Annotated in this window: 47 protein-coding genes and 1 riboswitch (1 of these 48 running past the window's edge); of the genes, 28 read left to right on the forward strand and 19 right to left on the reverse strand. The window is 67.7% G+C overall.

Annotated elements, in window-relative coordinates:
- Window positions 1-1,364, reverse strand: partial view of a helicase-associated domain-containing protein gene (locus tag FR943_RS05535; RefSeq protein WP_217155335.1) — the 5' portion only. 892 nt of this gene lie to the left of the window's left edge; the window shows 1,364 of its 2,256 coding nt (coding positions 1-1,364); it begins with the start codon at window positions 1,362-1,364; its stop codon lies beyond the left edge, outside the window.
- Between the two features lie 94 nt (window positions 1,365-1,458).
- Between FR943_RS05535 and FR943_RS05540 the strand changes: the two genes are divergently transcribed.
- From FR943_RS05540 to FR943_RS05555, 4 genes are read left to right on the forward strand one after another with little or no spacing between them, the layout of a single operon-like run.
- Window positions 1,459-1,656, forward strand: coding sequence for a hypothetical protein (locus FR943_RS05540; RefSeq protein ID WP_067769921.1), 198 nt, complete (start codon window positions 1,459-1,461; stop codon window positions 1,654-1,656).
- Between the two features lie 2 nt (window positions 1,657-1,658).
- The gene (gene moaC / locus FR943_RS05545) at window positions 1,659-2,144 is read left to right on the forward strand and encodes a cyclic pyranopterin monophosphate synthase MoaC (protein WP_217155336.1); all 486 of its coding nucleotides are present in this window, start codon (window positions 1,659-1,661) and stop codon (window positions 2,142-2,144) included.
- Entirely contained in the window at window positions 2,141-2,626 is a 486-nt protein-coding gene (locus FR943_RS05550) for a MogA/MoaB family molybdenum cofactor biosynthesis protein (protein WP_308170474.1), read from the forward strand. Before moaC ends, FR943_RS05550 begins: the two co-directional genes overlap by 4 nt.
- A complete protein-coding gene (locus FR943_RS05555) occupies window positions 2,623-3,051 on the forward strand; it encodes a molybdenum cofactor biosynthesis protein MoaE (protein ID WP_217155338.1) in 429 nt (142 codons plus the stop codon). The genes FR943_RS05550 and FR943_RS05555 overlap by 4 nt, the downstream gene beginning before the upstream one ends.
- A 432-nt stretch (window positions 3,052-3,483) precedes the next feature.
- Here the strand turns inward: FR943_RS05555 and FR943_RS05560 are convergent, their stop codons facing one another.
- From FR943_RS05560 to FR943_RS05575, 4 genes are all read right to left on the reverse strand, one after another.
- The gene (locus FR943_RS05560; RefSeq protein WP_217155339.1) at window positions 3,484-4,422 is read right to left on the reverse strand and encodes a transglycosylase family protein; all 939 of its coding nucleotides are present in this window, start codon (window positions 4,420-4,422) and stop codon (window positions 3,484-3,486) included.
- Between the two features lie 8 nt (window positions 4,423-4,430).
- Window positions 4,431-4,612: riboswitch (cyclic di-AMP (ydaO/yuaA leader) on the reverse strand.
- A gap of 250 nt (window positions 4,613-4,862) precedes the next feature.
- The gene (locus FR943_RS05565; protein ID WP_217155340.1) at window positions 4,863-5,126 is read right to left on the reverse strand and encodes a MoaD/ThiS family protein; all 264 of its coding nucleotides are present in this window, start codon (window positions 5,124-5,126) and stop codon (window positions 4,863-4,865) included.
- Entirely contained in the window at window positions 5,127-6,215 is a 1,089-nt protein-coding gene (gene moaA, locus FR943_RS05570) for a GTP 3',8-cyclase MoaA (protein WP_217155341.1), read from the reverse strand.
- Window positions 6,212-6,604, reverse strand: coding sequence for a YccF domain-containing protein (locus FR943_RS05575; protein WP_217155342.1), 393 nt, complete (start codon window positions 6,602-6,604; stop codon window positions 6,212-6,214). The genes moaA and FR943_RS05575 overlap by 4 nt, the downstream gene beginning before the upstream one ends.
- A 164-nt stretch (window positions 6,605-6,768) precedes the next feature.
- Here FR943_RS05575 and FR943_RS05580 point away from each other — a divergent pair, with 164 nt between their 5' ends.
- Both FR943_RS05580 and FR943_RS05585 read left to right on the forward strand, forming a co-directional pair.
- Complete coding sequence (locus FR943_RS05580) at window positions 6,769-7,179, forward strand: cold-shock protein (protein ID WP_217155343.1); 411 nt, start codon at window positions 6,769-6,771, stop codon at window positions 7,177-7,179.
- Between the two features lie 42 nt (window positions 7,180-7,221).
- Complete coding sequence (locus FR943_RS05585) at window positions 7,222-8,244, forward strand: glutathione S-transferase family protein (protein ID WP_217155344.1); 1,023 nt, start codon at window positions 7,222-7,224, stop codon at window positions 8,242-8,244.
- On the opposite strand, the gene FR943_RS05590 is transcribed toward FR943_RS05585, so the two are convergent.
- The gene (locus FR943_RS05590; RefSeq protein ID WP_217155345.1) at window positions 8,233-8,742 is read right to left on the reverse strand and encodes a DUF2771 domain-containing protein; all 510 of its coding nucleotides are present in this window, start codon (window positions 8,740-8,742) and stop codon (window positions 8,233-8,235) included. The genes FR943_RS05585 and FR943_RS05590 overlap by 12 nt on opposite strands.
- Window positions 8,739-10,403: an MFS transporter gene (locus FR943_RS05595; protein WP_217155346.1), complete on the reverse strand. Its 1,665-nt coding sequence runs from the start codon at window positions 10,401-10,403 to the stop codon at window positions 8,739-8,741. The genes FR943_RS05590 and FR943_RS05595 overlap by 4 nt, the downstream gene beginning before the upstream one ends.
- 69 nt (window positions 10,404-10,472) lie before the next feature.
- Here FR943_RS05595 and FR943_RS05600 point away from each other — a divergent pair, with 69 nt between their 5' ends.
- A complete protein-coding gene (locus FR943_RS05600; protein ID WP_217155347.1) occupies window positions 10,473-11,255 on the forward strand; it encodes a DUF3027 domain-containing protein in 783 nt (260 codons plus the stop codon).
- A gap of 7 nt (window positions 11,256-11,262) precedes the next feature.
- Here the strand turns inward: FR943_RS05600 and FR943_RS05605 are convergent, their stop codons facing one another.
- Together FR943_RS05605 and FR943_RS05610 are read right to left on the reverse strand one after the other, a co-directional pair.
- Complete coding sequence (locus tag FR943_RS05605) at window positions 11,263-11,715, reverse strand: SRPBCC family protein (protein ID WP_217155348.1); 453 nt, start codon at window positions 11,713-11,715, stop codon at window positions 11,263-11,265.
- 10 nt (window positions 11,716-11,725) lie between these two features.
- Window positions 11,726-11,983 carry a DUF2530 domain-containing protein gene (locus FR943_RS05610; protein ID WP_217155349.1) on the reverse strand — a complete coding sequence of 86 codons (258 nt, stop codon included), beginning with the start codon at window positions 11,981-11,983 and terminating at the stop codon, window positions 11,726-11,728.
- Between the two features lie 84 nt (window positions 11,984-12,067).
- On the opposite strand from FR943_RS05610, the gene FR943_RS05615 reads away from it, so the two are divergent.
- Genes FR943_RS05615 through FR943_RS05625 form a run of 3 tightly spaced genes read left to right on the forward strand, consistent with a single transcriptional unit; the run spans window position 12,068 to window position 13,609 of the window.
- Window positions 12,068-12,499: an Rv0880 family HTH-type transcriptional regulator gene (locus FR943_RS05615; protein WP_217155350.1), complete on the forward strand. Its 432-nt coding sequence runs from the start codon at window positions 12,068-12,070 to the stop codon at window positions 12,497-12,499.
- 2 nt (window positions 12,500-12,501) lie between these two features.
- On the forward strand, window positions 12,502-13,329 hold the full coding sequence (locus FR943_RS05620; protein WP_218045340.1) for a TrmH family RNA methyltransferase: 828 nt from the start codon (window positions 12,502-12,504) through the stop codon (window positions 13,327-13,329).
- Between the two features lie 4 nt (window positions 13,330-13,333).
- Window positions 13,334-13,609, forward strand: coding sequence for a DUF2537 domain-containing protein (locus FR943_RS05625; RefSeq protein WP_217155352.1), 276 nt, complete (start codon window positions 13,334-13,336; stop codon window positions 13,607-13,609).
- A gap of 4 nt (window positions 13,610-13,613) precedes the next feature.
- Here FR943_RS05625 and sepH read toward each other — a convergent pair whose 3' ends face one another.
- Together sepH and serC are read right to left on the reverse strand one after the other, a co-directional pair.
- A complete protein-coding gene (sepH, locus tag FR943_RS05630) occupies window positions 13,614-14,426 on the reverse strand; it encodes a septation protein SepH (protein ID WP_217155353.1) in 813 nt (270 codons plus the stop codon).
- A 72-nt stretch (window positions 14,427-14,498) separates the two neighbouring features.
- Window positions 14,499-15,605 carry a phosphoserine transaminase gene (serC, locus tag FR943_RS05635; protein ID WP_217155354.1) on the reverse strand — a complete coding sequence of 369 codons (1,107 nt, stop codon included), beginning with the start codon at window positions 15,603-15,605 and terminating at the stop codon, window positions 14,499-14,501.
- A gap of 274 nt (window positions 15,606-15,879) precedes the next feature.
- Between serC and FR943_RS05640 the strand changes: the two genes are divergently transcribed.
- A complete protein-coding gene (locus FR943_RS05640) occupies window positions 15,880-16,896 on the forward strand; it encodes an AurF N-oxygenase family protein (protein ID WP_217155355.1) in 1,017 nt (338 codons plus the stop codon).
- A 9-nt stretch (window positions 16,897-16,905) separates the two neighbouring features.
- Window positions 16,906-18,567 carry a 4Fe-4S binding protein gene (locus FR943_RS05645; RefSeq protein ID WP_217155356.1) on the forward strand — a complete coding sequence of 554 codons (1,662 nt, stop codon included), beginning with the start codon at window positions 16,906-16,908 and terminating at the stop codon, window positions 18,565-18,567.
- Between the two features lie 78 nt (window positions 18,568-18,645).
- Here the strand turns inward: FR943_RS05645 and FR943_RS05650 are convergent, their stop codons facing one another.
- Window positions 18,646-19,752: a citrate synthase 2 gene (locus FR943_RS05650; protein WP_217155357.1), complete on the reverse strand. Its 1,107-nt coding sequence runs from the start codon at window positions 19,750-19,752 to the stop codon at window positions 18,646-18,648.
- Between the two features lie 95 nt (window positions 19,753-19,847).
- On the opposite strand from FR943_RS05650, the gene pdxH reads away from it, so the two are divergent.
- The 6 genes from pdxH (at window position 19,848) to FR943_RS05680 (ending at window position 25,947) form a co-directional block, all read left to right on the forward strand.
- Window positions 19,848-20,483 carry a pyridoxamine 5'-phosphate oxidase gene (gene pdxH / locus FR943_RS05655; RefSeq protein WP_217155399.1) on the forward strand — a complete coding sequence of 212 codons (636 nt, stop codon included), beginning with the start codon at window positions 19,848-19,850 and terminating at the stop codon, window positions 20,481-20,483.
- Window positions 20,483-21,778 (forward strand): MFS transporter, encoded by a 1,296-nt coding sequence (locus FR943_RS05660; RefSeq protein ID WP_217155358.1) that lies wholly within the window; start codon window positions 20,483-20,485, stop codon window positions 21,776-21,778. Before pdxH ends, FR943_RS05660 begins: the two co-directional genes overlap by 1 nt.
- A gap of 81 nt (window positions 21,779-21,859) precedes the next feature.
- Window positions 21,860-22,519 carry a TetR family transcriptional regulator gene (locus tag FR943_RS05665; protein WP_308170475.1) on the forward strand — a complete coding sequence of 220 codons (660 nt, stop codon included), beginning with the start codon at window positions 21,860-21,862 and terminating at the stop codon, window positions 22,517-22,519.
- A gap of 137 nt (window positions 22,520-22,656) precedes the next feature.
- Complete coding sequence (locus tag FR943_RS05670) at window positions 22,657-23,961, forward strand: citrate synthase (RefSeq protein WP_217155360.1); 1,305 nt, start codon at window positions 22,657-22,659, stop codon at window positions 23,959-23,961.
- Between the two features lie 140 nt (window positions 23,962-24,101).
- The gene (locus tag FR943_RS05675; RefSeq protein WP_504970594.1) at window positions 24,102-25,532 is read left to right on the forward strand and encodes an MFS transporter; all 1,431 of its coding nucleotides are present in this window, start codon (window positions 24,102-24,104) and stop codon (window positions 25,530-25,532) included.
- Complete coding sequence (locus tag FR943_RS05680) at window positions 25,525-25,947, forward strand: MarR family winged helix-turn-helix transcriptional regulator (protein WP_217155362.1); 423 nt, start codon at window positions 25,525-25,527, stop codon at window positions 25,945-25,947. Before FR943_RS05675 ends, FR943_RS05680 begins: the two co-directional genes overlap by 8 nt.
- On the opposite strand, the gene FR943_RS05685 is transcribed toward FR943_RS05680, so the two are convergent.
- On the reverse strand, window positions 25,944-27,485 hold the full coding sequence (locus tag FR943_RS05685) for a phytoene desaturase family protein (protein ID WP_217155363.1): 1,542 nt from the start codon (window positions 27,483-27,485) through the stop codon (window positions 25,944-25,946). The genes FR943_RS05680 and FR943_RS05685 overlap by 4 nt on opposite strands.
- A 1-nt stretch (window position 27,486) precedes the next feature.
- Window positions 27,487-27,735, reverse strand: coding sequence for a DUF2630 family protein (locus FR943_RS05690; protein ID WP_217155364.1), 249 nt, complete (start codon window positions 27,733-27,735; stop codon window positions 27,487-27,489).
- A gap of 31 nt (window positions 27,736-27,766) precedes the next feature.
- On the opposite strand from FR943_RS05690, the gene FR943_RS05695 reads away from it, so the two are divergent.
- The 4 genes from FR943_RS05695 (at window position 27,767) to arfC (ending at window position 30,058) form a co-directional block, all read left to right on the forward strand.
- Window positions 27,767-28,129, forward strand: coding sequence for an FKBP-type peptidyl-prolyl cis-trans isomerase (locus FR943_RS05695; protein ID WP_217155365.1), 363 nt, complete (start codon window positions 27,767-27,769; stop codon window positions 28,127-28,129).
- 116 nt (window positions 28,130-28,245) lie between these two features.
- Window positions 28,246-29,301, forward strand: coding sequence for a channel-forming protein ArfA/OmpATb (gene arfA / locus FR943_RS05700; RefSeq protein ID WP_217155366.1), 1,056 nt, complete (start codon window positions 28,246-28,248; stop codon window positions 29,299-29,301).
- Window positions 29,302-29,312: 11 nt separating this feature from the next.
- Complete coding sequence (gene arfB / locus FR943_RS05705) at window positions 29,313-29,468, forward strand: channel accessory protein ArfB (RefSeq protein ID WP_217155367.1); 156 nt, start codon at window positions 29,313-29,315, stop codon at window positions 29,466-29,468.
- Window positions 29,465-30,058: a channel accessory protein ArfC, sunset domain variant gene (gene arfC / locus FR943_RS05710; RefSeq protein WP_217155368.1), complete on the forward strand. Its 594-nt coding sequence runs from the start codon at window positions 29,465-29,467 to the stop codon at window positions 30,056-30,058. The genes arfB and arfC overlap by 4 nt, the downstream gene beginning before the upstream one ends.
- A 30-nt stretch (window positions 30,059-30,088) precedes the next feature.
- On the opposite strand, the gene FR943_RS05715 is transcribed toward arfC, so the two are convergent.
- Window positions 30,089-31,429 (reverse strand): sensor histidine kinase, encoded by a 1,341-nt coding sequence (locus tag FR943_RS05715; protein ID WP_217155369.1) that lies wholly within the window; start codon window positions 31,427-31,429, stop codon window positions 30,089-30,091.
- 9 nt (window positions 31,430-31,438) lie between these two features.
- Window positions 31,439-32,158 (reverse strand): response regulator transcription factor, encoded by a 720-nt coding sequence (gene prrA / locus FR943_RS05720; protein ID WP_217155370.1) that lies wholly within the window; start codon window positions 32,156-32,158, stop codon window positions 31,439-31,441.
- An 85-nt stretch (window positions 32,159-32,243) separates the two neighbouring features.
- On the opposite strand from prrA, the gene FR943_RS05725 reads away from it, so the two are divergent.
- The 4 genes from FR943_RS05725 (at window position 32,244) to FR943_RS05740 (ending at window position 39,152) form a co-directional block, all read left to right on the forward strand.
- On the forward strand, window positions 32,244-34,124 hold the full coding sequence (locus FR943_RS05725) for an ABC transporter ATP-binding protein (RefSeq protein ID WP_217155371.1): 1,881 nt from the start codon (window positions 32,244-32,246) through the stop codon (window positions 34,122-34,124).
- A 27-nt stretch (window positions 34,125-34,151) separates the two neighbouring features.
- On the forward strand, window positions 34,152-36,023 hold the full coding sequence (locus tag FR943_RS05730) for an ABC transporter ATP-binding protein (RefSeq protein ID WP_217155400.1): 1,872 nt from the start codon (window positions 34,152-34,154) through the stop codon (window positions 36,021-36,023).
- Complete coding sequence (locus tag FR943_RS05735; RefSeq protein WP_217155372.1) at window positions 36,020-37,864, forward strand: ABC transporter ATP-binding protein; 1,845 nt, start codon at window positions 36,020-36,022, stop codon at window positions 37,862-37,864. Before FR943_RS05730 ends, FR943_RS05735 begins: the two co-directional genes overlap by 4 nt.
- A gap of 70 nt (window positions 37,865-37,934) precedes the next feature.
- Window positions 37,935-39,152 carry an ATP-binding protein gene (locus tag FR943_RS05740; RefSeq protein WP_217155373.1) on the forward strand — a complete coding sequence of 406 codons (1,218 nt, stop codon included), beginning with the start codon at window positions 37,935-37,937 and terminating at the stop codon, window positions 39,150-39,152.
- A gap of 99 nt (window positions 39,153-39,251) precedes the next feature.
- On the opposite strand, the gene FR943_RS05745 is transcribed toward FR943_RS05740, so the two are convergent.
- Together FR943_RS05745 and FR943_RS05750 are read right to left on the reverse strand one after the other, a co-directional pair.
- Window positions 39,252-40,367 (reverse strand): epoxide hydrolase family protein, encoded by a 1,116-nt coding sequence (locus FR943_RS05745; protein WP_217155374.1) that lies wholly within the window; start codon window positions 40,365-40,367, stop codon window positions 39,252-39,254.
- Window positions 40,368-40,449: 82 nt separating this feature from the next.
- A complete protein-coding gene (locus tag FR943_RS05750; RefSeq protein ID WP_217155375.1) occupies window positions 40,450-41,289 on the reverse strand; it encodes a LuxR C-terminal-related transcriptional regulator in 840 nt (279 codons plus the stop codon).
- A gap of 59 nt (window positions 41,290-41,348) precedes the next feature.
- Here FR943_RS05750 and FR943_RS05755 point away from each other — a divergent pair, with 59 nt between their 5' ends.
- Complete coding sequence (locus FR943_RS05755) at window positions 41,349-43,010, forward strand: AMP-binding protein (RefSeq protein ID WP_217155376.1); 1,662 nt, start codon at window positions 41,349-41,351, stop codon at window positions 43,008-43,010.
- Window positions 43,010-44,626 carry an AMP-binding protein gene (locus tag FR943_RS05760; RefSeq protein WP_217155377.1) on the forward strand — a complete coding sequence of 539 codons (1,617 nt, stop codon included), beginning with the start codon at window positions 43,010-43,012 and terminating at the stop codon, window positions 44,624-44,626. The genes FR943_RS05755 and FR943_RS05760 overlap by 1 nt, the downstream gene beginning before the upstream one ends.
- A gap of 10 nt (window positions 44,627-44,636) precedes the next feature.
- Here FR943_RS05760 and FR943_RS05765 read toward each other — a convergent pair whose 3' ends face one another.
- Window positions 44,637-46,370 (reverse strand): HNH endonuclease signature motif containing protein, encoded by a 1,734-nt coding sequence (locus tag FR943_RS05765; RefSeq protein WP_217155378.1) that lies wholly within the window; start codon window positions 46,368-46,370, stop codon window positions 44,637-44,639.
- Between the last annotated feature and the right edge of the window lie 76 nt (window positions 46,371-46,446).

A 46,446-nucleotide genomic window follows, 5' to 3' on the forward strand; every position in this document is an offset into this window, starting at 1 on the left:
TCGGCGGCCAGCAGGCCGCGGGCCGGGGTGCTGATCGCGCCGCGTCCCACCATGCCCAGCGCGTGCGCCTCGGTCAGGAGCCCACCGACCGTGGCGGGCTGCAGGCGCACCGCCCAGCGCGGGCGCCGCCAGATCATCGCGCGCGAGGCCTCGCCGGCGTCGACCCCGGTTCCCGGCGCCAGGTCGGCCAGCACGGTCAACAGCAGCCGGCGGTCCAGCGGAGCGGCCGTCGAGTACAGCGAATCCGACAGGGCGGCAAAGGGTTTGTTGTCCGGGCCGCGGCTGCCGATCAGGGCCGGCCGGGCCGGCAGGTCCAGCCAGGTGGCGGCGAGCAGGTGCCAGCGCACCGCGGTCGGTGACTCGATGAACCGGTCGGCGGCCACGGTCGGCGCCCAGTATGGCCCGGTGCCCTCGCCTGGATCCGGCTCGGGCATGCCGGCCGCGATCAGTCCGGCGCCGGCAGCCAGTTCCAGCAGCAATCCCAGCCGTGGTTCGTCGATGCCGGTGGTCTTGGCCAGCCGCTTGACGTCGCGGACGCCCAGCCCCCCGCTCCGCAGCTCGGGAACCGGTGCGCCCCCCAGGGTGTCGATGATCAGGTCGGTCTCGCGCAGCAGATCGATCGCCGCTCCGGCCGCGACCGCGTCGACGTCGGCGGGGGTCGTGGACGAGGTCTCGAGTACCGGCGCGGTCAACTCGGTCGGACCTGGGGTCTCACCGCGCATGGCCTGGCCCACCACCCGGGGCAGGATCACCGTGTCGGCGTCGATCCGGCGCAGCAGTCCGGCCTCCAGCAGCCGCTGCACCGGCCGGTCCCGCGGGGTGTCCGGCGCCGCGTCGCGGGTGCGGCCCACCGGTGAGCCTTCCAGCAGCCGGCCCAGCAGATCGTTCTGAGCCTCATCGAGCCCGGCGAGGAGATCGGCGATCTCCTCGCCGCTGCGTTCGGACACCTCGACGGCAGCCTGGCCGACGAACCACGGCAGACCCGAGGCCACTTCGGGGGCCACCCGGACCGCGGCGTCGCCCCACACCAGGGCCCGCTCTCGCAGGTCATCCAGCACCGCGGTCACGTCGTCCGCGTTGACGCGTGCCCCGAGCAGTTCGGTGACCTCGGCGGGCGGGACGGCGTGGGTGTCGGCGTGCAGGACCAGCAGCGCATCGAGGACTGCCAAATGCAGGTAGTCCAGGGAATCGGTGGCAGCCTTGACCGATTGGCGCGAGGTGGCGCGGGCGGCGAGTGCGGCGATCGTTCCCGGCGGCGGTTGGCTCAGATCAGGCCGCAGTTCCAGCAGTCGGATGAGGCCCTTGTCGTCGAGCTCGGACAGCCATGCACCCAGCGGGATCCCGGGAGACTGTGCGGCGGTCATATCCTGACCAGCGTAAAGCAGCCCGGCCCGGACATCTCCCCGGTCGTTGCGCTCCGGCCCGCCGGTCTCGCCACCGGCGCGGGCACCTGCCACAATGTGGGGCGTGGCTGACAAGAAGAAGAACCATTACGTCGACAACGGCTGGCCGGTGCTCTCCGATGGCGATGATCACGCCGTCAGTGAGCTCGCCACCGATCGCACCGGTGCGCTGTCCCCGTTCGGCGATGTGACCTTTCCACTGCCGGCCGAGGAATTGCCCTTCATCCAGTCGGCCACCGTCGTCAACCGGTAACGGTGGGCCTGTCGCACCTCGACGAGTCCGGCGCGGCGCACATGGTCGACGTCACGGCTAAAGACGTCACCAAACGCACCGCGGTGGCGGTGGGCACGGTGCACACCCGTCCGGATGTGGTGGACCTGATCACCGCCGGTGGCCTGCCCAAAGGTGATGCCCTGGCGACGGCGCGGGTGGCCGGGATTCTGGCCGCCAAGCGCACACCCGACCTGATCCCGCTGTGCCATCAACTGGCGCTCACCGGGGTCGACGTCGATTTCGAGGCCCGTGACGCCACGGTGGTCATCACCGCCACCGTGCGCAGCACCGACCGCACCGGGGTGGAGATGGAAGCCCTGACCGCGGTGAGCGTGGCCGCGCTGACGCTCTACGACATGATCAAGGCCGTCGATCCCGCCGCGCGCATCGACGACGTCAAGGTGCTGCGCAAGGAGGGCGGTAAAACGGGAGTATGGGAAAGCCCGCCGGAAGAATCGAAGCAGTGACACGTTCGGCCCGGGTCATCATCGCTTCCACCCGCGCCGCCGCAGGGGTGTACGAGGACCGCACCGGACCGCTCATCGTCGGCTGGTTGGCCAACCGGGGCTACGACGTCACCGAGCAGGTGGTGGTGGCCGACGGCGCCGCTGTCGGGGCCGCCCTGCGCGCCGCGCTGGCCGAGCACGTCGACGTGATCATCACCTCCGGCGGTACCGGTATCTCCCCCACCGATGCCACCCCGGAAGCGACCATGTCGGTGCTCGACTACCAGATACCCGGCCTGGCCGATGCTATCCGGCGTTCCGGTGGCCACAAGGTGCCGACCTCGGTGCTGTCCCGAGCGGTGTGCGGCGTTGCCGGGCGCACCCTGATCGTCAACCTGCCCGGGTCGCCGGGCGGGGTCAAGGACGGGCTGGGGGTGCTGGCCGGGGTACTGGAGCATGCATTGGACCAGCTCAGTGGAAAGGACCACTCGGCGAACCGATGAGCGCATCCGTCATACGTGTCGAGTTGACCGAAACCCCGATCACCCTGACCGAATACGAAGAGCTGGTGGCCCATGAGGCGGCCGGCGCGGTGGTCGGTTTCTCCGGGGTGGTGCGTGACCATGACGGCGGCCGTTCGGTCACCCGTCTGGACTATTCTGCTCACCCCAATGCCCTGCAGACGCTGCAGGAGGTGGCCGCGGAGGTGGCAGCGCAGGCCACCGGGGTGCGGGCGATCGCGGTGAGCCACCGCATCGGCACCCTGGAAATCGGAGATGCCGCCCTGGTGGCCGCTGTGGCAGCGGATCATCGCAGGGCGGCGTTCGAAACCTGTGCCCTTCTCGTCGACACCGTCAAAGCGCGGTTGCCGGTGTGGAAGCACCAGTACTTCTCCGACGGCACCGATGAATGGGTCGGCTCGGCCTGAGCCGGTTTCGGAAACCTCATCGATCCCAGCAGTCACGGCCGGGGCAGCGGGTGTCGTAGTGCCCGCCTGTTAGCGACTTTTCAGCGACAATCACCTCACGGGTGTCCAGGTGTCCCACCTGCCCCAGAGCTGATCAATACTCGCGTCACTCCAGGGCAAATCAGCCTCACCGGTAACAGATTTCGGGTTGTCCACCTGTCAGCGACAGAGTCGCTCGCAGGTGGACGCTGGACTGCTGAGGCTGGTGAAGCCTTTAGGGGCTGGAGTGACACATGAGATTGCTCTGCCTGTTACTGCCGAGTCCCTTGGTGCAGCAGTGGCGATTGTCGCTGGAAAGTCGCGCATAGGCGGGCAGTTTGGCACACCTTCGCCAGCCGTTACCGCTGAGGCGGATGTGACTCACCACCGATAGGCCGGCGGCTGCACCCAGGATCAGGCAGGCGGGGCCGGGACGGCGTCGTCGGGTGCCGGGGCGGCCGGCTCGCGCTCGGTCAGCGCCAGCAGGGCGTCCTTGCCGCTGATGTCCTGCCCCTCGATCGCCTGCGCGATGTCGCCGAGGTAGCCCTCGGGGGCCGGCGGCGGTGCGTCGGGAGCCGGGGCGTCCGGGGCCGGAGCCTCGGGTGCGGGCGGCACGGCGTCGGGTGCAGGCACCTGCAGTGCGGCGTCGACGACCGGGGCGGCGTCCGGAGCCGGCGCCAACGCGGCGTCGACCGGAACGACCTCCGGTGCGGGCGGCAGAGCCTCGGGAGCCGGGGGTAGGTCTTCGGGTGCCGGCGGCAGGTTCTCCGGCGCCGGGGGCAGGTTCTCGGGGGCCGGGGGGAGACCCTCGGGCGCCGGGGGCAGACCTTCGGGCGCCGGCGGGGCATCCACCGGCAGCGGCGCGTCGAGTGGAGCCGCCTCCGGGGGTGGCGGCGGGGCGGCCGGGTCGGGCGGCAGTTCGCCGTTGACCTCAGGCGCGTCCAGCGGGGCCGGAGCGGGCTCGTTCACCACGTTGCGGGGGGTGGCGCCGGAAAGGCCCCGCCCGCAGGTGGGCCAAGCGCCCTTGCCCTGGGTGGCCAGCACGCGCTCGGCGACCGCGATCTGCTCTTCCTTGGTGGCCAGGAACGCTGTGGGCGCGTATTCGCCGCCGCCGTGGGCCGACCACGTGCTGGGGGAGAACTGCAGTCCACCGTGGTACCCGTTGCCGGTGTTGATCGCCCAGTTGCCGCCGGACTCGCAGCGGGCTACCTGATCCCATTCGCCGTCGGTCGCGGCCATGGCCTGTCCGGCCATCGCGATGCCGCCGCCGCCGAGCACAGCGCCGGTAACGGCGATCTTGACGACATTCTTTGCTGAAGACGATGAAGTGGGCTTGCGGTGCCGTCCACTCATAAGCGTGAAGGTCCTCTCGTAGGCGCCCACGAGGTCAGCTGTCGGGTTCGGATGGGAGAGGTCACCCGGCCGGCGTCGTCGAAACGGCGACGGCTTCACCCCAAGGAGCCGCAAGCGGCTCCAGGTCCTGAATAAGTCGGTGGACCGGTGGGTCCCCCGCCTCCATCCTGTTGTTCGTCGTTAACCTCCGGCCCGATGGATGGAGCTCGGCGCTACCGGACTTGAGGCGGGTCAACTGATTAGGGTCGGTTGACTTGGGAATGAACGGTAACGGCTGCCCGCTATCGCGTCACCTTTAGCGGCCTGGCGTGTTTCTGCCCCGAGCAAATCTTAAAAGCTGTTTAAAGGTGCAGGTTGCTGAAGTGTTTCCGCAGGTCGTCGCGTAGCTCCACCGCGCTGTAGCCAGCTCGTGACCAATTCGTTATGTGACACAAATCACGTTATCCGCCGGCGAAGGGGGGTAACACATCGATCGTTTGCGGCGTTGAAACCGGCTTGCCCATGTCGCGTACCGCGACCCCGTCGCACAGGTATGAGCAGCGCTTTAACACCCGCGCCAACTCACCGTCGCGATCGCTGAGCTGCTCGACGAGCGTGGCGAGAGTGGCGTCTTTCGCCAAATCTAACGTTTCCGTATCAACCCCGGCCGCGGCGGCGGCAGCGGCGAAATAACGGATCGTGACGGCGACGGTCGGCTCGGTCATCTACCCGCCGATCGCACTCATCGGCCGCATCGGCTGCACGAAATCCGGGTTGTTGATGCCGTGCCCGGCCGGCTTTGCCCACATCGCCTTCCGCCAGGCCATTTCGATGGCGGCGTCGTCGGCGTCGCTGCGCAGCAGGGCACGCAGATCGCTCTCCTCGGTGGAGAACAGGCAGCTGCGGATCTGGCCGTCAGCGGTGAGCCGGGTGCGGTCACAGGCCGAACAGAACGCGTGCGACACCGAGGCGATCACCCCGACCGTGCCGGCGGGATGCGCGGCGCTGGCCGCGACCTGCCACAGCTCGGCCGGGGCCGAGCCGCGCGGCTTCTGGTCCGGCCGCAGGTCGAAGTGACGCCCGAGGGCGGCCAGGATCGTGTCGGCGTCGATCACCGAACCACGCTGCCAGGTGTGCCCGGCGTCCAGCGGCATCTGCTCGATGATGCGCAGCTGGTATCCGTGGTCCAGGCAATAGCCCAACAGCTGCACCGCGTCCTCAAGCCCGGACACCGGGTCGAGGACCGCGTTGACCTTCACCGGATCCAGCCCGGCCGCTTTGGCCGCGGCCAGCCCGTCGAGTACGTCGGCCAACCGGTCGCGACGGGTGATGCGGGCGAAGTGCGCGGCATCGATGCTGTCCAGCGACACGTTGATCCGGTCCAGCCCGGCCCGCTTGAGGCCCGCGGCACGCCGGGCCAGCCCGATGCCGTTGGTGGTCAGCGTGATCTCCGGCCGCGGCTGCAGGGCCGCCGCGGCAGTCACCACGTCCTCCAGGTGGCGGGTGACCAAGGGTTCTCCGCCGGTGAAGCGCACGCTCGTGATGCCCAACCGGGTGACGGCGATGCGCAGCAGCCGGTTCAGCTCGTCGGCGCTCAGCAGGGCCTGGCCGGGCAGCCAGTCCAGGCCTTCGGCGGGCATGCAATAGGTACAGCGCAGATTGCACTTGTCGGTCAGCGACACCCGCAGGTCGGTGGCCACCCGGCCGTAGGTGTCCACCAGTGGGCCGGTCGTGGGGGCGGGCTCGGGCGGCGCACCGATGGCCCGGTCGCTGGACCGGTGCACGGCGGGCAGCCCGAGCGCGGTCACCGTCATGCCGGGACCTTGAGCGAATCGACGGGGACGATCTCCTTACCCAGCGGGACCAGTGAGATCGGGATCATCTTGAGATCGGCCAGCGCCAACGGGATTCCGATGATCGTGACGGCCATGGCCGCCGCACTCACCAGGTGCCCGATGGCCAGCCAGATGCCGAACAGCAGCACCCAGATGATGTTGCCGATCAGGGCGCCGGGGCGGGTCCCCGGCTTGTCCACGATGGTGCGGCCGAAGGGCCACAGGGCGTAGGAGGCGATGCGCAGTGAGGCGAACCCGAACGGGATGGTGATGATCAGGACGAAACAGATCAGCGCGGCCAGCAGGTACCCCAGCGCCAGCCACAGGCCGCCGAAGACCAACCAGATGACATTCAGTATCACTCGCATCGGCGACGCATCTCTCTTCCACAGGTGGCTGCCAGCCTACCGAGTAATCGGGGTGAAGCACTCGGCCAACTCCGAGTAGGATCTCTCCATCGCGTCCCGGCGCTGACGGGACGCGAACTTTATGTGTGTAGGCCTTTCTGACAACGACGAGCGGGTGAGCAGCAGTGCCGACCGGCAAGGTTAAGTGGTACGACGCCGAAAAGGGCTTCGGCTTTCTGTCCCAGGAGGAGGGCGAGGACGTCTATGTTCGGTCCTCCGCGTTGCCCGCGGGCGTCGAGAGCCTCAAAGCCGGTCAACGCGTCGAGTTCGGCGTGGCCGCCGGCCGCCGCGGCCCGCAGGCGTTGAGCCTCAAGCTCATCGATCCGCCGCCGAGCCTGAGCCGGGCCCGGCGGGAGGCCGAGCGCCCCGAGCACAAGCACACCCCCGACGAACTGCACGGCATGGTTTCGGACATGATCACGCTGCTCGAGGACATCGTGCAGCCCGAGCTGCGCAAGGGGCGCTACCCCGACCGCAAGGTGGCGCGTCGGGTGTCCGAGGTGGTCAAGGCCGTCGCGCAGGAGCTCGACGCCTAAGAACTCGTGTGCCGGGGCTGGTCCCCGGCGCAATATGTAGGTATGGCTCAGGGCTCCTACGTCGCCGGCACGTCGACTTCCGGTGAGTTCAACCGCGACACCAACTACATCACCACCCGCATCACTCGCGACGGCGGTGACGGCTTTCCGGTGGAGGCGGGCCGGTACCGGCTGATCGTGGCGCGGGCCTGTCCGTGGGCCAACCGCACGATCATCGTGCGCCGGCTGCTGGGTCTGGAAAGTGCACTGTCCATTGGGTTTTGCGGGCCCACCCACGATGCGCGCAGCTGGACGTTCGACCTCGATCCCGGCGGGGTCGATCCGGTGCTGAAGATTCCCCGGCTGCGCGATGCCTACCTCAAACGGTTTCCGGACTATGCCAAGGGCATCACGGTGCCCGCGATCGTCGAGGTGGCCACCGGAGAGGTGGTGACCAACGACTTCGCCCAGATCACGCTGGATTTCTCCACGGAATGGACGGAGTTCCACCGTGACGGCGCCCCGCAGCTGTACCCCGAACCGTTACGCGACGAGATCGACGCCGTGGCCAAGCGCATCTACACCGAGGTCAACAACGGTGTGTACCGCTGCGGGTTCGCCGGCTCACAGCAGGCCTACGACGCCGCCTATGACCGCTTGTTCACGGCGCTGGATTGGCTGACGGAACGGCTGGCCACGCAGCGGTATCTGGTGGGCGACACCATCACCGAGGCCGATGTCCGGCTGTTCACCACGTTGGCCCGGTTCGACCCGGTCTATCACGGGCACTTCAAGTGCAACCGGGCCAAGCTGTCGGAGATGGAGGTGCTGTGGGCGTATGCGCGGGATCTGTTCCAGACTCCGGGATTCGGCGACACGATCGACTTCGTCCAGATCAAGCAGCACTACTACATCGTGCATTCCGACATCAATCCGACCCAGATCGTGCCCAAGGGGCCGGACCTGGCCAACTGGCTGACCCCGCACGGCCGGGAGTCCTTGGGCGGCAGGCCGTTCGGTGACGGCACCCCGCCGGGGCCGACACCCGAAGGGGAGCGGGTGCCGGCCGGGCATTCAGCGGGCTAGTGCGGGTTTCTCTGGCCAGACCGTGCTGATCGACCATTCGGCGTGCGGCAGGGCGAACTCCGCGCCGTCCTGGTCCTGGACCAGGGTCAGCAGTTGGACCGCCAATCCGGTGAGCCGGCCCCGGTTGGGGTCGACCGTCGGGACGGTGACGGCCAGCGTGGTCTTGGGCGCGAAGTAGCGCACCGTCGTGTCGATCGGGTTCTCGTAGACCTGCAGCAGCCGCCACGGGGCCCGGGAGATCGCGCTGGGTACCGACAGCTGCACCGGGTTGTCCGCGGTGACCGCCAGCTCGCCGGCCTCTCGCGGCTCAGCGCAGTCGTTGAGGTTGAGCACCTCGCAGTACTGGAACGGGCCGACGCGCACCGTGTGGCCGTGCGAATAGACGCTGATCTCCGGCAGGTTGTCGCCGTGGCTGGGGTGCAGCCGCCAAATGCCGACGCCGGTGCCGGCGATGGCCAGCAGCACGACGGCGGCCAGGATCGTCACGGTGCGTCTCATCGGACCCCCCAGCTGCCGCCTTCTCGCGCGGCGAGGATCGGGCGGTTGCCGCCGAATCCGGGAATCAGCGATTCGCCGCGGTAGCTCACGATTGTCTGCGCCAGACCGAGTATCAGCACGGCCGTGATCGTAGTGAATCCGACGGTGAGGTCGGTATAGACCAGCACGCCGGTGGCGCCGCCGGCCACCCAGGCAAGCTGCAACACCGATTCGGATCGACCGAATGCCGAAGCCCGCGACGCCTCGGGCAGGTCGTCCTGCAGGGAGGCGTCCAGGGAGGCCTTGGCGATGGCGCTGGCGGCTGAGGTGACGAGGGTGGCCCCGGCGGCCACGAACAGGTTGCCGGTGAGTGCGGTCACCAGCGCGACGACGGTGACCGCGGCGGCGGCCCGCACCACCAGTTGCGCCGGGTGGCCGAGTTTGAGCCGGGCCGCGGTGATGTTGCCGCCGAAGTTGCCGACGCCGGCCGCCGCCCCGATCAGGCCGAGGATCAGCAGCTGTTCCCAGCCGCTGGCGTCGTGCGATTTCGCGACGAAGGCTGGGTAGAGGAACAGGAACCCGACCATCACCTTGATGGTGCAGTTGCCCCACAGCGCGGTGATGGTGTTGCGGCCCATCGGTTGACGCTCGGCCTTGGGTTTGGCTGGGTGACGACGCATCTCGGCCGGCCCGCCCGAGTGACCGTCCGATTGGCCGTGGTAGCTCAGGGTGGTTGGCACTTCGCCCTCGGTGACCTCCACCCACTTCGGGATCCGCATCGACAGCACGGCGCCGGCCACGCTGACCGCGACCACCACGTACAGCGCCCCGGGCAGTTGCGCCACGTTGAACAGGTATTCGGCTCCGGCGGCGATGCCGCCGCCCACGATGGTGCCGCCGAGCAGGCCGAAGGTGGTCAGCCGGGAGTTCACCCGGACCAGGTCGATCGACGGTGGCAGCACGCGCGGGGTTACGGCACTGCGCAGCACCGAGAAGGATTTGGACAGCACCATCATGCCGAGCGCGCACGGATAGAGCACCCAGGACGGATAGCTTCCGGTGGCGCCGTCGTAGTTGGCGATCAGCACCACGATCAGCACGGTGCGCAGCGCGAAGGAGGCCGCCAGCGCCATCCGGCGGCCGTGCTGCAGCCGGTCCAGTGCGGGCCCGATCAGCGGGGCGATCACGGCGAACGGGGCGATGGTGATCAGCAGGTACAGCGCCACCTTGCCCTTGGATTCGCCGCTGGCGGCGGCGAAGAACAACGTGTTGGCCAGCGCCACGGCCATTGCCGCGTCGACGGCGAAATTGGCCACCACGGGCCAGGTCAGCGCGGTCAGCCCGGACTTGTCGGCACCGTCCGCGGTGGCGGCCCGATGCACGAAACCGTACATCCGCGAGCCCATTTCGCGGCTGCGGGCGGCCGCGGCCCGGGTGACGGTGACCTTCTCGCCGGCGGCCGATCCGACGCCGGGACCCGGCTCGGGTTCGTCCCAGGTCGAGTACGTGGCGTTGTGGCGCTCGTCGAGCGGTGGCAGCCAGCGGTTGCCGCTGGGCACCGATTGCCGGCGCGGCCGCCGCGGTGTCTCGTCGCTGGGATAGTTGGCCATTCCGGGATGTTCCGCACCGTGATCGGCCGGCGGCCGCGGCGGGTAGTAGGTCACGTCTCGATTCTCTCCCATCCGGCGCCGAGATGGCCGACCGGCGACCGGTGTGGCCTGCGGTCGTCCCGGTCAGGCACTATGGAGGCGATGGAAAGCGTGACCGAACCAGCTGAGCAGAGCCCGGGTACTCCCTCGGCGGCATCGTCGCCGGAGCAGGAGGCGCTGCTGTTGGGTGCCGCCGAGCAGGCTCGTGCGGCGTTGACGGAGTTCAGCGGCGAGGGTGCCGTGGGTGAATACCTCGGAGTGAGCATCGAGGACGCCGCTTCGGCCACCCACCGTTTCCTGGCTGACCTGCCTGGTTACCGCGGCTGGCAGTGGGCGGTGGTGGTGGCAGCCTACCCGGGCGCCGATCACGCGACGATCAGCGAGCTGGTGCTGGTCCCGGGCCCGACGGCGCTGCTGGCGCCGCAGTGGGTGCCGTGGCAGGACCGGGTCCGTCCGGGCGATCTGGGCCCGGGCGACCTGTTGTCGCCGCCGCTGGAGGATCCGCGACTGGTGCCGGGGTACGTGGCCACCGGCGATCCGCTGATCGACGACACCGCGCTGGAGTTGGGACTGGGCCGGCGGCAGGTGCTCAGCGAGTGGGGCCGGGAGCAGGCCGCGCAGCGCTGGCACGACGGTGATTACGGGCCGGGGTCGGCGATGGCCCGGTCGACGCGGCGGGTTTGTCGCGACTGTGGTTTCTACCTGCCGCTCGGTGGCGCACTGGGCGTGATGTTCGGTGTGTGCGCCAACGAGATGTCGGCCGACGGCCATGTGGTGGAGTCCGAGTACGGCTGCGGTGCCCATTCGGACACCCCGCAGCCGCCGGGTACCGGATCGCCGATGTACGAGCCGTACGACGACGGCGTGCTCGATACGGCCGACTGAGCGCTGCTCAGTTCTCGGCGGCGGCCTTGATCCGGGCCAGTGACGCCTTCATCCCGTCGACGAGTTCGTCTTCGAAGCTGGGCACTCCGCCCATGAAGGCGTTCACCAGCGCATTGGACACGGCGCTGGTGCCGTTCTCGGCGTGGCGGGACTCGGTCAGCCGGGTGCCGGTCTGGGTCGGCTGCAGTTCGTAGGTCCAGACGCTGTTGTTGGCCTCGACCAGGAACGCCAGCTTCTCGTTGGCGACGACTTCGGTGAGGCGTGATGTGGTGGGCCAGAACAGGAAACCGCGCCGGTTCAGGTTGACCGTGCGGGTTCCCGGCCGCAGCGGCCCCAGCGGCTTCATGATCCGGCACTGCGGGCTCCAGTGCGGCATCCGGCGCAGGTCCGAGATCAGCCCCCAGACCTTCTCGACCGGCGCGTCGATGTCGATGCTGGCTTGCAGCAGGGGTGCGGCCATGGGTGCCTCCTCAGGTCAATCCGCTTTGTGCACCGCGGGATCCGCGGCGTGCGGCACGGCGTTGGATCAGGAAAATCGACGTTCCGAGGACACCGATCGCCAGCCCGGCGAGGGTGAACGGCCGCCACTGGTGCAGCCCGGCCATGGTGAACGAAAGGATCGTGGCGATCAGCCAGCCGGTGGCGATCACCAGGATCACGGGCCACGGTTCCAGCAGCGCGGCCGGCAGCGCCGGCGGCTGGGGCGGGTCGTTGGTGTCCTCGGTCATCGGGGATAACGTATCGGATGCGGTGGGGATCCATTGGTCTTGGTTTTAGCCCTTTATCCCTCCCGGCTCAGTACTATTTCCGACGTGAAGGATCCGGAGGCACGGCTTGCGAATGATCTGGCTCTGGCAGTTGTCCGTCTCGCCCGCCAATTGCGTACGCGGCGTGCAGAATCCCCGGTTTCGTTGACTCAGTTCTCGGCGTTGGCCACGTTGGCCAAAGAAGGTGCGATGACGCCTGGGGCGTTGGCGTTGCGTGAGCGTGTGCGCCCGCCGTCGATGACCCGGGTGATCGCTTCACTGGCCGAGCAGGGCCTGGTGGCCCGCGCGGCGCATCCGGTCGACGGACGGCAGATCGTGGTGTCGGCCTCGCCGGCCGGGTTGACCCTCGTCGAGGTCGAGCGCCGGGCCAGCCAGGAGTGGCTCAAGGCACAGTTGTCCCGGTTGGGGCCCGATGACCGGCAGACGCTGATCACCGCGACCGACCTGATGTCGGCGATGGTCTCCGAAGGCGCGTGAGACTGCTGGACGTCATCGACATCGACGATCCGGCTGACCCCCGGTTGGACGATTTTCGTGATCTCAACAGCGTGGATCGTCGTCCTGATCTGCCCAGCGGCAAGGGTCTGGTGATCGCCGAAGGGGTCCTGGTGGTGCAGCGCATGCTGGCCTCGCGGTTCGTCCCGCGGGCGCTGTTGGGCACCGACCGGCGTCTGGCTGAGCTGGCCGGTGATCTCGCCGGTGTGGACGTGCCGTTCTACCGGGCCAGTGCCGAGGTGATGGCCGCCGCCGTCGGGTTCCACCTGAACCGCGGGGTGTTGGCCTCGGCGTCGCGGGCCCCGGAGTTGTCGGTGGCGGAGGTGGTTTCGGGCGCGCACACCGTGGCGGTGCTCGAAGGCGTCAACGACCACGAGAACCTGGGTTCGATCTTTCGCAATGCCGCCGGGCTCGCCGTGGATGCGGTGGTGTTCGGGGCGGGATGCGCCGATCCGCTGTACCGGCGGGCGGTGCGGGTGTCGATGGGCCACGCCCTGCTGGTGCCGTTCGCCCGGGCCCAGTCCTGGCCCGATGATCTCGATCTGTTGCGGGGCAACAATTTTCGTTTGCTGGCCATGACGCCGGACCCGGCCGCCGCGACCTTGTCCGAGGCGATGGCGCGGCTCGATGAGCACCGGGTGGCGGTGCTGGTCGGTGCTGAGGGGCCCGGCCTGACCGAGCGCACGATGCGTGCCAGCGATGTGCGGGTGCGGATCCCGATGTCGCGCGGCACCGATTCGCTCAATGTCGCGACCGCGGCCGCGCTGGCGTTCTACGAGCGGGCTCGGGGGCACTCCGGCGCGCTAGATTGACACCGTGACCGACGATTCCACGCCGTGGGGGACCGGCCTGACCGTAGCCGGATTCGTGGCGGCGGTGCTGGGCGCGGCGATTGTGGTGCTCGGGGTCGGGTTGTTGCGCGTGCATCCGCTGCTGGCGATCGGGCTGAACATGGTGGCCGTCGGCGGTTTGGCCCCGACGGTGTGGGGTTGGCGGCATCGCCCGGTCTGGCGCTGGTTCGTGCTGGGGTCGGGTATCGGGGTGGCGGCCGGATGGTTGGTGCTGCTGGTGATCGGCCTGACCCAGGGGTAGTGGGTCAGGGCTGGGTGCCCGAGGACCGCACCCCCAGCAGCACGTCCTCCCAGGCCGGGACCGCGGGGCGGGCCTTGCGGCTGCGCTTGGGGGCCGGCGGAGCGGGGGCCGGCTCGGCCGGCGGGCTGAATTGCTCGGGCACCGCGGCCTTGGGTGCGTCCTCGACGTGGGCCGGCTCGTGGTTGTCGAACAGCTGCGGCACCGCGGCGACCGGGCGCAGCGGACGGTTGAAGTCGGGGTTGATCAACTGGCGGGCCGCATCGTCGGAGGCGGTGACGGTGCCGCCGTGGGCGCCGGGGGAGAAGCGGAAGTGCGCGACGTTGTCCGAGCGGCCGGCCTTCCAGCCCAGCTGCACGGTCCAGCGGCTGTCCTCGTTGCGCCAGGCGTCCCAGGCGATGGAGTCCGGGTCGAGGCCGCGGGCCACCAGGGCGGTCGTGACGGTCTCCAGCAGCGTCAGCACCGCCGGTCCGTCGGCGAGCACCGGGTGCGCGGCGGTGGCCAACTCGGCGGCCCGCGCCCGCTCCAGCAGCACCGGATGCGCGAACCGCTCGACCCGCTCGACGGGCACGCCGGCTGCGGTGGCCAACTGCTCGACCGACGCGCCGGCACGAATCTTTGCCTGAATCTCCTTGGGTCGCAGCACGTTCTGCACCTCTACATCGATCTCGGGCTGATTCGAGGCGACTTTGTCACCGCGCATGGCGGCGCGCAGCCGGTCATCGACACGCACGCTGAACATGTCTTTGGCGGAGTCGTCGGATTCGCAGATGATGCGCCTGCCGTCGACGTTCAATCCAACGACCCTGAGTTCTCGCATACCGACCTGACCTCCTGCGGCGAACCCTACTGCGTTATCAGCCCGTTACCGGGCTGACACGCTGGCCGGCGCTCAGAGATTCTCGACGACCCAGTCGACGCAGCTGGTCAGGGCGCTGACGTCGTCGGGGTCGACGGCCGGGAACATGCCGATCCGCAGCTGGTTGCGGCCCAGTTTGCGGTAGGGCTCGGTGTCGACGATGCCGTTGGCCCGCAGCACCTTGGCCACTGCGGCGGCGTCCACCGCGTCGCTGAAGTCGATCGTGCCGACCACTTGCGAGCGCAGCGCCGGGTCGGTGACGAACGGGGTGGCGAACGACGTGCCCTGCGCCCAGGAGTACAGCCGCTGCGAGGAGTCGGCGGTGCGCTTGACGGCCCAGTCCAGCCCACCGTTGCCGTTGAGCCAGTCGAGCTGCTCGGCCAGCAGGATCAGCGTGGCGATGGCCGGGGTGTTGTAGGTCTGGTTCTTGAGGCTGTTCTCCACCGCGATCGGCAGCGACAGGAAGTCGGGCACCCAGCGGTCCGTCGCGGCGATCGCCTCGATGCGGGCCAGCGCCGCCGGGCTCAGGATGGCCAGCCAAAGGCCGCCGTCGCCGGCGAAATTCTTTTGCGGCGCAAAGTAATACGCGTCGGTCTCGGTGATGTTCACCGGCAGCCCGCCGGCGGCCGAGGTGGCGTCGATCAACACCAGGGCATCGCCGGCCGGACGCTGCACGCCCACCGCGACACCGGTCGAGGTCTCGTTGTGTGCCCAGGCCACGGCGTCCACCGACGGGTCGGACTGCGGCTCGGGGGCGGTACCCGGATCGGTCTTGACGATGAGCGGGTCGCCGATGAACGGGTTCTTTGCCACGCAGGAGGCGAATTTGGAGCTGAACTCCCCGTAGGTCAGGTGCAGCGAGCGCTTGTCGATCAGGCCGAAGGCGGCGGCATCCCAGAAGGCGGTCGAGCCGCCGTTGCCGAGGATCACCTCGTAGCCGTCGGGAACCGAGAACAGTTCGCGCAGCCCGTCGCGGACCCGGCCCACCAGGTTCTTGATCGGGGCTTGCCGGTGGGAGGTGCCGAACAGGTCCCCGGCGGCGGCCAGCGCGGTCAGTTGCTCGGGGCGGACCTTGGAGGGGCCACATCCGAAACGGCCGTCGCGGGGCTTGAGGTCGGCAGGGATGATGAGTTCAGCCATGCGCTCAAGCGTAATGAGGGCCGCTGACCGGCCGAGCGTGGGCCCTGTGTGCCGCTGTTCGGTTGCCGCCACAGCGGTTGGCAATATCGCCTCCGGCTGCGGCGATGTGCGCTCACACCCAGGTGAACTGGCCGTTTTCGGCTGCACTGCCCGGATGTGAGATTTTCGGGCAAACTTTTGAAATCGGGCATGGACTTTTACTCGATACCTGCGGTACCGTTGTACAACAAGTGGGTAGATGTAAACCTCACCCTATTAGAGAGAGGTCTGCAACATGGCTCGGACCAAGATGGTCAGGCGCTGGCGCAAGAACATGGACGTCAGCGACGATCCCCAGTACGTCGAGATGCTCTCCACACTGTCCGAGGGGTCGGTGCGGCGCAACTTCAACCCGTACAAGGACATCGAGTGGGACTCGCCGGAGTTCGCCGTCGTCCCCGACGATCCGCGCTGGATCCTGCCGGCCACCGACCCGATGGGCGGTCACCCGTGGTACCAGGCGCAGCCGGTCGAGCGGCAGATCGAGATCGGCATGTGGCGTCAGGCCAACGTCGCCAAGGTGGGCCTGCACTTCGAGAACATCTTGATCCGCGGCTTGATGGAGTACTCGTTCTGGGTGCCCAACGGCTCGCCGGAGTACCGCTACTGCCTGCACGAGTCGGTCGAAGAGTGCAACCACACCCTGATGTTCCAGGAGATGGTCAACCGCATCGGCAAGGACGTGCCGGGCATGCCGCGGCTGCTCAAGTGGCTGCAGCCGCTCATCCCGCTGGCCGCGGGCCCGCTGCCGATCCCGTTCTTCTTCGGCGTGCTCGCCGGCGAGGAGCCCATCGACCACACGCAGAAGAATGTGCTGCGCGAGGGCAAGGCCCTGCACCCGATCATGGAGCGGGTGATGGCGATTCACGTCGCCGAGGAGGCCCGGCACATCTCGTTCGCACACCAGTACCTGCACAAGCGGGTGCCGAACCTGCGTCGCCGGCAGCGCTGGATCCTGTCGCTGTTCGTCCCGCTGACCATGCGCATCCTGTGCTCGGCGATCATCGTGCCGCCGCGCGCGTTCTGGAAGGAATTCGACATCCCGCGCTCGGTGCGCAAGGAGCTGTTCTTCCGTTCGCCGGAGTCGCGCAAGATGCTGCGCGACATGTTCGGTGACGTGCGGATGCTGTGCCATGACACCGGCCTGATGAACCCGGTCGCCAAGCTGATGTGGAAGATCTGCAAGATCGACGGGCCGCCGAGCCGCTACCGCAGCGAGCCGCAGCGCGAGCACCTCGTCTCGGTTGCCTAAAGAGGTCTCATGCCCCATGTGATCACCCAGTCGTGTTGCAGCGACGGGTCCTGTGTCTACGCGTGCCCGGTCAACTGCATCCATCCCTCACCGGATGAGCCGGGCTTCGCCACGGCCGAGATGCTCTACATCGACCCCGACGCGTGTGTGGACTGCGGTGCGTGCGTGAGTGCGTGCCCGGTCGGCGCGATCGCGGCCGATACCAAGCTGACGGACAAACAGCTGCCGTTCATCGAGTTGAACGCCGCCTTCTACCCGAAGCGGGAAGGCAAGCTGCCGCCGACGTCCAAGCTGGCCCCGGTGATCGCGGCACCCAAGGTGGCGACCCGGTCCGGCGGCCCGTTGACGGTGGCGATCGTGGGTTCCGGCCCGGCGGCGATGTACGCCGCCGACGAGCTGCTGACACAGCGCGGGGTGCGCGTCAACGTGTTCGAGAAATTGCCGACGCCCTACGGGCTGGTGCGGGCCGGGGTCGCCCCCGACCACCAGAGCACCAAGCGCGTGACGCGGTTGTTCGACACGATCGCCAAGCAGGCGGGTTTCAGATTCTTCCTCAATGTCGAGGTGGGCAAGCATCTTTCGCATGCCGACCTGCTGGAGCATCACCACGCGGTGCTGTACGCGGTGGGGGCACCCAACGACCGGCGTCTGGACATCGAGGGGATGGGCCTGCCCGGCACCGGGACCGCCACCGAGATGGTGGCCTGGATCAACGGGCACCCCGAGTTTACCGACCTGCCGGTGGACCTGAGCCACGAGCGGGTCGTCATCGTGGGCAACGGCAACGTCGCCTTCGACGTGGCCCGGGTGCTGACCACCGATCCGGATGCGTTGGCCCGCACCGACATTTCCGATCATGCCTTGGCGGCGCTGCGCTCGTCGAGGGTGTCCGAGGTGGTGGTCGCGGCCCGCCGCGGCCCGGCCCAGTCGGCCTTCACCTTGCCCGAGCTGATCGGTCTGACCGCCAACTGTGACGTCGTGCTCTCCGAAGCGGACCACGCCCTGGTGATCGCGGATCTCGCCGCTGAGACGGACCCGTTGACCCGCAACAAGCTGGAGATCCTGGCCAAGCTCGGTGATGCTGCTGCGCCGCTGCGCCGGCCGCGGATCCGGCTGGCCTACCGGCTCACCCCGCAGCGGGTGCTCGGCGACGACCGCGTCACCGGTCTCGAGTTCGGGGTGACCGGAACCGATGAGGTGCACACCCTCGACGCCGGTCTCGTGCTGACCTCGATCGGCTACCGCGGCAAGGCAATTGCCGATCTTCCGTTCGATGACGACGCCGCCGTCGTGCCCAACGATGGCGGGCGGGTGCGCGGCGCCTCCGGCGCGTATGTGGCCGGCTGGATCAAGCGCGGGCCCACCGGCTTCATCGGCACCAACAAGTCGTGTGCGGCGCAGACCGTGCACCGGTTGGTCGACGACTACAACGCCGGCGTGCTGAGCGCTCCGGTGCACAAGCACGCCGCGTTGGACAAGCTGGTGCACAGCCGCCAGCCCGCCGTGGTCGACGCCGCCGGCTGGCACGCGATCGATGCCGCCGAGATCGCCCGTGGCGGCGAGGACCGGCCGCGGGACAAGTTCACCTCGGTGGCCGACATGCTGGCCGTCGCGGCGACCGCACCGAAACCGACGGTGCGGCAGCGGGTTCTGGCCGGGTTGCGCGGCTAAAAGCCTCACCGCCGAGACGACGGTTTGTGTCGGAATTTTGGCCAGATCGCGCCAAAAACCGCCGTCTCGGCGCAGGAATCAACTACCCCAGCCGGGCACCGACTCCACGCTGCGCGGCTCGGGGCCGACGTAGATCGCCGCCGGGCGTACCAGCTTGCCCAGCCGCTTCTGCTCCATGATGTGCGCACACCAGCCCGCGGTCCGGCCGCAGGTGAACATCGCGGGCATCATCGAGGCCGGCACCTGGGCGAAGTCCAGGATCACCGCGGCCCAGAACTCGACGTTGGTTTCGATGGCCCGGTCCGGCCGGCGCTCGCGGAGCTCGGCGAGCGCGGCCTGTTCCAGTGCGGCGGCCACCTCGAAACGGGGCGCCTCAAGGCGTTTGGCGGTGGCCCGCAGTACCCGGGCCCGCGGATCCTCGGCGCGGTAGACCCGGTGCCCGAAGCCCATCAGCTTGTCGCCGCGATCCAGGATGGCCTTGACCACCGCGCGGGCGTCGCCGGACTTCTCGACCTCCTCGATCATCGGCAGCACCCGGGCCGGGGCGCCGCCGTGCAGCGGCCCGCTCATCGCACCCACCGCGCCCGACAGCGCGGCGGCCACGTCGGCGCCGGTCGAGGCGATCACCCGGGCGGTGAACGTCGAGGCGTTCATTCCGTGTTCGGCGGCGGTCACCCAGTACGCATCGATCGCCTCGACGTGTCTGGGATCCGGGTCGCCCTGCCAGCGGGTCATGAAACGTGCTGTGACGGTGTCGCATTCGTCGATCCTGCGTTGCGAGACCGCGGGCTGGTAGATGCCCCGGGCGGACTGCGCGACGTAGGACAGTGCCATCACCGAGGCCCTCGCCAACTGGTCGCGGGCGGTGGCGTCCTCGATGTCGAGCAGCGGCGCGTAGCCCCAGATCGGGGCCAGCATGGCCAGTCCGGCCTGCACGTCGACGCGGACGTCGCCACTGTGGATGGGCAACGGGAACGGTTCGGCCGGGGACAGGCCGGTGCCGAAGCCGCCGTCGACCAACAGGCCCCACACATCGCCGAAGGTGACCCGGCGGTCCACCAGTTCCTCGATGTCCACGCCCCGGTAGCGCAGCGCGCCGCCGTCCTTGTCCGGTTCGGCGATCTCGGTGGTGAAGGCTACGACGCCTTCCAGGCCGGCTACGAAGTCATCCGGTACGGCGGGCATGGCCAGATTGTTGCACCATGCTCAGGGGTAGCGTTAGCGCGGTGGCAATACCCCCTGGACAGACCCCTGAACACGAAGACCACGACCTGGCTGTGATGCGCGTGGACTACGTGGAAAAGGACGGGTGCGGCGACCTGGACGTCGACTGGCTCGGTGCCGATCCCGCGGCCGGCTGGCTGACCCTGATGCGCACCTGGCTGGCCGACGCCTACCGGGCCGGGGTGGCCGAACCCAACGCCATGGTGGTGGGCACGACCGATCAGGTGGGAAGGCCGGTCACCCGAACGGTGTTGTGCAAGAGCATGGACGAGACCGGCATCACGTTCTTCACCAACTATGACTCCGCCAAGGGGGAGCAGCTGGCCGCGAATCCCTACGCGGCGGCGACGTTCCCGTGGTATCAGCTGGGGCGGCAGGTACATGTGCGCGGTCCGGTGACGAAGGTGAGCCGCGAGGTCACCGAGGATTACTGGTCCAAGCGCCCGCGCGGTTCGCAGCTGGGTGCGTGGGCCTCGCAGCAGTCCAGCCCGATCGCCTCGCGGGCGGCGCTGCTGGACCAACTGGCCGAGGTGACGGCGAGGTTCGCCGACCTCGAATCGGTTCCGGTGCCGCCGAACTGGGGTGGTTACCTGATCGCCGCCGAGACCGTGGAGTTCTGGCAGGGCCGGGAGAACCGGGTGCACAACCGGATTCGCGTGGTGGGCAAGCACGCGCAGCGCCTCCAGCCGTAGTGCGCACACTCTTCGCCGACACCACCCCGCTGCGCACGCCGGACTTCCGGCGCTTGTGGCTGGCCGGGATCCCCACGGTCATCGGCGCAAACCTGACCATCTTTGCGGTGCCGGTGCAGTTGTACGTGCTCACCGAGAACTCGGCGTATGTCGGGCTGTCCGGTCTGTTCGCGTTGGTTCCGCTGGTGGTGTTCGGTCTGTGGGGCGGAGCCTGGGCCGACGCGATGGATCGCCGGCTGCTGCTGATCATCGCGTCGATCGGGCTGGCCGGGGCCTCGGTCCTGCTGTGGCTGCAGGCCGCGCTGTCGCTGGACAACGTGTGGCTGGTGCTGTGTCTGCTCGGGGTACAGCAGGCGTTTTATGCGGTCAACAGCCCGACCCGGTCGGCGGCCATCCCGCGGATGCTGCCGGGCGAGCAGTTGCCCGCGGCGAACTCGCTGAACATGACCGTGACGCAGTTCGGTGCCATCGTGGGTCCGCTGCTGGCCGGATTCCTGTTGAACTGGGTGGATCTGTCGACGCTGTATCTGATCGACGCGGTGACCTGTCTGGCGCCGGTCTGGGCGACGTTCCGGCTCACGCCGATGCCGCCGTCGAGCACTGAGCAGGGGACGTCCCGCTGGGGCCTGGCCGCGGTGCTGGACGGTTTTCGCTATCTGGCCGGCAACCGGGTGGTGTTGATGTCGTTCGTCGTCGATCTGGTGGCGATGATCTTCGGGATGCCGCGGGCGTTGTTTCCCCAGATGGCGCACGAGAGCTTCGGCGGCCCGGTCGGGGGTGGCACCGCGATGGCGTTGTTGGCGGCGGCGATGTCGGCGGGCGCGGTGGCCGGTGGCGTGTTCTCGGGTTGGCTGCCGCGGATCCGGCGGCAGGGGCTGGCCGTGGTGCTGGCGATCGTCGTCTGGGGCGCGGCGATGGTCGGCTTCGGGCTGGCCGGCGGAATGGCGCACGGCACGGCCGGCACGGTGTTCTGGATCGCGTTGGTGTTCTTGGCGATTGGCGGTGCCGCCGACATGGTGTCGGCCGCGTTCCGGTCGACGATCTTGCAGCAGGCGGCCTCGGACGAGCTGCGCGGCCGGCTCCAGGGGGTGTTCACGGTCGTGGTGGCCGGTGGTCCGCGGTTGGCCGACACGTTGCACGGGGCGGCCGCGGCGGCGGTGGGTACGACGGTGGCTGCGGCCGGCGGAGGGGTGCTGGTGGTGGTCGGTGTGGTGTTTGCCGCGCTGGCGGTACCGGCTTTCGTCCGCTATCGGGTCGTCACTCGCGACGACGAGCCCGAGGGCGACCGGGTATGACCACTGGCAAATGGCGTCCGAGGGATGAGTGTGGCCGAAACAGCCGAAACGTCCGCCGTGGGCGGGATAGCATCCGGTCTCGTGGCTGACGTGGCACGGCCGGCCGAACCCGGTTTGCGCGAGCGCAAGAAGCAACGTACCCGGGCGATGTTGATCGAGTCCGCGATCGATCTGTGTGACCGGCAGGGTTTCGAGCAGACCACGGTCGAGCAGATTGCCGCGGACGCCGACGTGTCTCCACGCACCTTCAGCCGTTACTTCGCCACCAAGGACGCGGTGGTGCTGGCGTTCATCGACGAGGTCGCGGCGAGCGTCGCGGTCGAACTCGCCGGTCAGCCGGCGGGTATCGGCGACATCGAGGCATTGCACCGGGCCCACGTCCAGGCGTTCCGCAACACCAAGACCGCACCGCCCAATCAGCTCACCGACGAGCGGTTGTTGGCGGCGGCCCGCATCATCACGTCGTCGCCGGCCCTGCTGCAATCGGTGGCCGAGTTTCGCCCGGACGCGGTGAACGCGGCGTTGGCCCGGCGGATGGGGGTGCCCGGTGATGACCGCCGGCTCAAGCTGACGGCCATCGTCTGGGGTTCGATCGTCATCACCGCCATCAGTGAGCTGGGATCTCAAGCCGAATGGAGCACCGTGACCGTCGACGACATCGTCGAGCGCATCGAGGCGACCTATACCGATTTCCTGGAGGTCGTCGCGGGTGTGCACCAGCCCGTCAGCCAGGTGCGTTAGCCACCGGCGACGGAGGTCGGGCGGGATTCGGCGGGTCTGCGGCACCCCCCGCGGGCAGTGCGGATCGATTGCGACTACCTTTTGTAGAGCAGTTAGTCGGTTCCCAACGACTTCCCAACGAGGATGAAGGGATTCCCGTGGCCGAAAACCCGTCGAGTGGGCAGGACCTTGCCACCCTTAAGTACCCCGGTGGCGAGATTGATCTCGATATCGTCCATGCCACCGAGGGCAGTGACGGCATCGCGCTCGGTCCGTTGCTGGCCAAGACCGGCTACACCACGTTTGATGGTGGCTTCGTCAACACCGCTTCCACCAAGTCCGCGATCACCTATATCGACGGTGATGCCGGCATCCTGCGTTACCGGGGCATCCCGATCGAGCAGCTGGCCGAGAACTCGACGTTCATCGAGGTCAGCTACCTGTTGATCTACGGTGAGCTGCCGACGGCCGAGCAGCTGGAGAAGTTCACCACCCAGATCCAGCGGCACACCCTGCTGCACGAGGACCTGAAGCGGTTCTTCGACGGCTTCCCGCGCAACGCGCATCCGATGCCGGTGCTGTCCAGTGCGGTCAACGCGCTGAGCGCCTACTACCAGGATTCGCTGGATCCGCTGGACAACACCCAGGTCGAGCTGTCGACGATCCGGTTGCTGGCCAAGCTGCCGACGATCGCGGCGTATGCGTACAAGAAGTCCGAGGGGCAGCCGTTCCTGTACCCGGACAACTCGCTGACGCTGGTGGAGAACTTCCTGCGGATGACGTTCGGCTTCCCGGCCGAGCCGTATGAGGTGGATCCCGAGATCGTCCGCGCGCTGGACATGTTGTTGATCCTGCATGCCGATCACGAGCAGAACTGCTCGACGTCGACGGTGCGGCTGGTCGGTTCGTCGCAGGCCAACCTGTTCACGTCGATCTCCGGTGGCATCAACGCGCTGTGGGGTCCGCTGCACGGCGGCGCCAACCAGGCGGTGCTGGAGATGCTGGAGAAGATCCGCACCGGCGACGACGATGTGAAGACGTTCGTCAAGAAGGTCAAGAACCGCGAAGACGGTGTGAAGCTGATGGGCTTCGGTCACCGGGTGTACAAGAACTACGACCCGCGGGCGCGCATCGTCAAGGAGCAGGCCGACAAGATCCTGGGCAAGCTCGGTGGCGACGACGAGTTGCTCGACATCGCCAAGCAGCTCGAAGAGATCGCGTTGACCGACGACTTCTTCATCGAGCGCAAGCTGTACCCGAATGTCGATTACTACACCGGCGTGATCTACCGGGCGATGGGCTTCCCGACCCGCATGTTCACCGTGCTGTTCGCGCTGGGCCGGTTGCCGGGCTGGATCGCGCACTGGCGGGAGATGCACTCGGAGCCCAACAAGATCGGGCGTCCGCGCCAGATCTACACCGGCTACACCGAGCGCGGCTACATCGACATCAACAAGCGCTGAGTTTTCACTGACGAAAGCCCGGGGGCAGCGCGCTCCCGGGCTTTTGCCATCCCTATCCCCGAGCGTCACGCTGGAGTGACGGCTTGCGTCAATGACAGTTGTAGTTTCACAATTGTTGTGTGCATACAACCGTTGACCCGATCAGCCCTCGGCGCAAGGCGATCATCCTCGCTTCGTGTTGCCTGAGCCTGCTGATCGTGTCGATGGACGCCACCATCGTCAACGTCGCATTGCCGAGTATCCGGACGGATCTGGGTGCCTCACCCTCGCAGCTGCAGTGGATCGTCGACGTCTACACGCTGGTGCTGGCCTCGCTGCTGTTGCTGTCCGGCGCGACGGGCGACCGGTTCGGGCGCAGGCGGACGTTCCAGCTGGGCCTGACGATCTTCGCGGTGGCCTCGCTGCTGTGCAGCCTCGCGCCCAACATCGAAACCCTCATCGCGGCCCGTTTCCTGCAGGCCATCGGGGGCTCGATGCTCAATCCGGTGGCCATGTCGATCATCACCCAGGTGTTCACCGGCCGGGTCGAGCGGGCCCGGGCCATCGGCGTGTGGGGCGGGGTGGTCGGCATCTCCATGGCGCTCGGCCCGATCGTGGGCGGGGCCCTGATCGAGTACGTCGACTGGCGCGCGGTGTTCTGGATCAACCTGCCCATCTGTGCGCTGGCCGTGATGCTCACCGCGATCTTCGTCCCGGAATCCCGCTCGGCGACGATGCGTGACCTCGATCCGGTCGGCCAGGCCCTCGGCGTGGCGTTCCTGTTCGGCGTGGTCTTCGTCTTGATCGAGGGGCCGGGATTGGGCTGGACCGATCCGCGCACCCTGGCCGTCGCCGCGATCGCGTCGACGGCCCTGGTGGCGTTCCTGCGTTATGAATCCCGCCGCCGGGATCCGTTCATCGATCTGCGGTTCTTCCGCAGCGTGCCGTTCGCCTCGGCCACCCTGATCGCGGTCTGCGCGTTCGCTGCCTACGGGGCGTTCCTGTTCATGATGTCGCTGTACCTGCAGACCGAGCGGGGATACTCGGCAATGCACACCGGCCTGCTCTACCTGCCGGTGGCCGCCGGCGCCCTGGTCTTCTCGCCACTGTCGGGCCGGCTGGTGGGGCGGTACGGCAGTCGGCCCTCGTTGCTGGTGTCGGGTGCGATGATCACCCTGGCCACCATCCTGTTGACCCGCCTGTCCGGTGACACCCCGGTCTGGCAGCTGCTGGTCCTGTTTGCGGTATTCGGTGTCGGCTTCTCGATGGTCAACGCGCCCATCACCAACACCGCCGTCAGCGGCATGCCGCTGGATCGGGCGGGCGCCGCCTCGGCGGTGGCCTCAACCAGCCGGCAGATCGGCGTGAGTATCGGTGTGGCCCTGTGTGGTTCGGTGGCCGGGACGGCATTGGCCGGCAGCGGCGTGGATTTCGCCGCCGCTGCCCGCCCGTTGTGGTTCGTCTGTGCGGCATTCGGTTTGGCCATCGTCGCGCTCGGCATTCTCTCCACCACACCCTGGGCGTTGCGCTCGGCGCAGAAGCTGACCCCGTTGATCGGTGAGCATCACCCCCAGCAGGCGAGCCATGTCTGATCAGCGGCGGGCCGAGTTGGCCGACGAGGTGTGGCGGGCCTTGACCCGCTTGGTGTTCGACCACCGTGACGCGTGGAAACGCGCGGTGATCGAGGAGAGCGGGCTGCCATTCAGCCGGATCCGGATCCTGCGCCGGCTGGAGCGGGCCCCGTTGACGGTCAAGCAGGTGGCGCACGCCGCGACGGTCGACGCCCCGGCCGCCACGGTCGCGGTCAACGATCTCGAGGAGCGTGGGCTGGTCGTGCGTGAAGTCGATCCGGCCAACCGGCGCAGCAAGCTGGTGTCGCTCACGGCCGCCGGACACGCGCTGCTGGCACGTATCGATCAGGTCGACGACCCGGCGCCCGAGGTGCTGAGCGCGCTCAGCACCGCCGATCTCGAAACCCTGCGCGCCATCCTGTCCCGCGCCCGTTAGCGTTGCAGCACCGCCATCGCGGCGTTGTGCCCGCCGATCCCCGAGACCGCGCCGCCGCGCACCGATCCCGAGCCGCACAGCAGGATCCGGTCATGGGCGGTCGCCACGCCCCAACGTTGCGCCGGGGTGTCGCGTGGTTCGTCGTCCTCGGTGAACGGCCAGCGCAGGGCGCCGTGGAAGATGTTGCCGGCGGTCATCCCCAGGGCCTGCTCCAGGTCGGCGGTGGTCTTGGTCTCGATACACAGCCGGCCGGCGGCATCCTCCAGGAGGACGTCCTGAACAGGTTCGGCCAGAACGGAATTCAGCGAGTTCAACACGGCCGAGGTGAGCCGGTCGCGCATCCGGTCGGGGTCTTTGCGGGTGAGCGCATGCGGGGTGTGCAGACCGAAGACGGTCAGGGTGTGGGCGCCGGAGGCACGCAGGTCGTCGGACAGGATGCTGGGATCGGTCAGGGAGTGGCAGTAGATTTCGCACGGCAGCGGGTCGGGCACCCGGCCGGCGGTGGCGGTGTCGTAGGCCCCGGCGAGCTGGCCGAGGGCTTCGTTGACGTGGAAGGTTCCGCCGAATGCCTGCTCGGGCGTGATGTTTTCGTCGCGCAGCCGGGGCAGGCGGCGCAGCATCAGGTTCACCTTGACCTGCGCCCCGGGGGCGGTGCCGGGGACCGGATCGCCCAGCAGTTCGGCCAGCACGGCCGGGGTGACGTTGGCCAGCACGTGCCCGGCGCGGACCCGGCGCGACGACCCGCGGTGCCGGTAGTGCACCTCGCCGTCCGGGTGGATCGCGTAAACCTCTGCGCCGGTGATGATTTCGGCACCGTAACCGGTGGCCGCGGCGGCCAGGGCCCCGCTCACCGCGCCCATCCCACCGACCGGCACCTCCCAGTCGCCGGTGCCGCCGCCGATCAGGTGGTACAGGAAGCAGATGTTCTGGGTCAGCGATGCGTCGTCGATGTCGGCGAAGGTGCCGATCAGGGCGTCGGTGGCCATCACGCCGCGCACCAGATCGTGTGACACCGCAGCGGTGATCGCCTCGCCGACCGGCCGTTCGATCAGGGCCGCCCAGGCCGCCGCAGCCTCGCGATCCTGTCCGGCCAGCACGTCGCGGCGCATCTCCGAGCGGCTGCGTACCGGCTGCAGCAGGGTGGGCCAGATCCGGCTGGTGACAAGCCGGCACCGGCGGTAGAAGTCGGCGAACCCGGCGGCGTCGGCGCCGGCACCGATCGCGTCGAAGGTCGGCCGGGGTCCGATCAGCAGCCCGGTGGCCCCGCCGGTGGCCGGGTCCGGGGTGTAGGACGAATACCGGCGCCGGGACAGCCGGATTCGCGCCCCCAGATCGGTGACGATCCGGGGCGGCAGCAGGCTGACCAGATACGAGTACCGGGACAGCCGGGCGTCCACGCCGTCGAAGGCGTGCGCCGACACCGCGGCACCGCCGACGTGGTCGAGCCGCTCGAGCACCTGCACCCGGCGTCCGGCGCGGGCCAGGTAGGCCGCGGCCACCAAGCCGTTGTGCCCGCCGCCGACGATGACAACGTCCAAGTCAGCCCCGGTAGCCCTCGACCTCGTCGGCCCCACGCTGCTCGGCCAGGCCCGGGTCCTGCCCGGTTTCGCGGAGCGCGCGACGCTGGCGCAACAGGTCCCAGCATTGGTCGAGGGCCACTTCCAGCGACTTCAGCCGTTGTTGCTCTTCGGATTCGTCGATCTCCCGGCGCTGCAGTTTCGACCGGAGCTCCTGCTCTTCGGCGACGAGCCGGTGAACTTCGGCGAGGATGTCCTGATCTTTGGCCACATCACCAGTCTGCCGGACTACCGTGGATCTGGTGAGTACAAAACCAGAGATCGAGTTTCCGGACGGACCCGCCCCGACCGAATTGGTCATCAAGGACCTGGTGGTGGGCGACGGTGCCGAGGCAGTGCCCGGCGGCAATGTCGAGGTGCACTATGTAGGTGTCGAATACGACTCCGGTGAGGAGTTCGACAGCTCGTGGAATCGCGGTGAATCCATTGAATTTCCCTTGCGGGGTCTAATTCAGGGTTGGCAGGACGGAATTCCGGGTATGCGGGTCGGTGGCCGGCGCCAGCTCGTCATTCCGCCGGAACAGGCATATGGACCGGCCGGGTCGGGGCATCGACTTTCGGGTAAGACGCTGATTTTCGTGATCGACCTGCTCGCCACCCGCTGACGCATCACGAGTTCGGTAAGAATTGTCCGAACCGGGCCGCTGAATTCCATTTGCTGCTACCGTCAATCTGTTTCGCTGCTGTAGATAACTGTTCGTCGACTTCAGGGAGTGCCCAAATGTCGGGTTCGGACGAATCTCGGACAATCACAGGCTGGCAAACAGCCTCCAAGTTATATCGACGACCACCCGGTTTGGGTTGGTTGCTGGCGCTGGCGGCAGTTCCGTTGTTGCTGGGGCTCATCGGATGGGGCGGGCTCGACCGCTCGGGCAAGGACGCCGAACTCACGCGGCCCGATGTGAATCCCACGGCGACCTTGACCGCACCGGACGTGAACGCCCCGGATGTCAACGCACCCAACGTCAATATGCCGAACCTGTCGTTCGCGCCGCTGTCGATCACCCGTAACGGCAATGATTTCAACCTTTCCGGGGATCTGCCCGACGGTGCCGCCAAGGCGTCCCTGATGGACTGGCTGCGTGGAAAGTTCGGGGCGGGCGTCAATCTGGTCGACAACCTGAATCTGCGCCCGGGGGTGAGCACGCCCGACGTGGCCGCGCTGGGTTCGCTGTTCGACGCGGCCGGCGACCGGATTCCCGATTTCGCGTTCAAGATCGATGGTGACACCGTGACGCTGACCGGCACCGCGGTGTCGGCCGAGGCCCGCGATGCGGTGGAGGCGGCAGCCAAGACCGCCTGGCCGAACATCAAGGTTGTCAACAACATTCAGGTCGGTCCCGCTCCGGCCGCGCCGGCGCCGCCGGCACCTCCGGCTCCCGGTGCCCCGGGCGCTCCCGGTGGTACCCCGGGCCCGTGTGCGGTGTTACAGGGTGATGTGAGCGCGCTGTTGCGTACCCCGATCAACTTCAGCACCGACGGGTTCGTCCTGGCGCCGGCGTCGCAGCAACTGCTGTCACAGGTGGCCGACAAGTTGAAGACCTGCGAGGGCGCGAAGGTGGCCGTCACCGGGTACACCGACAGCTCGGGCAATGACGCCATCAACATTCCGCTCAGCGGTAACCGCGCGAAAGCCGTTGCCGACTATCTGGTTTCGCAGGGGCTGCCGGCCGACCACGTGACCTCGTCCGGTGCCGGGTCGGCGAATCCGATCGCCGGCAATGACACCCCCGAAGGCAAGGCGCAGAACCGCCGCGTCGAGATCACGGTCAACTAGGGAGATTCGACATGGACTTCGTAATCCAATGGTTCTGGTATCTGCTCGCGTTCGTGGTGGGTTCGCTGGTGGCCTGGTTGATCTCGGTGATCACGGTCAAGCCCACCAGTGAGGAAGAAGCGTTCGCCGAACTACCCGGCTCACGCGAGATCGGAGCACGGCGATGAACGATGTGAACTGGTGGTTGATGGCCCTGTCGTTCGTCCTCGGGCTGGTGCTGACACTGGCGTTGACCCTGCGTCGGGTGAAGCGGGAGGTGCCGGTGTACGGCGCCCTGGGTCGTCGTCCGGCCAGCACAACGGCCACCACAACGGCCACCGCTGACGACGCGACGACCAAGCTGCCCAAGGCCAGTGCGGCCACGACCGGTGCGGTCGACGAACCCACCACGAAACTGCCCAAGGCCTCCGGTGCCGCGGCAGCGGGTGCGGCAGCCGCCGGTGCCGGGGCGGCCGCGTTCGCCGCCGGTGGGGGCAAGCACGAGGCGGGTGCCGGCGACGTCAAGGGCGACGCCAAAGACGATGTCAAGGTCGTCGAGGAGTCGCCGTACGGTGCCGGCTCGGTCCGGGTCTCTGGTGCGGGCACGCCGACGGGTTATCTGATCAAGGGCAACGAGGATTCGATGCTCTACCACTCGCCGGAGAGCCCGTCGTACTCGGTGACGGTGGCCGAGATATGGTTCGCCGACGTGGAATCCGCCGAGAAGGCCGGTTTCAACCGGTGGGACAGCGGTAAGTCGCAGCGCGAGAACAAGTAACAACACAACACGCGCGAACAGGAACTACTTCTAGCGGGGTCCCGGCAGCTTCAGTAGCAGCCGGACCCCGCCCAACGGGCTGGCGTCCAGTGCCGCTGTGCCGCCGTGCAATTCGGCCTGCTGAGCGACGAGCGCCAGGCCGAGGCCCGAGCCGGACCGGGAGGCGGTGGATCCTCGGGAGAAGCGGTCGAACACCATCACGCGTTCCTCCTCGGGCACGCCCACCCCGTCGTCGTCGATGGCGATCTCCACGCCCTCGCGGGAGCTGACTGCCGACAGTTGCACCCGGGTGGCGCCGCCGTGTTTGACGGCGTTGGCGATGGCGTTGTCCACGGCCAGCCGCAGCCCGGTCGGCAGGCCGATGATGATCACGGTCGGTGAGGGTGCCAGCGTCACTTCGAGGTCGGGATAGACCCGCATGGCGTCGTGGGCGGCGCGGTCGAGCAGTTCGGTGATGTCGACGGTGACGTGATCGTCGGTGGTGGTCAGCTCCCCCTGGGCCAGCCGTTCCAGCGCGCCGAGGGTGGCCTCGATGCGCGATTGGGTGCGGATGACGTCGTTGACCACTTCTTTGCGTTGATCGTCAGGCAGGTCGAGGGTGGACAGTACCTCCAGGTTGGTCCGCATCGCGGTGAGCGGGGTGCGCAGCTCGTGGGCGGACACCGAGGCGAAGTCGCGAGCCGAGGCCAGCGCAGCCTTGGTGCGGCCCTGTTCGGACCAGATGCGTTGCAGCATGCCGTTGACGGCGTCGGCGATCTCGACGGCCTCACTGGCGCCGCGCACCTCGACGTCGGGGGCCTCGTCGCTCGCCTCGATCTCGCGGGTCTGTTCGGCCAGTCGTTTGAGCGGGCGGACGGCGAACGCGGCCAGCACCCAGCCCAGCACGGTGGCCGCGCCGACCGCGAACACACAGATGATCAGCACCCGCCGATGCAGGTTGTTGGTGTCGGCGATGGTGGCGTCGTAGGTTGCGCCGACGGCCACCCACATGGGCCCCGGCGCCGGGATCTGCACGGTGCGCACCCGCCAGCGCACGCCGTCGATGTAGGTGTCGGCGTAGCCGTCGGGAAGTTCCGGTAGCACGACCGTCGAGTTCGACGAGACGTTTCCGGCCTGGCGCACGGTGATCACCGCGTCCTGATCGCTGGGGGAGCGGGGGATCTCGCCCAGGCCGCGCGGCAGGAACGGGATGGCGAATCCGGCGGCCTCGTCGAGGCGGCGGTCCAGCCGTTCCTTGCGGTCGTTGGTGATGCCGATCCACACGATGGTGCCGACGATGACGACGACGATCGCCGCGCCGAGGGCGGTGGCGAACGCGACCCGGGTCCGCAGCGAGGGGGTGCGGCGGAAGATCCGGGTCAGCAGGCTCATGATGACCGGCTACTGGGTCCTGAGCACGAACCCGACCCCGCGGACGGTGTGCAGCAGCCGGGGCGCGCCGCCGGCTTCGAGTTTGCGGCGCAGATAACCGATGAACACGTCGACGACGTTGGTGTCGGCGGCGAAGTCGTAGCCCCAGACCAGCTCCAGCAACTGTGCCCGGGACAGCACCGCGGTCTTGTGTTCGGCCAACACGGCCAGCAGGTCGAACTCGCGTTTGGTCAGGTCGACGTCCACGCCGTTGACGCGGGCCCGGCGGCCCGGGATGTCGACTTCGAGCGGGCCCACCTGGATGGTCTCGGACGAGAAGGTGGCCGACGCGCCACGTCGGCGCAGCAGGGCCTTGACCCGGGCTACGAGCTCTTGCAGCACGAAGGGTTTGACCAGGTAGTCGTCGGCGCCGGCTTCCAGGCCGGCCACCCGGTCGTCGACGCTGCTGCGGGCCGAGAGCACGCAGACGGGGACGTCGTTGTCCATGGCGCGAAGGGCCGTCACCACGCTGACGCCGTCGAGGACGGGCATGTTGATGTCGAGCACGATCGCGTCGGGCCGGGTTTCGGTGGCGCTGCGCAGCGCCTCCGCTCCGTCCACGGCGGTCGACACGGTGAACCCGGACAGCCGCAGCCCGCGTTCCAGCGAGGCGAGCACGTCGGGGTCGTCGTCTACGACGAGGACCCGGGGCGAGGCCATGCCACCGGTAGCGCTATCCATACCCGTCATCTTGCCCGATGACCCACGGCGAATCGCGCAGGCGCCCAGGGAAATCTTTGACCTCAACAATTGTTCAGGTTCTACGGTGATGCACATGAATATGGAAACGGTGGCCAGGCGGACGCTGTACCGGCAGGCCCACGCCCGCGGCGGTGACCTGCGGGCACTGGCCGACCGGCGGCTGCTGTCCCGGATCTGGCGGTTCTCGGCGCGCCATCATCGCAGGCTGGCCGGATTCGTCGCGATCAGCGTGGTCACTGCGCTGTTGACGGTGACGACACCCGTGCTCGCCGGCCGGGTGGTGGACGCGATCACGCAGGGCGGTCCGGCGTCGACGGTGGTGCTGCTGGCCTGCACCATCGCTGTGATCGCCGTCGCCGAAGCCGCCGTGGGCCTGCTGACCAGGTGGTTGTCGTCGAACATCGGCGAAGGCCTGATCCTGGATCTGCGTACCGCGGTCTTCGACCACGTGCAGCGCATGCCGGTGGCGTTCTTCACCCGCACCCGGACCGGCGCACTGGTGAGCCGGCTGGGCAATGACGTCGTCGGCGCACAGCGGGCGTTCTCGGACACGCTGTCGGGCATCGTGGCCAACCTCGTCACGCTGACCCTGACGTTGGTGGTGATGCTCAGCATCTCCTGGCAGATCACGTTGCTCTCGCTGGCGCTGCTGCCGTTGTTCGTGCTGCCCGCGCGCCGCATCGGCGCCCGGATGGCCGGGCTGTCGCGCGAGGCCGCCATCTACAACGCCACGATGAACACCCAGATGACCGAGCGGTTCTCGGCGCCGGGCGCCACGCTGGTCAAGTTGTTCGGCAATCCGGAGCGCGAGTCCGACGAGTTCGCGGTGCGCGCCGATCGGGTGCGTGACATCGGGGTGCGCACGGCGATGCTGCAGTCGACGTTCATGAACTCCCTGACGTTGATGTCGGCGTTGGCGCTGGCTCTGGTCTACGGGCTGGGCGGGGTGCTGGCGATCGGCGGGCAGTTGCAGGCCGGTGCCGTGGTGTCGTTGGCGCTGCTGCTCACCCGGCTGTACGCGCCGCTGACCGCGCTGGCCAATGCCCGGGTGGAGATCGCCAGCGCCCTGGTGTCGTTCGAGCGGGTTTTCGAGGTGTTGGACCTGGTGCCGCTGATCGCTGAGAAGCCGGATGCCGTCGACGTCCCACGGGGCCCCGTCGAGGTCGAGTTCGAGAACGTCCGGTTCTCCTATCCCGCGGCGGACAAGGTGTCGCTGGCGTCGCTGGAAGAGGTGGCTACGCTCGATGACCGCGGCGGGGACGAGGTGCTGCACGGTATTTCGTTCACCGCGGGGCCCGGGCAGATGGTGGCGTTGGTCGGGTCCTCGGGGGCGGGCAAGTCGACTGTCGCGTCGTTGTTGGCCCGGCTCTACGACGTCGACTCCGGGTCGATCACGCTCAACGGGGCCGACGTGCGCGACGTGACGTTCGCGTCGCTGCAGGACACCGTGGGGATGGTGACCCAGGACGGGCACCTGTTCCACGAGTCGATCCGGTCCAACCTGCTGTTGGCCGCCCCGGATGCCTCGGAGCCAGAGCTCTGGGAGGCGCTGCGCCGGGCCCGGCTCGACGACGTGGTCGCGGCGATGCCCGACGGCTTGGACACGGTTGTCGGTGAGCGGGGATACCGTCTGTCCGGAGGGCAGCGGCAGCGGTTGACGATCGCGCGCCTGCTGCTGGGGCGATCGCGGGTGGTGGTGCTCGATGAGGCGACGGCGTCGCTGGACTCGGCCTCGGAGGCCGCGGTGCAGCAGGCCTTGGCGGAGGCGCTCGCCGGCCGCACCTCGCTGGTCATTGCCCACCGGCTGTCCACGGTCCGGGCTGCCGATCTCATCCTGGTCGTCGAGGACGGGCGCATCGTCGAGCGTGGCACTCACCGTGAGCTGCTGGCCCGCGGCGGCCGGTACACCGAGCTGTACGACACGCAGTTCTCCGAGGACGTTCGGGCGGCATGAGGTTAATCGTTTGCCCCTGAGGGGAAAATTGGTCCAGTGAGTCGCGCGAGTTCAGATCTGTGGCGGTTGTTGCCCTATCTGTTGCCGTACCGGGCCCGCTGGATCGTGATGGTGGTGGTCGCGGTGGTCAGCCTGGCGGCCACGGTGGCGATTCCGCTGATGACCAAGGCTGTGATCGACGGGCCGGTGCGCCACCAGGATCCGCACGGGCTGTGGGTGCTGGGTGCGGCGGCGGTGGCGGTCGGGGTGTCCGAGGCGGTGCTGTGGTTCATCCGCCGCTGGCTGGTGGCCCGCGCCACCATGGGCGTCGAGGCCGACATCCGCAAGGACCTGTACGCGCGGCTGCAGATCCTGCCGATGAGTTTCCACGGCCGCTGGGAGTCGGGTCAGCTGCTGTCGCGGGTGATGAACGATCTGTCCACGATCCGCCGGTTCCTGTCGTTCGGGTTGGTGTTCCTGATCCTCAACACGCTGCAGATCGTCGTGGTGACGTCGATCCTGCTGGCCATGTACTGGCCGCTGGGCGTGGTGGTGCTGGTCTCGATCGTGCCGATCACGTTGACCGTGCTGCATTTCGAGCGGGAGTACACCCGGTTGTCCCGGCTGGCGCAGGATCAGACCGGCCACGTGGCCACCCACGTGGAGGAGGCCGCGCTGGGGCTGCGGGTGGTCAAGGCGTTCGGCCGCGAGGACTACGTGTTCGACCGGTTCGACGAGCAGGCCAGGGCGCTGTACGACACGCAGGTCGACCGGGTGGGGGTGTCGGCGAAGTTCTGGACGGTGCTGGAGGTGATCCCCAACCTCACCTTGATCGTGGTGCTCGGTTTCGGTGCCTACGCGGCGGGGCATGGCCACGTGACGATGGGCACCCTGGTCGCGTTCATCACGATGATGCTGTCGCTGGTGTGGCCGATCGCCTCACTGGGTTTCCTGTTGTCGATGACGCAGGAGTCGTTCACCGCGGCCAACCGGATCACTGAGATCTTCGACGCCCCACGGGAAATCGCCGACGGCCCGGTTTCCGACCCGCCGGGTGCGGGCCGTCTGGAGCTGCGCGACGTCGGCTTCAGATTCCCCGACAGCGACGAGTGGGTGCTGCGCCACGTCGACGCGGTGGTGGAACCGGGGCAGACGCTGGCGCTGGTCGGCGCGACGGGTTCGGGCAAATCCGTTCTGGCCGCGCTGTTCTCGCGGCTCTACGACGTCACCGAAGGTCAGATCCTGATCGACGGCCGCGATATCCGGGAGTTCGGGCTGCCGGTGCTGCGCCGGGCCGTGGCGACCGCCTTCGAGGATCCGACGCTGTTCTCGATGTCGGTGGCCGAGAACCTACGGCTCGGTCGGGCCGACGCCGGCGACGAGCAGTTGGCCGAGGCCATCGAGATCGCGGCCGCGCAGTTCGTCTACGACCTGCCGTTCGGCCTGGACACCCGGATCGGTGAGCAGGGCATGAGCTTGTCCGGTGGTCAGCGCCAACGTCTTTCGCTGGCCCGCGCGATCCTGGCGGCGCCGCAGATCCTGGTGCTCGACGACACGTTGTCGGCGCTGGATGTGCACACCGAGGCGGTGGTGACCGAGGCGCTGGCCCGGGTGTTGCGTGACGTCACCGGCATCATCGTCGCGCACCGGGCGTCCACGGTGCTGCTGGCCGACAAGGTGGCGCTGCTGCAAGCGGGCACCATCACCCACATCGGTACCCACACCCAATTGCTCGTGCAGGTACCGCAATACCGCTATCTACTGGCCGCCGATGACCAACTCGACGACGCCTGTGAACGCTGCTGCGATTGGGAGGACGATGCGGGGCTCGGCCGGCTGCAGCGCGAGCATGACGAACGCACGGTGATCGACGAAATCGGCGAGCCGCCGCGCTTCGATGCGGAGGTGCAACGCCGATGACGACCACCGAGTGGCGCGGCCAGCTCACCGACGACGACGATGAAGCCGGCGGCGCCGGCGCGTCCGCACTGCCGATCGACGAGAGTGTGCCGCGGCGCCGGGAGGCCCGGGCCCTGCTCGGGTCGTTGCTGCGCCCCTACCGCTGGGCCGTCGCGATGCTGGCCCTGGTGGTCGTGGTGGAAAACGCGGCCCGGCTGTCGGTTCCGATCCTGGTGCAGCGGGGTATCGACCGGGGCATCCCGCCGATTCTGGAGGGCGGCCCGGCCCGCGAGTTGATGGTGATCGTCGGCACGCTGTGCGCGGTGGTGCTGGTGCAGGCGGTCAGCCGGATGTTCTTCCTGCGCCGGTCCGGCCGGGTCGGGCAAGAGGTGCTGCTGGAGTTGCGTCGTCGGGTGTTCCGGCATTTCGGCCGGCTCGATGTGGCGTTCCACGATCGCTACACGTCGGGCCGGGTGGTCAGCCGGTCCACCAACGATGTCGAGGCGATCCAGGACATGCTGGAGAACGGTTTCGACAGCCTGATCACCGCCGTGTTGACGTTGTTCGGTACGGCGATCCTGTTGGTGGCGCTGGATTGGCGGCTGGGCCTGATGTGTCTGGTGGCGTTCCCGGTGCTGGTGGCCCTGGTGTGGTGGTTCCGCACCGAGTCGGCCAAGACCTACCGGTTGGTGCGCGAGAGTGCCGCGCTGGTGATCGTGCAGTTCGTCGAGACCATGACCGGGATCAAGGCCGTGCAGGCCTACCGGCGGGAGGCGCGAAACCAGGAGATCTTCGACGACGTCGCCGACGGGTACCGGGCGATCAACGAGAAGACCTTCAAGCTGCTCGCCGTGTTCATGCCCGGGGTCAAACTGGTCGGCAACCTCACCACCGGGGTGGTGCTGCTCTACGGCGGCTACCGGGTGCTGCACGGCGAGATGACGATCGGCACGCTGACGGCGTTCCTGCTGTATCTGCGGATGTTCTTCGAGCCGATGCAGGAGATCTCGCAGTTCTTCAACACGTTCCAATCGGCGTCCTCGGCGCTGGAGAAGCTGGCCGGGGTGCTGGCCCAGCAGCCGGCGATCGCGGATCCAGAGCACCCGGTGTCGTTGCCTGAGGTGAACGGCAACATCGGGTTTCACGATGTCGAGTTCGCCTACACCCCGGGTCGCCCGGTGCTGCCAGGCCTTGAGCTCGCGGTGCCGGCAGGTCAGACGGTGGCGCTGGTGGGCACCACCGGTGCGGGCAAGACCACCATCGCCAAGCTGATCGCCCGGTTCTACGACCCCACTGCCGGGTCGGTGACGCTGGATGGGGTGGACCTGCGTGAGCTGGCGCAGGCCGAACTTCGCCGCCACGTCGTGATGGTGACCCAGGAGAACTTCATGTTCGCCGGGACCATTGCCGACAACATCCGGTTCGGCCGCCCGGACGCCACCGATGCGCAGCTCCGGGCGGCCGCCGCCGCGGTCGGTGCCGACCGGTTCATCGAGGCCTTGCCCGACGGGTACGGCACCGACGTCGCCAAGCGCGGTGGCCGGCTCTCGGCCGGTCAGCGGCAGCTGGTGGCTTTCGCCCGGGCCTTTCTGGCCGACCCGGCGGTGCTGATCCTCGACGAGGCGACATCGTCGCTGGACATCCCGAGTGAGCGAATGGTGCAGCGGGCGTTGGAAACCGTGTTGGCCGACCGGACCGCCCTGGTGATCGCCCACCGGCTGTCCACAGTGCAGATCGCCGACCGGGTGCTGGTGCTCGAGCATGGCCGTGTCATCGAGGACGGAGCGCCCGATGACCTCATCGGCCGAGCCGACGGTGCCTACGCCGCCCTGCACCGAGCCTGGGTGGATTCCCTGGCCTGAGCTTGGCGTAGCGGTTTTACAAACGTTATTGTACTTTACAAGATTTCAATAAACTCGTATAACTGTTGCTATGGATCCGCTCGACAACCCGTACACGCCGAATGCCGGCGCAACGCCCCCAGTGGTCGTCGGGCGCGACGACCAACAACGCTCGTTTGACCTGCTTCTTGCCCGGCTAGAGAAGGGGCGCACGGAGCAGTCGATGATCATCACGGGTCTGCGCGGCGTGGGGAAGACAGTGCTGCTTCGCGAGTTTCATAAGAAGGCGGCTGCCCGGAAATGGGCGACAATTGATGTCGAGATCAGCAAGCATGACAACGACGATTTCCGTCGTCAGCTTGCGCGCGAGTTCCGCTCAGCGTTACTGCGTATCTCGCCGAAAGCGCGTTGGGGAGATAGAGCTAAACACGTTGCAGCGGTGATTAAGTCGTTTACAATCGCAATTGATCCTGATGGTCGGATTACGGCTGGGCTGGACACTGACGTAGCCGAAGGGGTAGCCGACTCGGGCGATTTGGTTGTGGATCTTTCTGAGCTGCTCATCGCCTTGGGCGAAGCGGCGAAAGAGCATCACACCGGGGTAGTTCTGTTATTCGACGAGATCCAGTTCTTGGCACGTGAACAGTTGGAGGCTGTGGTCGCAGCGATTCACAAGACGGTCCAACTCCAGCTTCCAATCACGATGGTTGGTGCTGGGCTACCACAAATCGCCGAGCTCGCCGGCGAAGCCAAGTCCTATGCTGAGCGGCTTTTCAAGTTCCCTGAGATCGGCATTCTTGCTAAGAACGAGGCTTACGCCGCGCTTCGTGAGCCGGCAACGGATGAAGGCGCCGAGTTCGAGGATGGGGCACTTGAACTTGCCGCCGAGGTAACTGGGCGTTACCCGTATTTCATCCAGGAACTCGGGTACGCAGTATGGCCGTTGGCGTCGGGTAACCGCATCACGCGCTCGGATGTAGCCAACGCTCAGCAGGTTTACGAGGAGAAACTCGATAGCAGCTTTTTCAGGGTACGGCTCGATCGTGCGACCGAGTTGGAGCAGGCTTACCTGCGGGCAATGGCGGAACTCGGGCCGGAGCCCCAACTCGCGGGAGATGTAGCGCGTCTGTTGAACCGTTCATCTCAGCAGTGCGCACCTACTCGCTCGACGCTGATCGAGAAAGGTCTCCTGTACACGCCGAGCCATGGATATGCAGCATTCACGGTTCCACATTTCGACCAGTTCATGCGGCGCTCAGTACCCGACTTGAGCGTTCCACCAGTGCGACCTCGCCGTAAGCGGTCGTAGCGATAGGTGCTTTCACCCGCGCCGATTTCTACCTCAGGGCTGCCGGCCGGCGAAAACCACAGCCCAGCAGTAGAAATCGTCGCGGGATCAGCCCGAAACTCAGCGCACGGTGTTGAAGAACGTCGTCACGTCCTCGACGAACAGCTCCGGCTGCTCGAATGCCGCGAAGTGTCCGCCCCGCGGCATCGTCGTGTAATGGGTGACGTTGTAGGCGGTTTCGCACCAGTTGCGCGGGGCCCGCAGCAGCTCCAGCGGGAACGCCGCGATGCCGGTGGGCAGTTTCACGTACTGGCCGCCCTCGAAGGTGTTGCCGCTCTCCCAGTACAGCCGGGCCGATGAGGCGCCCGACGCGGTGATCCAGTACAGCATCACGTTGTCGAGCAATTCGTCTTTGCTGAGCACATTTTCGGGGTGGCCGTCGCAGTCCATCCAGGACCAGAACTTCTCCACGATCCAGGCCAGTTGGCCGACGGGGGAGTCCACCAGGCCGTACCCGACGGTCTGCGGCCGGGTCGACTGCTGCTTCATGTAGCCCGAGTCCCACTTGCGGTAGTACTCGACGCGGGCGAGCGCCTTCTGCAGGTCCTCGGTCAGTTCCCCGATGCCCTCGGCGGGTGGCCCGGCGATCGGCATGTTGACGTGAATGCCCACGCATGCCCCCACGTTTCGGCCGATCTGCGTCGTCACCGCCGAACCCCAGTCACCGCCCTGGGCGCCGTAGCGCTGGTAGCCCAGGCGGGTCATCAAGGTGTCCCAAGTCTGGGCGATCTTCTCGATACCCCAGCCGGTCGAGGTGGGTTTGCCGGAGAAGCCGTAGCCGGGCAGTGACGGGCACACCACGTCGAAGCCCGCCGCTGTCAGTGGCTCGATCACCTTGTGGAATTCGACGACCGATCCGGGCCAACCGTGGGTGAGGATCAGCGGGAACGCATCGGCACGCGACGAGCGCTGGTGGATGAAATGGATGTCCAGCCCGTCGATCTCGGTGACGAAGTGGTCGAACCGGTTCAGCGCGGCTTCGCGGGTGCGCCAGTCGTATTCATTGGCCCAGTAGTTCGCCAGTTCTCGGGTGTAGCCCAGCGGGATGCCCTGGGTCCAGTCGTCGACGCATTCGGCCTCGGGCCATCGGGTGTGGGCCAGGCGGGCCTTGAGGTCGTCGAGGTCGGCGTCGGGCACGGCGATGGAAAACGGGCGGATCAGCGGGTCAGCGGCCATTGGGTGTCTGCTCCAGAGGGGTTGAACGACGGTAGGTGCACTAGTGAGAACGACGTGGGCATGCGAAAAGCGTCCGAAATGCTCAGGGAATCTGGCGCAACCGCCGGGCCTTGGACACCGCCTCGTGGCGGTTACGGGCGCCGAGTTTGGCGGCCGCGCTGCGCAGGTAGCTTTTCACCGTCTCCGGCTTCAACGAAAGCCGCTGGGCGGCTTCGGCATTGGTGCACCCCAGGGCGACCTGCGCCAGCACGTCGACTTCACGGGCGGTCAGCGGGGCGCTGGCCGGCGGATCGCCGCGCAGCGCCACCGCCAACCGGTCGGCGAGTTCCCTCAGCGGTCCGGCCAGTTCCGGGCTGTCGGTGGCGAGCCGGCGCAGGTCGGCGTGCACGGCACGGATCTGCTCGGTGTCGGCGGGCTGATCGGCGAAGGCGGTCAGGGCGGCCTCGCGCATGCGCATCCGTCGGTCCACCTCGTCGCGCACCCGGAACTCGTCGCTCAACCGCTGCGCCGAGGTCACCATCGCGGCCACCGTGCGGCCTCCGATCGGGTCGCTGGTGCGGTGCGCCCCGTACAGCACGGCGCGGGGCCGGCCGTCCACGACGACCGGTACCGCCAGGATCGAACGGACGCCCTCGGACAGCACGGGCCCGTCGTAGTCGTGGGTGATGGTCGAGGCCGCCCGGTAATCGGGGACCGAGATCGGTCGGCGGGACACCATGCTCGCCCCGCCCAACCCCGCCCGGGGTAGTACCGCGAGCCCGCGCATGGCGCCGGTGCGGGCGCCGAAGAACTCGCTCAGCAGCAGGGTGTCGTCGTGCACCTGCCCGCCGAACGTCAGCGGAAGCCCGGTGTCGGTGGCCAAGCGGCGCAGTTCGGCGCGTACCGCGTCGGCGTCGCGGGGCCGCATCGGCCAGGGCTGCATCGCAGGCACCCACTTTCGGGGGTCGCGGTCGGGTGAGTGTGACGTAGAGCATAGCTGTCATGAATGTCGCCGCGAGCAACACGGATCGCTACCGCAGTGCCCGTGACCAGCTGATTGCCGGAGCGAGTTTCGCCTGGCCACAGCTGGACGGCACGTTCAACTGGGCCGTCGACTGGTTCGACGCCATCGCCCGAGACAACGACCGCACCGCGTTGTGGATCGTCGAGGAGGACGGATCCGAGCAGCGGATCAGCTTCGCCGAGATGGCGCAGCGCTCCGACCGCGTCGCGGCCTGGTTGCAGGGGCTCGGCGTGATGAAGGGCGATCGGGTGCTGCTGATGCTCGGCAACCAGGTCGAGCTGTGGGAATCCATGCTGGCGATCGCCAAGCTGGGCGCGGTCGTCATGCCGACGACCGGGGCGCTGGGCTCGGCGGACCTGTCCGATCGCATCACCCGGGGCGGGGCCCGGTTCGTCATCGTCGACGCCGCCGACGCGGCCAAGTTCGCCGACGTCGCAGGCGACTATGTGCGCATCGCGGTCGGCGAGGCCCCGACAGGGTGGCACCGCTACGGCGACGGGCAGCCGCGCCGGTTCCAGGCCTGCACCACCGTCGATGATCCGCTGCTGATCTATTTCACGTCGGGCACCACCAGCCGGCCCAAACTCGTCGAGCATTCCCAGGTCTCCTATCCGGTCGGGCATCTGACCACGATGGCCTGGATCGGCGTCCGGCCCGGTGACGTCCACCTGGCGATCAGCTCACCGGGCTGGGCCAAACACGCCTGGAGCTGTTTCTTCGCGCCGTGGATCGCCGAGGCGACGATCTTCGTCTACAACTACCGGCGGTTCGACGCGGCGGCCCTGCTGGCGCAGCTGCGTCGCGCGGGCATCAACACGTTCTGTGCCCCACCGACGGTGTGGCGCATGCTCATCCAGTCCGACCTGGGTTCCAAGCCCGAAGGGTTGCGGGAAATCCTGGGTGCCGGCGAGCCGTTGAATCCCGACGTGATCGCCCAGGTCGAGAAGGCCTGGGGGTTGACGATCCGGGACGGCTTCGGCCAGACCGAGACCACCCTGCTCATCGGCAACACTCCCGGACAACCGGTGAAGCCCGGGTCGATGGGCCGGCCGATGCCCGGGGTGCCGGTGGTTCTGGTGGACCCGGTCACCGGGGAGGTTGCCGATGAGGGGGAGATCTGCCTGGACCTGGCGGCGCAGCCGCACAACCTGATGACGGGGTATCTCGATGACCCACAACGTAATACGTCGGTGCTGGCCGGGGGTTTCTATCACACCGGCGACGTCGCCGGCCGGGACGCCGACGGATACATCACCTACATCGGCCGCACCGACGACGTGTTCAAGTCCAGTGATTACAAGGTGTCGCCGTTCGAATTGGAGAGTGTGTTGATCGAGCATCCGGCAGTGGTGGAGGCCGCAGTGGTGCCGCAACCAGACGATACCCGGCTGGCGGTGCCCAAGGCCTACGTCGCATTGGCCGACGGCTGGGAGGCCAACGCGCAGACGGCGAAAGACGTGATGGCCTACGCCCGTGACCATCTGGCGCCCTACCTCAAGGTGCGTCGGGTGGAGTTCTTCGATCTGCCCAAGACCATTTCGGGCAAGATCCGTCGGGTAGAGCTTCGCAGTCGCGAAGATGCGGCCCACACGGCGGGACAACCGATTTCGACGGAATACCGATACGAGGATCTGCTCTGATGGAGTCTTACGACCGCGGCCCGGTGAACGTAGCGGTGCTGGAAGAGACCATCGGTGCGGCCTTCGAGCGGGTGGTCACTTCTGGACCCGACGCCGACGCGCTGGTCGAGGCGGCGACCGGACGCCGCTGGACCTACGCCGAGCTCGACGTCGAGGTCGACAGGCTGGCGCGGGGTCTGATGGCTTCGGGTGTGCAGAAGGGGGACCGCGTCGGGATCTGGGCCCCCAACTGTGCCGAATGGGTGATGCTGCAGCTCGCAACGGCCAAGATCGGTGCGATCCTGGTCAACATCAACCCGGCCTACCGCACCCACGAGTTGGCCTATGTGCTGCGGCAATCCGGGGTGCGCACGTTGGTGTCGGCGACCGCGTTCAAGTCGTCCGATTACGTCACCATGGTCGCCGAGGTGCAAGCGGACTGCCCGGCGCTCACGGATATCGTGTTCCTCGGCACGCTGGACTGGGACCGCTTGCGTACCGAGCAGGTCGATGAGCGCCAGTTACGTGCTCGCGGCGCCGAGCTGGGCCACACCGACCCGATCAACATCCAATACACCTCGGGGACAACCGGTTTCCCCAAAGGGGCGACGTTGAGTCACCGCAACATCCTCAACAACGGGTTTTTCGTCGGCGGGTTGATCAACCTCGCCCCAGGCGACCGGGTGTGCATTCCAGTCCCCTTTTATCACTGCTTCGGGATGGTGATGGGCAACCTGGGGGCGCTGACCCACGGTGCGACGATCGTCATCCCCGCACCGGGTTTCGACCCCGGCATCACTTTGGCCACGGTCGCGGCCGAACGATGCACCGCGCTGTACGGGGTGCCGACGATGTTCATCGCCATGCTGGGCCATCCCGACTTCGCGACGTTCGACCTGTCGTCGTTGCGGACCGGCATCATGGCCGGCTCGGTGTGCCCGGTTGAGGTGATGAAGCGGGTGGTGGCCGATATGCACATGGCCGAGGTGGCCATCTGTTACGGCATGACCGAGACCTCGCCGGTGTCGTGCCAGACGCTCGTCGATGACGATCTGGAGCGTCGCACCGCCACCATCGGACGGGTCCACCCGCATCTCGAGATCAAGATCGTCAACCCGGACACCGGTGCGACTGTCGAGCGCGGCCAACCCGGGGAGTTTTGTACCCGAGGGTATTCGGTGATGTTGGGCTACTGGAATGAGCCCGCGAAGACCGCCGAGGTCATCGACGCCGACGGCTGGATGCACACGGGGGATCTGGCGGTGATGGGTGAGGACGGCTACTGCGCGGTGGTCGGCCGGATCAAGGACATGGTGATCCGTGGCGGCGAGAACGTGTACCCCCGGGAGATCGAGGAGTTTCTCTATACGCATCCCGACATCGATGACGCTCAGGTGATCGGGGTGCCGGATGCCAAGTACGGCGAAGAGATCTGTGCCTGGGTCCGGATGAAGCCCGGCTGCGCACCGTTGGACGCCGAAAGGCTGCGGGCATTCGCCGGGGGCAAGTTGGCCCACTACAAGATTCCACGCTATGTGCTTGTGGTGGACGAATTTCCGATGACCGTCACCGGCAAGATCCGCAAGGTTGACATGCGGAACGAGAGCGTCAAGCTGCTCGGGCTTGACCCCGGGTAGCTCGAGTAGCTCAGAATGGTGGGGGTGGTGCGTAGTGTTCGGCGATCCAGGCTTGGTAGTCGTGTTCGACTTCGAGGGCGGTGTTGAGGGCGGAGCGTTCTTGGCGTTCGTCTTCGATGCGTTCTAGGCGTTGTTGTTCGCGGGTTTTGGAGCGGCGCGGCATTTTCGTGGTGCGTTGGCTGGGGTCGCTCTTGGGGTTCTCGGGGATATCCGGGGTGCCGGTGGGCTGGGCGAGGGTGGGGAACAGTTCGGCGCCGTGGGGTGTGGTGTGGTAGGTGTGGCCGGTGGGTGCGGTGAATTTTATTGTGCCGTCGGGTAGTTGGCGGTCTGTCCAGCCGGCGACGAAGGTTTTGATCAAATGGTGTGCGCGGCAATACATTTTGAGGTTCGATGGGTGTGTGGGGCCGTGGGGGTAGGGCGCGGTGTGGTCGACATCGCAGCGCATGGCGGGGGCGTCGCAGCCCGGGAATCGACAGGTCAGGTCTCGCCAGTAGATGAATTCCCGTAGCGCCGCTGAGGGGCGGTAGCCGGGCTCCCCGGCAGGAGCCGGGGCGGCAGGGGTAGTGGCATCGGTCGCATCGGCGTTGCCGGTGACATCGCTGGTCTCGGCGAAGTCAGCGATGTCTGCGGGGTCGCCGGGCGCATCACCGGCATCAGCCTCATCCGCGGTATCGGTATCGGTATCGGCATCGGTATCGGTATCGGTGTCGGTGTTCTCGGCATCGGCGTCAGCAGGGGTGTCGGCTACATCGTTGGAGGCGTCGGCGTCAGCAGGGGTGTCGGACGCGTCGTTGGTCTCGGCGCCGGTGGTCTCGCGGGTGCTGGCGGGTATCACGACGGGTTTGAGTTTGGCGTGGGCGGCCAGGTCACGGATTGTCTGGGCGGGCAGGATGCCGTAGCCGGGCAGGTAGCCGGGATCATTTGAGGTGCCGGTGAGGGTGGCGTGTTCGGCGAGCACGTGGACCACGGCGGCGTCAGCGGCGGCGCGGGTTTGTTTGGCTGGGCAGTTATCGAGTCCGCACAGGCAGGGTAGTTGGGCTTCGCGTCGTGACAGGGGTCCCAGCGCATCGGCGCGGCGTTGTTGATGGGTGCGGGGATCGTCTTTGCAGACGGTGCGGGCCAGGGCGTCGAGTTGTTGGTCGAAGGCGGCGGCGTCGGCGGCATGCACGTTGGCCCAGATGCTGGCGATGCCGGGAGCGACACCGGGTTCGATGGTGATGTGGCGGTCGTCTTCGATGGTGGGTGGGACGCGTTGGCCGTTGGGGTCGAGTTTGATGACCCACTGGTCGATGTGGTCGTGCAGTTTTTTCTCTGAGAGTCGCATCCATTTGGAAGCGTGCCGGGCCAGCATGGCATCCAACTCGTGGCATATCGCAGCTCGGACGTTTTGGGTGCGCACGATGATGGCGGTCACGATGCGGAAATCGATCACTCCGGCGGCCAATAGGGCGGCGACGTGGGGGAGGCGGTCGCGTAGGGCGCGGGCGTAGCGGATGTGGGTGCCGGCGCGGTGGCGGGTGATGCGCAGCGCGGCCGAGATTTCGGCGGCCACGGCTTCGAAGGGGTCGGTGGTCCAAAAGATGGTGTCGGCCAGTTCGGCTTCCCGGCGCAGATCCAACTCACCGATGGCGGCCAGTCGGGCGGCGATGGCCGCCGATTCGGCTCGGGCGGCGGTGGTGATGGCGTCGATCAGCCCGGCACCGGCATCGGCCCCGGAACCGCCTTCACCATGACTCTCGAACATGTGTGCGACTCCTCACCTTTTCGTGGGTAATTGTGGGTGTAGTCCGCCGAGGCAGAGGTAGATCATTGAGGCCAGC

This window comes from [Mycobacterium] fortunisiensis (genome assembly GCF_019050325.1).
Taxonomy (GTDB): Bacteria; Actinomycetota; Actinomycetes; order Mycobacteriales; family Mycobacteriaceae; genus Mycobacterium; species Mycobacterium fortunisiensis.

Coding starts and splice junctions, on each gene's coding strand:
- FR943_RS05540 (WP_067769921.1), top strand. CDS start 1,459: ATGTGGGGCGTGGCTGACAAGAAGAAGAACCATTACGTCGACAACGGC.
- FR943_RS05555 (WP_217155338.1), top strand. CDS start 2,623: ATGAGCGCATCCGTCATACGTGTCGAGTTGACCGAAACCCCGATCACC.
- FR943_RS05560 (WP_217155339.1), bottom strand. CDS start 4,422: ATGAGTGGACGGCACCGCAAGCCCACTTCATCGTCTTCAGCAAAGAAT.
- FR943_RS05565 (WP_217155340.1), bottom strand. CDS start 5,126: ATGACCGAGCCGACCGTCGCCGTCACGATCCGTTATTTCGCCGCTGCC.
- moaA (WP_217155341.1), bottom strand. CDS start 6,215: ATGACGGTGACCGCGCTCGGGCTGCCCGCCGTGCACCGGTCCAGCGAC.
- FR943_RS05575 (WP_217155342.1), bottom strand. CDS start 6,604: ATGCGAGTGATACTGAATGTCATCTGGTTGGTCTTCGGCGGCCTGTGG.
- FR943_RS05585 (WP_217155344.1), top strand. CDS start 7,222: ATGGCTCAGGGCTCCTACGTCGCCGGCACGTCGACTTCCGGTGAGTTC.
- FR943_RS05590 (WP_217155345.1), bottom strand. CDS start 8,742: ATGAGACGCACCGTGACGATCCTGGCCGCCGTCGTGCTGCTGGCCATC.
- FR943_RS05595 (WP_217155346.1), bottom strand. CDS start 10,403: ATGGGAGAGAATCGAGACGTGACCTACTACCCGCCGCGGCCGCCGGCC.
- FR943_RS05600 (WP_217155347.1), top strand. CDS start 10,473: ATGGAAAGCGTGACCGAACCAGCTGAGCAGAGCCCGGGTACTCCCTCG.
- FR943_RS05605 (WP_217155348.1), bottom strand. CDS start 11,715: ATGGCCGCACCCCTGCTGCAAGCCAGCATCGACATCGACGCGCCGGTC.
- FR943_RS05610 (WP_217155349.1), bottom strand. CDS start 11,983: ATGACCGAGGACACCAACGACCCGCCCCAGCCGCCGGCGCTGCCGGCC.
- sepH (WP_217155353.1), bottom strand. CDS start 14,426: ATGCGAGAACTCAGGGTCGTTGGATTGAACGTCGACGGCAGGCGCATC.
- serC (WP_217155354.1), bottom strand. CDS start 15,605: ATGGCTGAACTCATCATCCCTGCCGACCTCAAGCCCCGCGACGGCCGT.
- FR943_RS05640 (WP_217155355.1), top strand. CDS start 15,880: ATGGCTCGGACCAAGATGGTCAGGCGCTGGCGCAAGAACATGGACGTC.
- FR943_RS05645 (WP_217155356.1), top strand. CDS start 16,906: ATGCCCCATGTGATCACCCAGTCGTGTTGCAGCGACGGGTCCTGTGTC.
- FR943_RS05650 (WP_217155357.1), bottom strand. CDS start 19,752: ATGCCCGCCGTACCGGATGACTTCGTAGCCGGCCTGGAAGGCGTCGTA.
- pdxH (WP_217155399.1), top strand. CDS start 19,848: ATGCGCGTGGACTACGTGGAAAAGGACGGGTGCGGCGACCTGGACGTC.
- FR943_RS05680 (WP_217155362.1), top strand. CDS start 25,525: ATGTCTGATCAGCGGCGGGCCGAGTTGGCCGACGAGGTGTGGCGGGCC.
- arfA (WP_217155366.1), top strand. CDS start 28,246: ATGTCGGGTTCGGACGAATCTCGGACAATCACAGGCTGGCAAACAGCC.
- arfB (WP_217155367.1), top strand. CDS start 29,313: ATGGACTTCGTAATCCAATGGTTCTGGTATCTGCTCGCGTTCGTGGTG.
- arfC (WP_217155368.1), top strand. CDS start 29,465: ATGAACGATGTGAACTGGTGGTTGATGGCCCTGTCGTTCGTCCTCGGG.
- FR943_RS05715 (WP_217155369.1), bottom strand. CDS start 31,429: ATGAGCCTGCTGACCCGGATCTTCCGCCGCACCCCCTCGCTGCGGACC.
- prrA (WP_217155370.1), bottom strand. CDS start 32,158: ATGACGGGTATGGATAGCGCTACCGGTGGCATGGCCTCGCCCCGGGTC.
- FR943_RS05725 (WP_217155371.1), top strand. CDS start 32,244: ATGAATATGGAAACGGTGGCCAGGCGGACGCTGTACCGGCAGGCCCAC.
- FR943_RS05735 (WP_217155372.1), top strand. CDS start 36,020: ATGACGACCACCGAGTGGCGCGGCCAGCTCACCGACGACGACGATGAA.
- FR943_RS05740 (WP_217155373.1), top strand. CDS start 37,935: ATGGATCCGCTCGACAACCCGTACACGCCGAATGCCGGCGCAACGCCC.
- FR943_RS05745 (WP_217155374.1), bottom strand. CDS start 40,367: ATGGCCGCTGACCCGCTGATCCGCCCGTTTTCCATCGCCGTGCCCGAC.
- FR943_RS05750 (WP_217155375.1), bottom strand. CDS start 41,289: ATGCAGCCCTGGCCGATGCGGCCCCGCGACGCCGACGCGGTACGCGCC.
- FR943_RS05755 (WP_217155376.1), top strand. CDS start 41,349: ATGAATGTCGCCGCGAGCAACACGGATCGCTACCGCAGTGCCCGTGAC.
- FR943_RS05760 (WP_217155377.1), top strand. CDS start 43,010: ATGGAGTCTTACGACCGCGGCCCGGTGAACGTAGCGGTGCTGGAAGAG.
- FR943_RS05765 (WP_217155378.1), bottom strand. CDS start 46,370: ATGTTCGAGAGTCATGGTGAAGGCGGTTCCGGGGCCGATGCCGGTGCC.